Raw genomic sequence first — 55,651 nt, 5'->3', positions numbered from 1 at the left:
CGCGTGGCATCTTCGAAGCGTCCGCTCGCCCTTACAACTGCGGACGACGGCAATTCAACTAGAGCCAACCTTTTTCGAACTCAACATTCAAACGTACCAAAACGCCGCGCGCTCCAATGGGAGGATCCTGCTACAATACGGTATGGCCGTCCGAATAGCGGTTGTCCTCGCGCTTCTTTTCGCCTTCGCCTACGGTTTCGCAAAACTCGCGGAACATTATCGCAGCGTTGGCGACAGGCCCTCTCCGTGTGAAGAATTGCCCTATCCTGATTGTCCTGACCAAAAAGCTCCTCCCCGGGAAGAAACTGAGCCTTGAGCGCGCGCCTGTTCAGGCCAGGCCAGCCGTCGGGATTGAATTAGTTCTTTCCAACCGACGGTTGGTGGACGCATTGCAGCTGATGCGCCTAGGGTTCACTACGATCCGCGCGCACCGGGCATGCCCAACCCCCGAGTCACCCCTGCCTGATGCAAGGCGCCTGATCGAGTCCCGCCGTTCTGGCATGTGCGGCGGGACCTTTTCTTATTGAAGCTGGAATACGGGCTCACGATAAAGGTTGGCGTACGCAGCAAAGCTTACCTAGCCATTACCGCGCGGTTACTCGGTGGGCTTCTGGCTAGACGCCAGCCTCCGTGCCTCGCGCACGAGTGATGCGTGATCGGTTCCCTCGATGAGATCACGCGCCTGCGTATGTTGCGCTGGCTGCAGTGCGGCTATTGTCTGTACAGCCAGTTTGGGGGAAAACTGGCTAAGGCTTTGGATTTTAATGGTCGGAGTGGCCGGATTCGAACCGACGACCCCTTGACCCCCAGTCAAGTGCGCTACCGGGCTGCGCTACACTCCGGACCGGTCGCGATGTATCGTGATAGACCGGGTCCGGTCAACCGAATTCGGTTGCTGTCCTGCCTGAAGCAACCGCGACGGGGATTGCCGGTCGCTGCGCCGCCCGCAGCTGCCACTGGTGGCGGTATTCGAGCGCGATGGCACCCCAGATCAAGCCAAGCAGCAGGTAGACATGGCGCCAGTGGTCGATGTCGATGAAGGTGCCGAGCCCGATATTGCCGATGAAGGCGACGTAGGCGCATAGAAGATAAGGCTGCCACGGCCGGTCGCGCAGCAGAATGCGGAAGCCGGCGGCGATCGTCCAGCACGTCAGCGTCAGGAACGACACGAAGCCGAGCCAGCCGTAATCCATCAGCATCTTCAGCCAGATGTCGTGCGTGTCCTCGCCGAACATCTTGCCGAAGACGAGCGGGCCGATGCCGAACGGATGCTCCAGTGCCATCTGAAAGCCGATCGTATAGCGGGCGAAGCGGCCGAGCCGGGCGGTGTCGTAGCTTTGTTCGAGCTGTGCGCGGTTCGAGAACATCTCGGCGACGCCTGGCAGTTGCAGGATGACGATCATTGCGATGACCAGCAGTCCGACGGCGGCGATGGTCATGACGACGACGCGCAGCTTGAACTTGCCGCTGGCGCTCTGCAGGAACAAGGCACCGGTCAGCAGGATCGCCGAAACGGCGAACATGCCCCAGGCGCCGCGCGAAAAGGAAAAGAAGATGCCGGCGGTGATTATCAGCAACGGCACCGCCAATAGCGGCATGCGTGCGACCGAGCCGGTAAGCAGCAGGTAGAGCAGGTAGATGCCGGGCAGCACCAGGAACGGACCGAACACGTTCGGGTCCTGGAAGGCGCCGGCGGCACGGTCGTATTTGGTGAAGATCTCCGCTCCTGGAAAGGCATGGAAATAGCCGGCTATGCCGACCAGCGAAGTCAGCACTGCCGACACCACATAGGCGACGAAGATCACCCGGTAGAGACTGGGCTGGACGGCCGTCATCGAGGCGAAGAACACTGCGGTCAAGGCAAGGAACAGCGAGACTGCGAGATAGAGCGGCGTGCTGGCAAGGTCCGACATCTGCGTCATCGAGATCATGCCGCCGATATTCATGATCACCAGCAGCACCAGCAGCGGCACCGCCGCGCGCTGGATGCGCAGGCCGAACAAGGGCCACACCACGATCAGTCCGATCATATAGAGGTCGTATGGCGCCGGCTCGGCGATGACGAAACCGGACAGGAAGACGCCGAGGAAAACCGCCCCCGACACAATCAGTGCGATCAGCTTGGCGTTGACCGCCGCCGCCGGCAATTCGTAGGCCGTCGCGATCAATACGCGTTTTCCGTATTGAGCAGGCGGATCGGCGTCAGGAACAGGATTCTGAGGTCGAACAAGAGCGACCAGTTCTCGATGTAATAGAGGTCGTATTCCGTCCGCATGCGAATCTTCTCGTTGGTGTCCATCTCGCCGCGCCAGCCATTGATCTGCGCCCAGCCGGTCACACCGGGTTTGACCTTGTGGCGGGCGAAATAGCCGTCGACCACTTCATTGTAGAGGAGGTTGTGCGACTGCGCGGCAATGGCGTGCGGGCGCGGCCCGACCAGCGACAGCGAACCGAACAGCGAATTGAAGAACTGCGGCAGTTCGTCGATCGAGGTCTTGCGGATGAAGCGGCCGACGCGGGTGACGCGCGGATCGTTCTTGGTCACGGTCTGCTTCGCCGTCGGGTCCGCCTTGTCGGTATACATCGAACGGAACTTGTAGACGTCGATAATCTCGTTGTTGAAGCCGTGCCGCTTCTGATGGAACAGCACCGGCCCCTTGCTGTCGAGTTTGATCGCGATTGCGGTCGCCAGCATCACCGGCGAGAACACGATGATGCCGATGATCGAAAAGACAATGTCGAAGGCGCGCTTGGCGACCGAATCCCAGTCGTTGATCGGCTTGTCGAAGATATCGAGCATCGGCACCGAGCCGATGTAGGAATAGGCGCGCGGCCTGAACTGCAGCGCGTTCGAATGCGCCGATAGCCGGATGTCGACCGGCAGCACCCACAGCTTCTTCAATAACTGCAGCACGCGCGATTCGGCGGTCAGCGGCAGCGATACGATCAGCATGTCGATGCGCGCGATGCGGGCAAATTCGATGAGTTCGGAAATTGTACCGAGCTTGGGATAACCGGCGACAACCGGCGGCGACCGCTTGTCGCCGCGGTCGTCGAAGATGCCGCAGATGCGGATGTCGTTGTAGGGCTGCCTTTCGACCGAGCGGATCAGTACCTCCGCCGCCTTGCCGCCACCGACGATGACGGCGCGGCGCTCCATCCGCCCGTCGCGCGCCCAGCGCCGGATCAGCTTCGACATCACCAGCCGGAGACCCAGGATCAGCACGAAGCCAATAACGAACCACGTGCCGAAGAGCAGGCGCGAATAGTCTTCCGACATTTTCATGGTGAAGGCGGTGAGCGCCATCAAGGCGAAGGTTCCAGCCCAGACCAGCAGGAGGCGGCCGAAATTGGCGATCGGCCGCATCAGCGCGACAATCTGGTAGCAGTCGGTGACGTCGAACAGAACGACCGCGAGGAACGAGGTGGCGGCGATCGTCAGCGAGTATTGCCAGGCAAGATAGTTGAAAAAGCCGACATAATAGAAATAGACGGCAAGACCTGACACCAGCAGCAGCGCGAATTCCACCATGCGCAGGACGCCGCTCACCATGATCGGCGACATCGTATCGCGCCGGTATTGCGAGGCGACCTGGCGGGCAACATCGTTCATGCCGCCGGCCGTATTGTTCTCGGCAGGGGCGTCGAATTTGCGCACCGCGTCTAGCGAAAAACGGCGCGCGGGGTCGATTTCGTTCATGGGGCGTCCGCAGGTTTCCCTCAGGTGAATAGCAAAAGAGAGCTAAGAAACCCTTGAAACAACACATGGCTTTGGAGACGCTTTCACCAGGAGCAGCCCGGTGGAAAACCCGTTGCTCTATTTTTTGAGCGCGGCGAAATAAGCCTTTTCGATTTCGGCGGCCATTACATCGGCGCCGAAGCGTGCCTTGAGGTCGGCGAGGCCGGGCATCAGGCCTTTGTAGGTGTCGAGATCGGCCAATGCGGCGCTTATCTTGTCGCCAAGTTCGCGCGGGTCGGGCCGGATCAGGGCAGGCGAGCCGGTGTCGAAGATTTCCGGTATGCCGCCGACCGCCGTCGCGATGATCGGCTTGCCGGCGGCGAGCGCTTCCAGAACTATATAGGGCATGGCTTCCGCGCGCGAGGGAACGACGACCAGTTCGGCCAGCGTGAAGGCGAGCCTGGCCGGCATCGGCGCCAGGAAACCGACGTCGAGGCCGAGCTGATTTACCTGGGCGCGATAGCGCGGCAGGTCGTCGCCGTCGCCGACCATCAGCGCTTTCAATGGGCGGCCGAGCCGTGTCGCGGCTAGCCCCAGCGCATCGATGAAGATGTCCGGGCCTTTGAGGTCTCGCATCATGCCGATATAGAGGAGGTCAACCGCATTGTGCTCGGTCCGCACCGGCTCGAACTCGGCGGCCCGCAGGCCGTTGTGGACGAGAGCGTTCGGAATGGGCGGTTCGCCGACCTTCCTGCGATAAGTCCGCCGCTCATAATCGGAAACAAACAGCAGGCAATCGGTGAAGCGAGCCATGAAGCGCTCGAGCGCGAAGAACAGCTTCCCCATGGCGGTGGTCTCGTCATAGTGAAGCGAGCCGCCATGCGGCGAATAAAGGCGGGCTACGCGAGACCTGGATACCCGCAACAATGAGCCGAACAGACGGGCATAGGCGCCACCTTTGGCGCCATGCCCGTGCAGCACGTCCGGCCGCAATTCTTTTATGATCCTATAGGTGCACCGGGCCGAGGCGAGATCGCCTGGCCCGACATGCCGCTGCATCGGGGTGCGGTGAATGCCGAGCGCCAGGCTGCCTTTCATCTGTTCGAACAGCCGTTCCTCGAAATCGCCGCCCGTCGTCGAATCGCAGACGATGCCGACGGCATGGCCGGCGGCGACCTGAGCCTCGGTCAGGTCGCGCACATGCCGGAAGATGCCTCCGACCGGTGAGCGAAAGCAGTGGACGATCCTGAGTGTGTCCGCCACTTTGTCAGCACATCAAAACAGGCGTTCGCGAACATAGACTGTATCGCCGGGCAATAGCGGGTCGGAGGTCACCACGCGTCCGGTTATCACCTTGCCGTTGATGTCGCGGGTAATGTCGACGCTTTCCTGGTTGGCGCGTGGCGTGAACCCGCCGGCGATGGCGACGGCTTTCTGCACGGTCAGGCCTGGAACGTAGGAATACTGCCCCGCCGCACCCACTTCACCCATGACGAAGATCGGCCGGTAGCGATCGATTTCGACCGAAACATCGGGATCCCGCAAATAACCCTGGCGCAGTTTCTCGGCGATCTCGCTTTCAAGCTGTTGGGCGGTGTGGCCGCGCGCCGGCACGTTGCCGACGAGCGGCAGCGAGAGATAGCCGGACTGGTCGACGCTGTAGGTATTGGTCAGTCCTTCCTGCTCGAACACGGTTACGCGGACGCGGTCGCCGGCGCCGAGGCGATAGGGCTGGTCGAGAACTTCATGGAATGCGGCCGGCGTCGGCCGGTAGCTGGAGCAGCCCGAAAGCATCGATACGGCAAGCAGCGCGCGGAAAAGGGGAGCAGTGCTTTTCATGAGCGGACACGTACCTTTGAATAGCCGGCGACTCTGCGGCAAACCTTAACGATCGAGCTCGGTTATCATCCTGTTAGGGTTAATGGCCGGTAAAGGCGCGCGGCCGATGCGGGCCGGATCGACAAATGCAGATGGTTTTCAGCCTCTTGTTTGCGGCTTGTTAGTAGAGCCTAACAGGTTCTTACCGCGATATTAACGGCTGAGTTACCATAGTTGTTTACGGTGCATGCTGACTCAGTACCGGAGCAGGGATGCATGTCCGTTCAATCCGCGGCCGCAGATGTCGACGTCGATCTCAGGCAGCTTTTCGCCAGCCTGGCGCGAAACTGGTTGCGCATCCTTGTCGTCGCACTGGTTGTAACCGGCCTGGCCTTTGCGCTCGCCTGGCTTGCAACGCCCGAATACAAGGCGGCAGCCAAGCTGGAGATCGGGCCTCGAGAATCGGAGTTCACGCGGCCAGCCGGGGCCAACGGCAACGAGCGGTCGATTCCCGACGAAGAGGCTGTGGCCACCGAGGTCCAGATCATCTCGTCCCCCGACATCCTCAAGCAGGTGGCGGCGAAGCTCAACCTGGCGAAATTGCCCGAATTCGACGAGGCGCTGAAGATGTCGGCGCTGAGCCGCGCCCTTGTCCTTGTTGGCTTGAAAAGCGATCCGTTCGAGATTCCGCTGGAAGAGCGCGTGCTGGACGCAATGCATGAGAAGCTCAACGTCTATGGCGTTGAAAAAACCCGCGCGATCGCAATCGAGTTCTCGTCAGAGGATCCAAAGCTTGCCGCCGCGATCCCGAACGCCATTGCAAACGCCTATATCGCCTCCAAGGGCAATGCCAAGCTCGAATCGAATTCCGCCGCCACCGACTTTCTGGCGCCGGAAATCGCGGATCTGCAGAACCGGGTGAAGGAGGCGGAAGCCAAGGTTGCCGCATTCCGTGCGCAGTCCGATCTTTTGATGGGCGGCAACAATTCGGTGCTTGCCACCCAGCAGCTGTCCGAATTGTCGAGCGAACTGTCACGCGTGCGCGCCAATCGCGCTTCGGCGGAAGCGACCGCTGACAGCGTGCGCAGGGCGTTGCGCAATGGCGGCTCGCTGGATGCCGTTCCGGAGGTGTTGTCTTCCGAACTGATCCAGCGCCTGCGCGAGCGGCAAGTCGAACTCAAGAACAACATCGCCGACCTTTCCACCACCTTGCTCGACAACCATCCGCGCATCCGCGCGCTGAAGTCGCAGCTCGCGGATCTCGACCGCCAGATCCGCAACGAAGCGGAAAAGATCATGAAAGGTCTGATGGCGCAGGCCGAGACGGCGAAGGCGCGAGAGGCTCAACTCGTGGCAGACGTCAACACGCTGAAGGCGGCGTCCGCCCGCGCCGGCGAAGAGCAGGTGGAACTCGATGCGCTGCAGCGTGATGCCGCGACCAAGCGTCAGCAGCTCGATCTCTATTCATCCAGCTATCTCCAGGCGGCCGCACGCAAGGATCGCAACTATCTGCCCGTCGACGCTCGCGTATTTTCGGAGGCCCAGGTGCCGGCCGAACCTTATTTCCCCAAGATTGGTCCGATTGTCAGTGCGGCCTTTGTCGGCTCGTTGCTCATCATGGCGATCGTCACGCTGCTGCAGGAACTGTTTTCCGGCCGCGCCATGCGTCCGGCCGCCGGTGCCCATTTCGAGCGCATCGAGCAGGTTGCGATGCCGGCTGTCCAGGCCGAACGCGTGATGGCCGAGCCCGACCCGTCGGTTGGCCGGTCCGAACCGGCAGTCGTCGAGATCGATGAGGCCGACGACGACAATATCATTGAAAGCAAAGTGGAGCCGGAACCCGTCGCGGTGGCGGAAGCGGCTGCCGAGAAAATCGAACCGGAGTACTCTGAAATGGCCGCTGGAGACATTGAACCGGCACGTTCTATCCTCGGCGAGGTCGACATCGACAAGGCCGCGGAAAAACTGATCGCCACCGGTGCCGCCCGCGCCATATTCGTGTCGCCAGAAGGCGACGAGGCGGCCGCCTCGGCGGTGTTGGTGGCGCGCGCAGTCTCCGACGCCGGGCTACGCGTGCTGCTGCTTGATCTCACCGCTTCGGGTGCCGCCTCGCGGCCGATGCTGGACAGCGGGCTGTTTCCGGGCATCACCGATCTGCTCGCCTCGCAAGCGCAGTTCAGCGATGTGATCCACCCCGATCTCTATTCGGACTGCCACGTTATTCCCGTCGGCACAGCCGATCCGGTCCGCGCCATGCGCGCCGCCGACCGGCTGCCGATCATCATGCAGTCGCTGACCACCGCCTATGATTTGGTCGTGGTCGAATGCGGACCGGCCGACGCGCAAGGCATCAGCCGCCTGGTGGGCGAGGGGACCGAGGTCTTGCTCTCCATGCTTGAGCCGGACGACGAGGTGACGCAGGCCGCGGTCGCGCTCATCGAGAGTGGCTATCCCGACCTGACGCTGGTCACGCCCATCGGCCATGTGGCGCCGGGCCCAATGCCGGGACGGCGCTCGGCCGCCTGAGGCAGTTTTCTCTCAAATCGAAATCAGCTGTCGTCTTCGCCTGCGGCCGGTGCTGTCCGCCCCACGGCTTTGCGGCGCAGCAGCTTGGTCAGCTTCCAGACCATTGGGCTGTGCTTGATGAATGCCTTCAGGCTTGCGCCGTGCCTGAGCGCAAGCGCCAGCGCACGACCTTTCAGCGTCAGCGGAACCAGCACCTCGAAATGCTGCGTTTCGACATCGCACCACAATCGCTTGTAGGGTTCGTCGCCGACCGAGAAATCATAGATTTCGAAACCCGCCTCGCAGGCTTCCAGGATGTTCTCGAAGAACAGGAAGTCGCCCGGGCTGGTGTGTGCGAGGTCGTCCTCGGCGATCGCCCCGAATTCGCAGATCAGCCGCTTGCCCGTGCGGCTCGATCCGGTGACTGCACGAAGTTTCCCGGCGACTTCCAGCCCATGCAGGACGAAGGACGGATATTCCTCTTGAAGCGCGTCGGCAAACAGCGAGCGGAAAAAAGCGCGCACCTCCGCCTCACCGAAAACATTGGCGATGCCCATCTTGCGGAAGCGGAATTCCTTCATCTCGAAAAAGGCATCGAGCAGCATGTGCACCTCGTCCGCAGTCCTCGCCTCGATGCGACGATAGCTGCCAACGGCCTCGAACTTGCGCGCCTGCGAGCGATGCTTCTTGCGCCTGCGCTTGCCGCTCACGCGGGTGAGCAGTGCGTCAAATCCTCCCACAAGACCGGCGGCCAGCGACAGATTGGGGCTCGAAAAATGCGGCAAGGCGGAGAGCGGGTTGGCAACGCCGTCGAGATCGGGCAGCAGCCGCTCCAGCGCAACAAGATCGATGTCGCGCCGCGTCTTGGCAATCGCAGCCAGCATCGAGCGGATCGCCGCGCTATCGGCATTCGACAGCCATTGCGGGTCGGCGGCGGCAAAATTGCCGTTTGCATGGCGGCCGCCCATGAACCGGGCGACGCGGAACGCTCCACTGCGAGTGACCTCCAGCGCCAGTGAGAAAACCGGCCTGTCCTCGGCGCGCAGCGTCGCAACGACAACGTCGGCGCCGGTATGTGCGGCCCAGTTCAGGATCCAGCCTGCGCTTTGCGCAGGGGCAAAAAGCGCCGAATGGCAGAATTCTGCGTACGCCGCCAACGCCGCACTATCGGCGACCGAGGTTGACAGGCCGGCTTTGCCGGCCGGCAAGGCACACGGCGACGCCTCGCTGCTTGCCAGCTGATTGCCGTCAAATGACGCGGTGGCGTCAACCATACCTCAATCCTTAGGGCGTATTCGTCGCGATTGGGGGTCCGCGCAGGCGCATTCCATGCTTGATGAGCTTAGGCGCAAAAGGTGAATGAATGATCGACGGGGGCGAGGCAATCCGCAAACTGGCGCTCAATCTCGCCCGCTATTCCGGTCTCGCTCCGCTGGCCAAGCCGTTTATCGGCGGTCTCGGCGCTATCCTGATGCTGCATCGGGTAACCGCGACACCGGAAAAGCCGAACGGCGTCAACCGCCACTTGAACATCGCGCCTGGGTTTCTCGACACCGTGATCGCCGACATGAAGGCGAACGGCTACAGTTTCGTCACGCTTGACGAGGCGATCGAGCGCATCAAGGCTGGCGACAAGGACGGCCAGTTTGCGACGATCACCGCCGACGACGCCTATCGAGACAACATGACCGAGGCGCTGCCGGTGCTGGAGAAACACGGCGCGCCGATCACCATCTACGTCGCGCCGGGACTGATCGACGGCGCTGCCGATTTGTGGTGGGACGTGGTCGAGGACATCGTCAATGCGCGCGATCGCCTGACGCTGACGACGCCGGATGGCCCGGTGACAATCGACTGCTCGAGTCCGGGAAAAAAGGTCCAGGCCAATGCGCGCCTGCACGCTCATCTGACGCTGAAGGTGCGCGAGCAGGACCAGCGTGCGGTGTTGCGGGATCTGGCGCGCTCGAACGGCATCGAGTTGGGTGCTCCGCGCCCGAGCACGCTGATGAACTGGGACGAGATCCGCACCATGGCCGAGCACCCGCTGGTGACGATCGGCGCACATAGCGTCAATCACTGCAATCTGAAGCGGCTTTCCGAGAGCGATGCGCGACATGAGATCGGCGACGTCAAGCGCATATTGCAGGCCAAACTCGGCGAGGAGCCGCGCCATTTCGCCTATCCCTACGGTTATGCCAGTGCCGTCGGCCGCCGCGAAGTAGGCCTAGTCCGCGATGCCGGCTATGCCTCGGCGGTGACGACCCGCCACGGCATACTCCGCGCCGAGCATGCCGGCTTCCTGCACGCCCTGCCGCGCATTTCGGTCAATGGCCGCTATCAGAGCGTCGCCCACGTCCGAACAATGTTGTCGGGTGTGACGACGCCGCTGGCCAATGCCGGCAAGACGGTGGTGACGATCTAACTGTTGCCTCGCCCCTTCGGCCGCGGCTCCAGGATCAGCCATTTGATGATGCCCATCGCCGGCAGCACCCACAAAAGCCCGCTGAGCAGGAAGAAGATGAAGTGCGCCAGCGGCCCGGACTGCGACAATTGGGCGACCGCCACGATCGAGGCGACCAGCGCATAGACTATGACCAGCACTACCAGCAGGAAGCTTCCGATCAACTTTTTCAGGCGAATGGGCATGGCGCGATCTCGTTGATCGCTATCGCTTAGGCCGAACAGCCAATACGCGCAACCCGCCAGAAACGGCGCGACGGCGTGCCGCGCTGTCCGGTCTTGCAAGCCGGGTTGCGATGGTTCACCAATCCGCGACTTCAACTGCCGGGACAAATCCATGGCTGCTGCCATATCCGATGCCGCGCCTTTCGCCGCCCGCGATCGCGACCTTCGCAACCGCGCGCTGGTACGCGGTTGGCTCTATGTCGTGCTCCTGGTGCTGTTTGCGCTGGTACTGGTCGGCGGCGCTACAAGGCTCACCAATTCCGGCCTGTCGATCACCGAATGGCAGCCGATACACGGCGTCATCCCGCCGCTCAATGATGCCGAGTGGCAGGAGGAGTTCCTGCGCTACCAGCAGACCCCGCAATATGCCGAACTCAACAACGGCATGAGCATCGAGGCGTTCAAATCGATCTTCTGGTGGGAATGGGTGCACCGCATCCTGGCGCGTAGTGTCGGCGTGGTCTTCGCCCTGCCGCTGCTGTTCTTCTGGGCGACGCGCCGCATCGAGCGGGGCCTCGGCACGAAGTTGTCGGGCATCCTCCTTCTCGGCGCTCTGCAGGGCGCGATAGGCTGGTGGATGGTGGCGTCCGGGTTGGTTGACCGGGTTTCGGTCAGCCAATATCGGCTGGCGACGCATCTGACGCTGGCGGCGCTGATCTTCACGGCGACCATGGTGGTCGCGCGTGGGCTGGCGCCGCACTCGGAACCTGCCGCCGACCGCTCGACGCAACGTCTGGCCGGCTTCCTGGTGCTGCTGGCGCTGGTCCAGATCTATCTCGGCGGGCTGGTCGCAGGGCTAGACGCCGGCTTGAGCTACAACACCTGGCCGCTGATGGACGGCAAGCTGGTCCCCGGCGACCTGCTGCTGCTGGAGCCGGCATGGCGCAATTTCTTCGAAAACCCGAAGACGGTGCAATTCGTCCACCGGGTCGGCGCCTACACGATCTTCGCGGTCGCGCTCTGGCACATGATTGCGACACGCCGGCGCCTGCCGGGCACGACGCATGCCCGGCGCGCGACGCTGCTGTTCCTGATTGTCGTGGTGCAGGCGTCGATCGGCATCGGCACGCTATTGATGCAGGTGCCTCTGCACATGGCCCTGACGCATCAGGCATTCGCGCTGTTTCTGCTCGGCTTCGCCGCCGCGCATTGGCGCGGTACCAAGGGCGCTTACCCGCTGCCCCACGAGATCGCTCTCAGAGGCTGAGCCGCACCCGCCGGATTGCCGCGGCAATCGCCAGTTCGCGGTTTTCGTCGACCGCATTGCGATCTTCATGGTGCCATGCAGCCGACAGGCAGCCATAGGCGATGGCGTGGTCCAGTATCGCGGGCGGCGACTGGCCGAGCGTTGCGGCAAAGACATGCGCCATATGCGCGATCCGCCGCGGATCGAGGCAAAGATCGTCCCGGTCAAGTGGGTTGTAGAACATGTTGGCGGCGTCGAAGCCGGGGTCGCCGAGAACGCCCTTCGGGTCGATCGCCAGCCAGCCGCGCGGACCGTGCATGATGTTGTCATGATGCAGGTCGCCGTGCAGCGGCCGCACGTCGTGCGGATTGGACAGCAGCCGTTCCGCGATTTCGGCTGCTTCGACATACAGGCTCCTTTCGCCGGCGGCGCGATCGGCCCTCGCTTTTTTGAATAGGCTGGAAAACCGGGTCCGCAACGGCTGGAGGTCCGGCGGGGCAGGGTGCTTCGACGGCGAGAACAACCTTGCTATCACCTCCGCCGCGATCGCGGTGGCGGCATTGTCGCCGTGTTCGGCAAGATGGTGTGACAGCATCCTGTCGCCAGCATGTTCGAGCAGCATGCGGTGGCCATCGCGGCCCAGCAGCCGCACCGCACCTTCGCCGCGTCGCCAGGCGAGGAAATGCTCGCCGCGCAACTCGTCCTCGACATCGTCGAAAGGCTTTAGATCCTTGACGATTGCCGGCGAGCCGTCCTCGCGCGCGACCTTCCAGATGCGGCTGCTGAACGTTTCGGCGGTGAGTTCGGGCGCGCCGACCTTCCAGCGCTTTGGAAATGCCGGCACATCCATTCAGAGGCCGAGCATCAGATCCATGTTCTGCACGGCGGCGCCCGAGGCGCCCTTGCCGAGATTGTCATAGACCGCAAGCAGCAGCGCCTGCGCTCGATCGTCATTGGCGAAGACGTAAAGCTTCATCCGGTTGGTGCCATTATAGATCTCCGGATCGATGTCAGGCATGCGTTCCTGATGCAGATACGGCGCCACCTCGACCACGCCGCCATCGATGGAAGCGAAATGATCGGCGATCGCCGCGTGAAGCTCGGCGCCGGTCGGCACATGGTCGAGGCCGCCGAGTTGCAGCGGCACCACCGTGATCATGCCTTGCGCGAAATTGCCGACCGCCGGCTGCATGATCGGATCGTGCGAAAGCTTGGCATAGGTCCTGAGCTCAGGCACATGCTTGTGCTGCAGCGTCAGCCCGTAAGGCAGGAATTCCGGCGCATCCTCGCCCTTGCCGACATAATCCTCGATCATCGGCCGGCCGCCGCCGGAATAGCCGGAAATGCCGTTGACGGTGACCGGAAAATCGGCCGGCAGCAGCCCCGCCGCAACCAGCGGCCGCAGCGTCGCGATTGGTCCTTGCGGCCAGCAGCCCGGATTGGCGACGCGCTTCGCCGAACCGATCTTCTTCGCCTGGTCCTTGTCCATTTCGGCGAAACCATATTCCCACCCATCGGCGACACGATGCGCCGTCGAGGCGTCGATCACTTTGGTGGTGTCATTGGCGATCAGCGAAACGCTTTCCTTGGCGGCTGCGTCCGGCAGACAGAGGATCGCGACATCGGCAGCGTTGAGGAACTCGGCGCGCGCTGCCGTTTCCTTGCGGCGCTCGGTCGGGATGGAGATGATTTCCAAGTCGCCACGCTCGGCAAGCAGCGCCCTTATCTGCAGACCGGTAGTGCCGTGCTCGCCGTCGATGAAGATTTTCGGTTTCATTGCTTGCCAAAATTCCTGTTATCTCAAAGCTATATGCCGCTTGCCTGATTCAATCCGGCAACGCCGTGATTGCCCTGGTTTATTTCTTCGAGTCGGGCCTTTCGTTCCGCCAACAGCCCAAGATAGTGCATGGCCACCATCGACCCGGCAATTGCCGTTATATCGGCGTGATCATAGGCTGGCGCAACCTCGACGACGTCGGCGCCGACGATATCGAGCTGGTTGATCTGGCGCAGCACCGACAGGATCTTTGCCGAAGACGGGCCTCCCGCGACCGGCGTTCCGGTGCCGGGCGCAAAAGCCGGGTCCAGGCAATCGATGTCGAAAGTGACGTAGGTCTTCTTGCCGCCCGTACGGTCGACGATGGCATAGGCGATGTCGGACGCACGCATTTCCTCCACTTCATGGCCATACAGGATCTTGATGCCGAACGTGTCGGGCGCATGGGTGCGGATGCCGATCTGGATCGACCGGTCGGGGTCGATGATGCCCTCCTTGACTGCACGGCCGACGAAGGAGCCGTGATCGATGCGCTTGCCGTCGTCGGGCCAGGTGTCCTGGTGTGCGTCGAACTGCACCAGAGCCAGCGGGCCATGGATGGCGGCATGCGCCTTGAGCAGCGGCCAGGTGACGAAGTGATCGCCACCGAGTGACAGCAGAAAGGCGCCGGATTTCAGGATCTTCGCCGCTTCGCGTTCGATCGTGGCAGGCGTCTTCTGGTGATTGCCGCTGTCGAGCAGGCAGTCGCCATAATCGACCACGGCAAGCTGTTCGAACAGGTCGCGCGAAAACGGATATTGCGGATCGTTGTCGAGGATGGCCGAGGCGCGGCGGATTGCCTGCGGTCCGAAACGGGCGCCCGGCCGATTGGTGACCGCAGCGTCAAAGGGAATGCCCCACACCACCGCATCGGCGTCCTTCACGTCCTTCGAATATTTGCGCCGCATGAACGACAGGGCGCCGGCATAGGTCGGCTCGAACGACGCACCCGTCCTGGAGCGGGTGGTGAAGGCATGATCGATGGTCCTTGGCGGCATGAAGCGATCTCCTGTGCGTCGACGCGCAACCTTATTGGACATAATTCTCAGAATTGCGACCCCTGCGGAGGATCATGGCCATTCGATCCGGTCACAAATCCTTGCTCGCCAGGCGAACCCGGCATGGCTGGCCAGGAGATTGCCTGGCAAGCAACCGAAAGTAGCCGCCGACGACTGCTTCGGCCGGCGCTGACCTGATTTTCCGGCATTTTGCAAGCCGGCTTCGTTCACCTGCCTGTCACGGGCATCGCTTAACCGGGGTGCGATCCCGGTACGGAGCGATTCTCGTGCGAACGACTTGTCTCATGCGAACGATTTGGCTGAGCCTTCTGCTTTCCGCGGCGCTGGCGCTCTCCCTTGGCCAGGCATCGGCAGGCGAAACGCGCGCCAGGCAGATTCTCGACCGCTTCGAGCACGCCAACCAATGGCGCGACCATGTGCTAGTGGCCGCGCACCGCGCCGGCGGCATGCAATCCGGCAAGACGCTCTATCCCGAAAATTCGATCGCCGCCGTCGAGGCGTCGATCGCAACGGGCGCCGAAATCGTCGAGGTCGATATCAGGCGCTCGAAGGACGGACAGTTCGTCGTCATGCATGACAGTTGGCTCGACCGCACGACGAATTGCAAAGGTGAGGTCGACAAGCACACATTGGCCGAACTCAAGACTTGCCGGTTGGAAGGCACCGGCGCCGTTACGGGCGAGACGGTCTCGACGTTGCGCGAGATGTTGATGACGACCAGGGACAGGATCCTCATCAATCTCGACAACAAGCTCGATACCGAAAGCCTCGTCGGCATGGTCGCGGTTGCGCGCGACCTCGGCATGGCCGAACAGGTGATCGTCAAGGAGAACCTGTGGAATGCGGAGCGGATCGCCACGGTTGCGGCCGCCATGGACGCGATCGAGGGCGGCTTCCAGTTCATGCCGATCATTGCCGACGATGCTGTTCACGACGCCATGTTTGCCGAAAAAGTCAGCCGGGCGTTCCCGGTGCGCGCGATCGAACTGATCAATTGGCGGGCCGGCGCCGAGACACTGACCGAGACCGGCGGCCCGCTGTTCAGCCCGCGCATGCGCGCGCTGGCGGTGAGGGGCGACTGGCACATCTGGGCCGACACCTATGCCATCGTCAACAAGCCGGGCGGCTTCCTCGCCGGCGGTCGCGGCGACGAGCTGGCGGTTGCGGCCAGCCTGCCGCGCGAGACTTATGGCTTCTGGGTCGAGCGCGGCGCCACCATCATCCAGACCGACGAACCGAAGGCCGCCATCGGTTGGCTGGCGGCGAACGGTTTTCGCGTGCCCTATGCCGGTGAGAAGCGCCCGGCCGAGCCGGCCAACACGGCCAGCATCAACTAGACCGGCGCGGCGAGAATTGGATCTCCCTCTTGTGGTGACGATGCCCGGCAGGGCAGAAGGGCGCTGTCCCGCCGACCCCAGGCCGGCAGCGCCAAACTTTCGAAGGAACCCAGAAACAGAAAACCCGCCTCTGTGGGCGGGTCGTTGGAGCCAATTAGCACCATACCCAAATTAGTAGCATAGCTGCCGGCACAAAGCAAGAACAAAATGTGGCGTAGTGGCAGAAAAATGCGACGATCCTTCAGCGTCTCGGCTGTCCCGCCTGCAAGATCGCGCGCCTTCGCTGTCCTGTCGGCAATCTCCCCCGCAAGGGAACCCACTTGGGGGAGATTGGCTCATCACTGCCTTCGGTAATCTACCCGCAGGCCGCCATTGCCACACCATCCAGCTCCTTGATGACATCGTCCGACAGTTCGAGGTCGGCAGCGGCGAGGTTCTCCCGCAAATGCGCGACGGAAGACGTGCCGGGAATCAGAAGAATGTTGGGCGCGCGGCGAAGCAGCCAGGCGAGCGCGAGCTGCATGGGCGTGGCGCCGAGGCGTGCGGCGACCTTGGACAAGGTCGACGACTGCAACGGGTTGAAGCCGCCAAGTGGGAAGAACGGCACATAGGCAGTGCCGTCGCGGGCCAGATCGTCGATCGAGGCATCGTCGCCCCGATGCGCCAGATTGTACTGGTTCTGCACGCAGACGATCCTGCACATCCTGCGGCCTTCGGCGATCTGTGCAGCGGTGACGTTGCTCAGCCCGATGTGGCGCACGAGGCCCTGTCGCTGGAGCTCGGCAAGCGTCGCAAGCGGCGCCTCGATCGACCCTTCGGCGGGGCCATGCGCGTCGAACATGACCCGAAGGTTGACCACCTCCAGCACGTCGAGTCCGAGATTGTGCAGATTGTCGTGCACCGCCTGTGTCAGCTCTTCTGCCGAGAAGGCCGGCAGCCATGAGCCATCCGTGCCGCGTCGGGCACCGATCTTGCTGACAATAACGAGGTCGCCGGGATAGGGTGCGAGCGCTTCGCGGATCAACAGGTTGGTCACGTGCGGGCCATAGAAGTCGCTGGTGTCGATGTGGTTGACGCCTTGTGCAACGGCTTCGCGCAGTACGGCCAATGCCGCGTCGTGGTCCTTTGGTGGGCCGAAGACGCCTGGCCCTGCGAGCTGCATGGCGCCGTAGCCGAGCCGTCTCACCTTGCGGTCGCCGAGGATGAATGTGCCGGACTGGTCGACGCTGGACATGGTCTTTCTCCTTCAGGAACGGTGCACAGATAGACGCTGTCCGATCTCATGATAATTGGGTACAATTCGCACGGGCTGTGCGGAATGACGAACAATGCAGATTGATCTCGGGGACCTGAACGCCTTCGTGGCCGTAGCGCGCGCCAAAGGTTTTCGGGATGCGGCACGCGCCAGCGGCGGCAGTGCGTCCGGCTTGAGCGAGGCGGTGCGGCGCCTGGAGACGCAGCTCGGTGTCAGGCTGCTCAACCGGACGACCCGCAGCGTTGTCCTGACGGAAGCCGGCGAAGGCCTGCTGGCGCGGCTCGGTCCTGCCTTGACCGAGGTGGAGTCGGCCCTCGATGTAGTGAACGGCTTTCGCGACAGGCCGGCAGGTACGTTGCGCCTCAATGTGCCGGTCAGCGCGGCGCGGCTGGTACTGCCCAGCATCGTTCCGCCTTTTCTCGCCGCCTATCCAGGCATCCGGTTGGAGGTGATCTCGGAGGAGAGCTTCGTCGATGTGCTGGCGGCGGGGTGCGACGCCGGCATTCGCTATGAGGAGCGGCTGGAGCAAGACATGATCGCTGTGCCGATCGGACCGCGCGTGCAGCGCTTCGCCACCGCCGCCAGCCCGGCCTACCTGGATCGTCATGGCCGGCCGCAACACCCGCGCGACCTGCTCGGCCACGCCTGCCTGCGCGGCCGCTTTGCCAGCCGTGCGATGCCGCCGTGGGAATTCGAGCGCGACGGCGAGGTGGTGCGGGTCGACCCGACGGGGCCGCTTCTCGTGACCCTGGGCGGGGCGACTGACCTCAAAGTCGATGCAGCCATCGCCGGGACCGGCATCATCAGCCTGTTCGAGGATTGGCTACGCCCTCACTTCGAGAGCGGGGCGCTCGAACCGCTGCTTGAATCCTGGTGGCAGAGCTTCTCCGGGCCGTTCCTTTACTATCCCGGCCGGCGCCTCGTGCCGGCGCCGTTGCGGGCGTTCATTGACTTCATCAAGGCCTGAAGTCTGCCACCATGCGTGCGAGCCGCGCCCGATGGGGTGATTGGTGCCTCTTTTTGTGGAAAAGGCCGCCCGGAGGCGGCCTTTCGAAAACGTGTAATTGCGCAGCGCTTAACGCTTGGAGAACTGGAAGCTCCGGCGGGCCTTTGCCTTGCCGTACTTCTTGCGCTCGACGACGCGGCTGTCGCGGGTCAGGAAGCCACCCTTCTTGAGCACGGCGCGCAGCGCCGGCTCGTAATAGGTCAGCGCCTTGGAGATGCCGTGGCGCACGGCACCCGCCTGGCCGGAAAGGCCGCCGCCGATGACGGTGGCAACGATGTCGTACTGGCCGGCGCGATTGGCGGCGATGATCGGCTGGTTGAGGATCATCTGCAGCACCGGACGCGCGAAATATTCGGCGAACACCTTGTCGTTGACGACGATCTTGCCGGAGCCGGGCTTCACCCAGACGCGGGCGATGGCGTTCTTGCGCTTGCCGGTGGCGTAGGCGCGGCCCGACTTATCGAGTTTCTGGACGTGGACGGGTGCGGCCGGCTGGGTGTTGGTATTGCCGGTGGCAGCTCCGAGTTCTGCGAGCGAGGAAAGCTCAGCCATCTTACGAAACCTTCTTGTTCTTGGCGTTCAGCTTGGCCACGTCGAGGACGACAGGCTGCTGGGCGACATGCGGATGTTCCGTGCCTGCATAGACGCGGAGGTTCTTCATCTGGCGACGGCCGAGCGGGCCACGCGGGATCATGCGTTCGACGGCCTTCTCGACGACACGTTCGGGGAAACGACCCTCGAGCAGCTGGCGCGCGGTGCGCTCCTTGACGCCGCCGGGGTGGCCGGTGTGCCAGTAATAGACCTTGTCGGTGAACTTCTTGCCGGTGAACACCACCTTGTCGGCATTGATGACGATGACGTTGTCGCCGTCGTCGACGTGCGGGGTGAAGGTGGGCTTGTGTTTGCCGCGAAGATGATTGGCGATGACAGTGGCGAGACGGCCGACGACGAGACCCTCGGCGTCGATCAGCACCCACTTCTTCACCACATCCGCAGGCTTCTGCGAAAAGGTTGCCATGGATTGTTGCTTTCGGTTCGGACCTTCAAAAGAAGGCGTTTCTTGTTGCTTGGATTGGCGAAAGGCGCTTGCCCGCCGCCAATAACAAAACGGCGGCCTTTGCGGGCCGCTGTTCCGTGAGGGCTTATAGGAGAGGACGGCGACTGCGTCAAGGCGCGTGAAATGTCGGAGAGCTATCAAAATCCAGCAAAAACAATGCTTTGCATGAAAGGTATTATTTTACCACATCATCAATCCGCTTTGGCGGGATCGAATAGGTGCCCGTTGCGTGCGCTACCGTGTGTCCCTCCGGGCCGGCGACGATGTCGATATCGAACACCATCAGGCTCTTGCCGAGCTTGAGGATGCGGCAATGGCCGTCGATAGGACCACTCTCGGCCTTGCGGACGAAATTGATGTTGAGACTGGTGGTGACCGAAAGTGCATCCGGTCCGGCATGCGAGAGCACGCAGACATAGCCGCCTATGTCGGCCAGCGTGAACAGCGCCGAACCCGACACGGTGCCGCCGGGACGCAAATGGCGCTCGTCGGCATTGAGCCGCACGATGCAGCCGCCTGGAAACACCTCCAACGCCTCATAGAAGGTGAACTGGTCGTTGAGCTGCGGGAAAACGGTCGCCATCAGCGCGTTGATTTCGGCAGCCGTCAGCACGGGCTTGAGATTGCTGTGGGCAGGCATGGCGGTCTCTCGTTTGCGCCTGCCTGTTTGAGCGCAGCATGCCGTTTCTGGCAACAGCCATTCATTATGGCAGAAGCGGACGAGGGAGTTGGACGAAGCGAGACGGCATACTAGATTAGTCCATCATCGATCCGGAATCGCGGAGGAACGACCTATGGCCGAAATCGTCGCCATCAAGCCTGCCGTTGCCGAAGGGCCGGTCACCGCCCGGCTGGACAAGGGCGTGCTCCGCCTGACGCTCGCCAATCCGCCGGCCAATGCTCTTTCGCTTGCAGTGATGGCGGCGCTGATGGCGGAACTCGACCGCGCCAAGGCCGACAAATCCGTCCGCGTCATCGTGCTCGGGGCGGCCGGCAAAGTGTTCTGCGCCGGACACGACCTCAAGGAGTTGAGCGCGCACCGCGCCGATGCCGATCGCGGCAGGGGCTTCTTCGAAAAGACCTTTTCCGCCTGCGCTTCACTGATGCAGGCGATCGTTCGCCATCCTAAGCCGGTGATCGCCGAAGTCGACGGCCTGGCGACGGCGGCTGGATTGCAGTTGGTCGCCAGCTGCGATCTCGCCATCGCCTCGCACGAGGCGACCTTCTGCACGCCGGGTGTTAACATCGGCCTGTTCTGCTCGACGCCGATGGTGGCGCTGTCGCGCAACGTCTCGCGCAAGCACGCCATGGAGATGCTTTTGACCGGCGAGACGATCGATGCGGCAACCGCCAAGGAATTCGGCTTGGTCAACCGCGTCGTGCCGCGCGAATATCTGAATCAGATTGTCACCAAATACGCGCAAACCATTGCGTCCAAATCCTCCCTGGTCGTCAAGATCGGCAAGGAAGCCTTCTACGAACAGGCAGAAATGGGGTTGGCCGAGGCCTATGATTACACCGGACGCGTCATGGTCGAGAACATGCTGGCGCGCGACGCGGAAGAGGGCATCGGCGCCTTCATCGGAAAGCGCAAGCCGGAATGGCCGGAGGAATAGGAGGCGGATATGGAACCGCGCATCTCCATCATCACCATCGCCACCGACGATCTCGACCGTGCGACGCGCTTCTATGAGGCGATGGGCCTGACCCGCCATGCCGGGATCACCGACGGCGTTGCCTTCTTCCAGATGGGCGGCGCTATTCTTGGCTTGTTTCCGCGCCCAAGCGCCGAAGAGGATTCGGGGCGTCAGCTTCTCGAAGGCGCCGTCGGCCGTCTACCTCGCCTACAACACCCGCTCTGACGCCGAGGTCGACGAAGTGCTTGCGGCGGCTGAGAAGGCCGGCGGCAAGATCGTCAAGCCGGCCGGGCGCGCCTTCTGGGGCGGCTGGTACGGCTATTTCGCCGATGCCGACGGGCATGTCTGGGAAGTCGCGCACAATCCGGCTTTTCCGATCGCGGAAGACGGATCGATTTCGCTGCCGGGCTGACGACGTTCTCCCTGGCCCATTGCAAGCCACTTGCTCGGCTGTTGGCACCTCACTCTGAAGCGCTGTATGACGAGGCATGAACCACGACGCCTACGACAACGCCTATATCGCCGGCATCCTCAATTCGGTGAAGACCATCGCCATGGTCGGCGCGTCGGCCAATGACGTGCGGCCGAGCTACTTTGTGCTGAAATATCTGCTCGGCAAGGGGTTTTCGGTGTTCCCGATCAATCCCGGCCAGGCTGGCAAGGCGATTCTAGGCCAGATGACCTATGCCAGACTCGCCGACGTTCCAGGACCTGTCGATATGGTCGACGTGTTTCGCGCTTCCGCTGCCGTGCCCGGCATTGTCGACGAGGTGCTGCGGCTCGATCCGCTGCCGAAGGTCATCTGGATGCAGCTTGGCATACGCCATGACGAGGCGGCCGCGCGCGCCGAAGCCGCCGGCATCAAGGTGGTGATGAACCGTTGCCCCAAGATCGAATATGGCAAGCTGTCCGGCGAGATCGGCTGGACCGGCGTCAATTCCGGCGTGCTGTCGTCGAAGAAGCCGCTGATGCGGCCGGGATTCCAGAGTTTCGGCGTTCGCCAGAAGTAGGTAGTGAATAGTGAATGGTGAATAGAAGGATTTTTCTGGAAGGCGGGCAAGGCGGCATATGAGCCGCTTGCAATCAAGGTGGCGCTGGCCGACTTTGCCATTCACCATTCACCATTCACCATTCACCATTGAGGGAGGTTTTCGATGGCCCGCACGCCCGGTTTCAATACGCTCGCCGTCCATGCCGGCGCCAAGCCGGATCCGGCGACCGGCGCACGCGCGACGCCGATCTACCAGACCACCTCCTTCGTCTTCGACGATGCCGACCATGCCGCCTCGCTGTTCGGGCTGAAGGCGTTCGGCAATATCTACACCCGCATCATGAACCCGACGCAGGCGGTGCTGGAAGAGCGCATCGCGGCACTCGAAGGCGGCACGGCAGGCCTTGCCGTCGCCTCCGGTCATGCCGCGCAGGTGCTGGTCTTCCACAATCTGATGCAGCCCGGCGATAATTTCGTTTCCGCGACAAAGCTTTACGGCGGCTCGATCAACCAGTTCGGCCACGCCTTCAAGAATTTCGGCTGGCAGGTGCGCTGGGCCGACACCAGCGATATCTCGACCTTCGAGAGCCAGATCGACGACAGGACCAAGGCGATCTTCATCGAGAGCCTGGCTAACCCTGGCGGCGTCTTCGTCGATATCGAGAAGATCGGCGACATCGCCCGCAAGCACGGCCTGCCGCTGATCGTCGATAACACGCTGGCCTCGCCCTACCTGCTGCGGCCGATCGAGCATGGCGCCGACATCGTCGTGCATTCGCTGACCAAGTTCATCGGCGGCCACGGCAATTCCATCGGCGGCGCCATTGTCGACGGCGGCACCTTCGACTGGTCGAAGTCGGGCAAATATCCGATGCTGTCGGAGCCGCGCCCCGAATATGGCGGCCTCGTACTGCACGAAACCTTCGGCAATTTCGCTTTCGCCATTGCCGCCCGCGTGCTCGGCCTGCGCGACATCGGCGCGGCGATTTCGCCGTTCAATGCATTCCTGATCCTGACCGGTCTGGAAACCTTGCCGCTCAGGATGCAGCGCCACTGCGACAATGCGGCGGCGGTCGCCGGATGGCTTTCCAACCATCCCAAGGTCGCCTGGGTGTCCTATCCCGGCCTGCCCAGCGACAAGAACAATGCGCTGCAGAAGAAGTACTCGCCGCTTGGCGCCGGCGCGGTGTTCACATTCGGGCTGAAGGGCGGCTATGCGGCGGGCATCAAGTTCGTCGAGGCGCTCGAACTGTTCTCGCATCTGGCCAATGTCGGCGACACCAAGTCGCTGGTCATCCACCCTGCATCGACCACGCATCGCCAGCTTTCCGACGAGCAGAAGATCAACGCCGGGGCGGGGCCGGACACGGTCAGGCTTTCGGTCGGCATCGAGGACGTCAACGACATCGTCGCCGATCTGGAACAGGCCCTCGCCAAGGTTTGATCGCCATGACCACGCCGAAATTTCTGTCCGTCGACATCGACGCCGTCGAAGCCGAGCATGGCGCACCGGCGCTGGATCGCCTGATTTCGGGCGATCCGAAATTCCGCACCTGGAACGTCGAGGAACAGGACGGCGGCCTTTATGCCGGCATCTGGGAAGCAACGCCCGGCAAATGGCGCATCGAATATGACGAGTGGGAGTTCTGCCACATTCTGTCAGGGGTTTCGGTGATCGCCGAAGACGGCGGGAAGGCGCGCACCATCGGGGCCGGAGACAGCTTCGTGCTGAGGCCGGGCTTCAAGGGAAGCTGGGAAGTGCTTGAAACGACCCGCAAGGAGTATGTGATCAAGCTTTGATCTCGCATCGCGCCGGACCGAATGCTCAGAAGTGTACGGCGAGCGTTTCCAGGCCGTGGAAATGATAGGTGTCGCGGAAGCGCGGCTGTTCGGCAAGATGCAGCTGCGGTAGCCGGTCGAACAAGGTTTTCAGCGACACCTGCAGTTCGAGCCGGGCGAGCGGCGCGCCGATGCAGAAATGGATGCCGGCGCCGAACGATACGTTCTTCTGGTCGGCACGGTCCGGCCTGAAGGCGAGGGGCTCGGCAAACGCAGTAGGGTCGCGATTGGCCATGCCGAGCAACAGCCCGATCGTCTCGCCAGGCTGGACGATGATCCCCGGCCCGGCCTCGACCTCCTGATAGGCATAGCGCGTGAACATGTGCAGCGGCGCGTCGAAGCGCAGGCACTCTTCGACCGTCGCGGCTGTTGCTTCCGGTGAGGCGAAGAAGCGGCGCGGGTCGCCGCCTTGCGCAAGGATCGAGCGCACCGCATTGCCGGTCTGGTGGACAGTTGCCTCATGGCCGGCATTGAGCAAAAGGATGGCCGAGGATACCAGCTCGTCCTCCGACAGTTTCTGACCGTCCTCCTGTGCCCCAATCAGCAGCGACAGAAGATCCTCGCCCGGCCTCTTTCGCCGCTCGGCGACGTAGCCGCGCAGAAAATCGGAAAAGTCGCGCGCGGCGCGATTGGCCGTGTCCTCCGTCTCGCGGGTGCGGCCATGCATGTACATGGCGACCATCCGATGCGACCAGTCGAGCAGCTGCGGCCCCATCTCGACCGGCACGCCTAGCATCTCGGCAATGATGGTGATCGGCAAGGGAGCGGCGAAGGCCGTCAGCAGGTCGACTTCCCCTGGTTCGAAACGGTCGATCAGTTCGTTGGCCAACGTCTCGACGCGCGGCCTGAGCCGCTCGACCTGGCGCGAGACGAAGGCGCGGTTGACCAGCGTTCTGAGCCGTGTGTGGACGGGCGGCTCCAACTCCAGCATCGAATTGGCCTCGACACCGTCGAAGGCGCTGAGATGCGTGCGGTCCTGGCCGATGCCCCGGCTGTCCGGAATGCCGGCCGGGTTCTGGCGGCCGAAGCGGCGATCGCGCAGCAGTCGGTTGACGTCGTCGAAGCCGCCAAAACACCAGAAACCAAATTCTTCCCAGAAGAAGGCGTTCGATGCGCCATGCAGGAAGGCGTAGGCTTCATATGGGTCCTGGAAAAAAGCCGGTTCGTGCGGATCGAGCCGCAGGCGGCGGGAGGCTGGATCAAAGGCAAGATAGGGCGGCTTCAATTCGGTCATGCCAGATCATTAGCGCGGCTTGCCAGTCTGGTGCCAGACCGTATGTTGGCCCTCCCGTGAGGTGAGCCGCCGAAGCGGTTGCGGAAGGACGGTTTTCATGAATGTGATCGTGGTCGGTGCAGGCATTGCCGGGCTTTCCACGGCCTGGTCGCTGGTCAAGGCCGGGCACCTCGTCTCGATCGTCGAGCAGGGACCGATCCCCAATCCGCTCGCCGCCTCCGGCGACCATCATCGCATCATCCGCCGCGCCTACCGGGCCGGAACGGGCTACGGCCGGCTGATCACCGAAGCCTATGAAGCCTGGGATGAGATGTGGGCCGATCTCCGTGAAAGCCATCTCGATCCGCGCGGCTTCATCTGCATTTCGCGCCAGCCGGGAGACGAGGCCGAGGAATACCGAGAAGGCATGGAAGCCGGGAACTACCCGTTCGAATTGTTCGAGCCGGATGCCGCGGTCGAACGCTGGCCGTTCCTAGAACCTGGTTCATTCCGCTATGCGTATTTTTCGCCGGACGGCGGCGCGCTGCACTGCCGCAAGATCGCTGCCGGCCTCGCCAGGTGGCTGCGCGCGAACGGCGCCAATGTCTATGAGAACAGCAAGGTGGTCGAGATCGACGCCGAGGCCGGGCATGTCGTGCTGGCGGGCGGCGAAACGATGCAGGCCGACCGGATCGTCGTCGCTGCCGGCGCCTGGGTGCTAAAACTGTTCCCGGAGCTGGATGGCGAGCTGAAAACCTGGCGCACCGCGCTCGCCTATGTCGAACCGCCGGCGGACCTGAAAGCGGTCTGGCAGGCAGCACCGGTCGTCCTCAACATCGGCGGCACTGTCGACGGCTACGCCATCCCGCCGACAGGCGGCGCCGGCATGAAATTCGGCTCGGGCCTGCACAGGGTGCCGACCAGCGATGCAGACTGGAACCGTCAGCCGGTGCCGGGCGAGGGCGAGGCGATCCGCAACCTGTTTTCACCGCCGATTGCCCATATCGAGGAGTATAAGGTCACCGAGGTGGTCACCTGCGCCTACACCTTCACCGCCGACGAGAAATTCCTGGCTCACCAGAAAGGCAGATGCCTGGTCGTCTCGGCCTGCTCCGGCCACGGCTACAAGTTCGGCGCGGCAGTCGGCAGAAGGGTTGCGGCCTACGTCGGCAACGGCGATGTCGACGGCCTGAAGAAATGGCTCAGGGCGGAGGTGGCCTGAGCGCTAATACTGGCAATGCCTCGGAATATGCACGCGGCGCCAGCTGGATGAGCCCTCCCTGACCACCACGCGGCGGGCCACTGTCTGATAGGACGCCGGAATGTCGATGATGCGCCGTTGCTCCGGCCGCACGAGAACCTCTTCGGCGACGCTCTCGTATTCGGCAGGGAGGACAACGCGCCGCCGGCGTTCCGGCTCAACCACGACGATCTCGGCCATGCGTTCATAGCGCGCCTTGTGCCTGACCTTGCACAGCACCTTGCGGCCATTGATGATGCGCCATTCCCAGGAATAGCCGCCGTCATTGACCCTCACGGACCGGTAGATGGTGCGGGTGATGGCGGGCACGGTCTCGTAGCTAACGCGCGCCGGCGCGATCTGCACCACGCGCTCACGCGTCCCGTAGATCGGCGCTTCATACTGCACCTGCTGGCCGGCTGGGCTGACGAGCACATCCTCGTAGACGGTGTCGTAGACGGCCGGCCGGTTAACCTGCTCGTAGCATTCGACCGAGCGTCCGCCGGCAGCCGTTTCGGACGCCATGCCGAGAACGCTGATGCCGGTAAGGGCCAAGGAAGCAACTTTCCTGATCATCGCACTCCCCCTGTTTGAACTGCGTGAAGCGAGTTCAACGTTGAATTGTAGGGTAAGCCGTGGCCGGAAAAAGCGGTTTCACCACTTTTCGTTAAGCGATGCGGTTAAGAAACTGCTAAACAACGGCCAAGCATGAGCGCCCCTTCCCACGGCAGGAGAGGGGCTGCCGGCACGGCGACAGGCGAAACTGGTTTGGAAACCTTGATTCGACTTAACCGGATGGCTAGGAGAGGCGGCCTTGCGCTAGGGTGAGCCGGCATCCTATTTACACAATAACGATCCAGAACCGATTCTGCCCGATTGCAAATCTCCGGCGCCGGAATCCCATCCTCAAAAAGGGATAGTCCATGAAGAACCCCGTCGAAACCTACATGAACCTCGTTCCGATGGTGGTCGAACAGACCAATCGCGGCGAGCGGGCCTACGACATTTTCTCGCGGCTCCTCAAGGAGCGCATCATTTTCATCACCGGCCCGGTCGAGGATGGCATGGCGACGCTGGTCTGCGCGCAGCTGCTGTTCCTCGAGGCGGAGAATCCGAAGAAGGAAATCAACCTCTATATCAACTCGCCCGGCGGCGTCGTCACCTCCGGCATGGCGATCTATGACACCATGCAGTTCATCAAGCCTGCCGTGTCGACGCTCTGCATCGGTCAGGCCGCCTCGATGGGCTCGCTGCTCTTGACGGCGGGCCACAAGGACATGCGCTTTGCCACGCCGAACGCCCGCATCATGGTCCACCAGCCTTCCGGCGGCTTCCAGGGCCAGGCTTCCGACATCGAGCGCCATGCCCAGGACATCATCAAGCTGAAGCGTCGCCTCAACGAGGTTTACGTCAAGCACACCGGCAAGAGCTACGATGAGATTGAAAAAACGCTCGACCGTGACCATTTCATGACTGCCGACGAGGCCAGGGATTTCGGCCTCATCGACAAGGTCATTTCGTCACGTGAGCCGGTCGAAGGTATTGCCTTATAGGCCCGCGGTGGCCCTGCGGTGGCAATGAGTGGCGGGATCACGCGCTTTTGGCGCAGCTTGCGGCATTTCGGCCACAATTGGCTGTTCCCTCGACGGGTGCAATTGCCTACGTTAAGGCTATGTTGATTTTCGACGGCTTAGCTTTGCGTGGGGTTGTTCGAATCATTGCCCCGTTTTCCGATTTGTGTTTCGTACGGAATGCGTTGCGGGAGCCGGGGCACTGGCGGCAGCGGATTCCCGCGATAGATTGAATATGCGCCCTTTCAACCAGACCATCGGCGGGCGGCCATGAAAGGACAGGAAAATGAGCAAGGTCGGCAACAACAGCGGTGATTCCAAGAACACGCTTTATTGCTCGTTTTGCGGCAAAAGCCAGCACGAAGTGCGCAAGCTGATCGCCGGGCCGACGGTGTTCATCTGCGACGAATGCGTCGAACTGTGCATGGACATCATCCGCGAGGAGAACAAGACCTCGATGGTGAAGTCGCGAGAGGGCGTGCCGACCCCACAGGAAATCCTCAAGGTTCTCGACGACTACGTCATCGGCCAGCCTTACGCCAAGCGCGTGCTGTCGGTGGCCGTCCACAACCACTACAAGCGCCTCGCCCATGCCGGCAAGAACAACGACGTCGAACTCGCGAAGTCTAACATCCTGCTGATCGGCCCGACCGGCTGCGGCAAGACGTTGCTGGCGCAGACGCTGGCCCGTATCATCGACGTCCCCTTCACCATGGCCGACGCGACGACGCTGACCGAGGCCGGCTATGTCGGCGAGGACGTCGAGAACATCATCCTGAAGCTGTTGCAGTCGGCCGACTACAATGTCGAGCGCGCCCAGCGCGGCATCGTCTATATCGACGAGATCGACAAGATCTCGCGCAAGTCGGACAATCCCTCGATCACCCGCGACGTCTCGGGCGAGGGCGTGCAGCAGGCACTTTTGAAGATCATGGAAGGCACTGTCGCCTCCGTGCCGCCGCAGGGCGGCAGGAAGCATCCGCAGCAGGAATTCCTGCAGGTCGACACCGCCAACATCCTGTTCATCTGCGGTGGCGCTTTCGCCGGCCTGGACAAGATCATCTCGGATCGCGGCAGGAAGACCTCGATCGGTTTCGGCGCCATCGTCGCTTCGCCCGAGGATCGCCGCACCGGCGATGTTTTCCGCCTGGTCGAGCCTGAGGATCTCTTGAAGTTCGGCCTCATTCCCGAGTTCGTCGGCCGTCTGCCTGTCCTGGCGACGCTGGAGGATCTCGACGAGCCGGCACTGATCCAGATCCTGACCGAGCCGAAGAACGCGCTGGTCAAGCAGTATCAGCGGCTGTTCGAGATGGAGAATGTCGACCTGACCTTCCACGAGAACGCGCTCTCGGCGATCGCCAAGCGCGCCATCGAGCGCAAGACCGGCGCGCGCGGCCTGCGTTCGATCATGGAAGCGATCCTGCTCGACACCATGTTCGAGCTGCCGGCGCTGGAAGGCGTGCGCGAAGTGGTTATTTCGGAAGAGGTGGTGTCAGGCAACGCCCGGCCGCTCTACATCTATTCCGAGCAGAAGGAAAAGAAGGGCAACGTCAGCGCCTGACGTGAGCCGGCAATGGATTTTTTTTCCGAAACGGCGCCGCAGGGCGCCGTTTTGCTGTCGCAGACCGCGTACGGCGCCGCGTAATGGCTGCGGATTGGAGGGACGGACCGTGTTGACCCTTGATCTTTACCCCCCGTGCCTCCAACTAATGGCAGAAGGCCGTGGTGCCGAATTCTGTGCTGTAAAACTCCCGTCACAAACGGTGGTAGGCGGAACGATCCCCGGTCGTTAATATGAGATTCGCGGTTGGCCGATTGGCGGCCGCGACATGAAAGGTTGGACAATGGCCAAATTATCCAAGGCTCCCAGCGACGGCGTCTTCGCAGTCCTCCCACTGCGCGACATCGTGGTGTTCCCGCACATGATCGTTCCGCTCTTCGTCGGGCGTGAAAAGTCGATCAAGGCGCTGGAAGAAGTGATGGGTCAGGAAAAGCAGATCCTGCTTGCGACCCAGATGAATGCCGCCGACGACGATCCGGAGCCCGATGCCATCTTTGACATCGGCACGCTCGCCAATGTGCTGCAATTGCTGAAACTGCCGGACGGCACCGTGAAGGTGCTGGTCGAAGGCGCCTCGCGCGCGAAAATCGTCGCGTTCACCGACCGTCCCGACTTCCATGAAGCCCGTGCTGCGGCGCTGGTCGAACCGGAGGAGGAAGAGGTCGAGGTCGAGGCGCTGGCCCGTTCCGTCGTCACCGACTTCGAGAACTACGTCAAGCTGAACAAGAAGATCTCGCCCGAAGTGGTGGGTGCCGCCAGCCAGATCGACGACTATTCCAAGCTCGCCGACACGGTCGCTTCGCATCTTGCCATCAAGATCCCCGAGAAGCAGGAGATGCTCGCCACGCTGTCCGTCAAGGAACGGCTGGAGAAGGCGATGGGCTTCATGGAAGCCGAAATCTCGGTGCTGCAGGTGGAGAAGCGCATCCGCTCGCGCGTCAAGCGCCAGATGGAGAAGACGCAGCGCGAATACTATCTCAACGAGCAGATGAAGGCGATCCAGAAGGAGCTCGGCGAGGGCGAGGACGGCCGCGACGAGGCCGCCGAGATCGAGGCGCGCATCAAGAAGACCAAGCTTTCCAAGGAGGCCCGCGAAAAAGCGGAAGCCGAACTGAAGAAGCTGCGGACGATGTCGCCGATGTCGGCTGAATCGACCGTCGTGCGCAACTATCTCGACTGGCTGCTGTCGATCCCGTGGGGCAGGAACTCCAAGGTCAAGCAGGATCTGGCCTTTGCCCAGAACGTGCTCGATACGGATCATTTCGGCCTCGACAAGGTCAAGGACCGCATCGTCGAATACCTCGCCGTGCAGAGCCGTCAGAAGAAGCTGAAGGGGCCGATCCTGTGCCTCGTCGGACCTCCCGGCGTCGGCAAGACCTCGCTCGGCAAGTCGATCGCCAAGGCGACCGGCCGCGAGTTCATCCGCATGGCGCTGGGCGGCGTGCGCGACGAGGCCGAGATCCGTGGTCACCGCCGCACCTATATCGGCTCGATGCCCGGCAAGGTCATCCAGTCGATGAAGAAGGCGAAGAAATCCAACCCGCTCTTCCTGCTCGACGAGATCGACAAGATGGGCCAGGATTTCCGCGGTGATCCGTCATCGGCTTTGCTCGAGGTGCTCGATCCCGAGCAGAATTCGACGTTCATGGACCATTACCTCGAGGTCGAATACGACCTGTCGAGCGTGATGTTCGTAACGACGGCGAACACGCTGAACATCCCTGCGCCCTTGATGGACCGCATGGAGATCATCCGTATCGCCGGCTACACCGAGGACGAGAAGATCGAGATCGCCAAGCGTCACCTGATGCCCAAGGTGATCCGCGACCACGCGTTGCAGCCGAAGGAATTCTCCGTCGGCGAGGACGCGATCCGCGGCATCATCCAGACCTACACCCGTGAAGCGGGCGTCAGGAGCCTGGAGCGCGAGCTGATGAAGCTCGGGCGCAAGGCCGTGACCGAGATCCTGAAGACGAAGAAGAAGACGATCAACATCACGGCGGACAATCTTGCCGATTATCTTGGTGTTCCGCGCTTCCGCTTCGGCCAGGTCGAGAGCGACGATCAGGTCGGCGTGGTCACCGGGCTCGCCTGGACGGAAGTCGGCGGCGAGCTGTTGACGGTGGAAGGCGTCATGATGCCCGGCAAGGGCCGCATGACCGTGACCGGCAATCTGCGCGACGTTATGAAGGAATCGATTTCGGCGGCGGCGTCCTACGTCCGCTCGCGGGCCATCGATTTCGGCGTCGAGCCGCCGCTGTTCGACAAGCGCGATATCCACGTCCACGTGCCGGAAGGCGCAACGCCCAAGGACGGACCGTCGGCTGGCGTGGCGATGGCGACGGCGATCGTCTCGGTGCTGACCGGAATCCCGGTCAAGGCCGATGTGGCGATGACCGGCGAGATCACGCTGCGCGGCAGGGTGCTGCCGATCGGCGGCCTCAAGGAGAAGCTGCTTGCCGCACTTCGCGGCGGCATCAAGAAGGTGCTGATCCCGGAAGAGAACGCCAAGGATCTGGCGGAGATTCCGGAGAACGTGAAGAGCGGCATGGAGATCATTCCGGTCTCACGGGTTGGCGAAGTGTTGCGCCATGCGCTGGTGCGCATGCCGGAACCGATCCAGTGGGTTGAACCCGTCAATGCGCCGGCCGTGGTCGATGTCGGGGACGAAGCTGGTAAATCGCTGGCGCATTAGCTCTTGCTAAAGTTGCAATGCACAAAGAGAGAGCCGGGCCTTGAGCCCGGCTTTTTCATGTGAAGAACCCCGGATTTCCGGGCTTTTTTCGACTTTCCCGGCGCTTTTCGACTTGGTTGCCGGAGCGCTTCTTTCTAAAGTCCGTTTCCTGCCGGATGAGTCGAGTGTTCCGGTTTTCTCATGGAAGGGAATTTTTATGAACAAGAACGAACTGGTGTCCGCTGTCGCCGATGCCGCGAGTATTTCGAAGGGTGACGCGCAGTCGGCGGTTGATGCGGTGTTTTCCGTCATCACCGGCGAACTGAAAAAGGGCGGCGATGTCCGGCTTGTCGGCTTCGGAAATTTCACCGTGTCACAACGCGCCGCGTCGACCGGCCGCAATCCGCAGACCGGTGCGGAAGTGAAGATCCCGGCGCGCACCGTGCCGAAGTTCTCGGCCGGCAAGGGCCTCAAGGACGCGGTCAACTAAGCGCCTCCTTAAGTCTTTCAGAGAAAAGAAAAGCCGGTATATCCGGTTTTTCTTTTCTGTGCCCGCAGCGTCGTTGGAAAAGGCGGCGCTATGCCGTCGGCGCGTCAGTGCGCATCAAGCCTTCCTTCTTGAGATCGGCCCACAGCGCCGATGGCGGTTTCGCGTCGAGCAGCGAGCGATTGCTTTCGACTTCGCCCGGCCGCTGGCCGCCGGGGATTACCGAGACGACCGAAGGATGCAGCAGCGGGAACTGCAGCGCCGCCTCGATCAGGCGCACGCCGTGGCGCTTGCAGACGGCCTCGATGCGGGTGACGCGGTCGATGATGTCCTGCGGCGCCTCCGAATAGTTGTAGTAGGCGCCGGGCTTCGGCCCGGTTGCCAGGATGCCGGAATTGTACGGCCCGCCGAGAACGATGCCGATGCCGCGTTGCTGGCATAGCGGCAGGAAAGACTGCAGCGCTTCCTGCTCCAGCAGCGTGTAACGCCCGGCAAGCAGGAACAGATCGAAATCGCCGCGCTCGGCCAGCGTCTGGGCAACCGGCCACTCGTTGATGCCGCCGCCGAACGCCTTGATCACGCCCTGGTCGCGCAATGCTAGCAATCCGTAATAGCCGGAGCTCATGAATTCCTGGATGCGCTGGTCCGAGGCTTCCTTGCTGCCATGGGTGAAGATGTCGACATCATGCACGAAGAGGATGTCGATGCGGTCGACGCCGAGTCGTTCCAGCGAGGCTTCGAAGGAGCGCATGACGCCGTCATAGCTGTAATCGTAGACCTCGCGGCGCGATGGGGTGTCGAAGAATTTGCCGATGCCGGTGCGCTGTTCCGGCGGGCAGGCGCGCATGATGCGCCCGACTTTGCTGGACAGCACGTAGTCGTCGCGCTTCTTCGAACGCAGGAACGGATTGAGTCGCGTTTCGGCTAGGCCCAGCCCATAGAGCGGCGCGGTATCGTAGTAGCGGCAGCCGACCCGCCATGCCGCCTCCAGCGTAGCATTGGCATCCTCGTCGGAGACGGCGCGGTAGAGATTGCCGAGCGGCGCAGTGCCGAAGCCGAGCTCGGTGAAGGTGATGCCGCCATTACCGATGCGGTCGAAATGCCGTGTCTTCATATGCTGTCGTTTCCTCATTTGGATTTGCCGTGACACTATCACGGCTGTAGCGCATCAAAAGCACTGCGTGTCGTTGGACACCGATTTTCGCGGTGATAGCATGAGTGAAAACAAGCTGTTCGGGGCAGAGGTGACTAAGATATTCAAATGGTTCTCCGGCACCTGCAAGCTGGTGCAAATGTTATGACGGACGCCGGCGAAAACCTGTTTGGGATTGCGCTGAACGAGCTTGGCACCGTGCTGGAGCGTATCGACGCAAGCCGCATCGACGCCGCTTGCGCCATCCTGGCTGGCGCGAAAAAGATCGTCACCTATGGCTGCGGCCGCGAGGCGCTGCAGGTCCAGGGTTTTGCCATGCGGCTCTACCATCTCGGTCTGCCGGTGTCGGTCGTCGGCGACATGACCACGCCGCCGCTGGGCGAGGCCGATGTCTTCCTCGCAAGTTCCGGCCCGGGTGAGACGTCGACCGTGCTGACCTTGATGCAGGTCGCGCGCGAGGCCGGTACCACAGTCCTGCTGCTCACCGCGCAAGCCGACAGCACTGCCGCGAAGCTGGCCGATTTCGCACTGCTTATCCCGGCTCAGACCATGGCCGACGACCAGGGTCCCGAAAAGACATCCGTCCTGCCGATGGGCTCGGTTTTCGAAGGCGCGCTGTTCGTCCTCTTCGAAGTGATGGTGCTGAAGCTCAGGGATCTGACCGGCGTCTCGCCGGAAGCGATGCGCGCCCGCCACACCAATATGGAGTAGGTGTCATGCGCTACGAATTGATGCTGCCGCATCAGATACGCAAGGTGATCGCCGAAAACTGGCCGGTCGTGTTGCCGCTCGGTGTGCTTGAATATCACGGCGAGCACATGGCCGTCGGCATGGACACGCTGGCGGTGGTCAAGAGCCTGGAACTGTTCGAAAAAGAAGCCGAAATCGTCATTCTGCCGCCCTTCCATTACGGCGCGGCGAGCTATGCTGTTGCAGCACCGGAGGGCAGTGGTTCGCTGCAGGTCGGCGGCAATGTGCTGGCGCCATTTGCGGAAGAACTGTTCTATAGCCTGCTGCGCGTCGGCTTCCGCAACATCCACGCCATCATTCACCACCAGACCGAAAATTTTGCCGCCGGCATGCCAACCGATCTCGCCTTCAAGGCCGCCGGCCGGCAGGCGATCTTCCGCTTCCTGGAGAAAGAACGTGGCGAAGGCTGGTGGGGCTCTCCGGCGATGGCCGACTATTATGCCGAGCACGCCGAGGGCAGCAATTTCTTCAACTGGGTGCAGGTGCATCCGCTGATGCCGGCTTCAATGCACAGCCGGTACCCGTTCGACCATGCCGGCACCGGCGAGACGTCACTGATGCTGGCGCTGTGCCCGGAAGCGGTCGATGCCGGCCGCTTCGCCGACAACACCGGCTGGTACACGGCAAGTGCGCCCGAAGCCTCGGCGGAATTGGGGCAAAAAGGGGTTGCCATGATCCTCGAGCATTTGCGGGCAACACTTTCGGGTTAGCGCACTTTTCCCTTCTCCCACAACAAGGGGAGAAGGGAGAACCGGCGCAGTTATTTCACCGCGCCCGCTGTCATGCCCATGATCAGGTAACGCTCGAGCGCGATGCCGATGACGGCGAGCGGTGTGATGGCGGCGGTGGCAAGCGCTGCCATCGACCACCAGTTGATGCCTTGTGAGCCGGTCTGGCTGGCCACCATGACAGGAATGGTCTTTGCGTCGGTCGAGGTCAAAAGCGCGGCGAAGAAATACTCGTTCCAGCACAGCACCATCGCCAGGATGAAGGCGGCGACCATGCCCGGCAGCGCGATCGGCATGACGATGCGCAAGAAGGCGCCCCAGATCGACAGGCCGTCGACGAGTGCTGCCTCCTCCAGCTCCACCGGAATGGAGTTGAACTGGTCGCGCATGATCCAGATGACGATCGGCAGCACCATCAGCGTGTAGAGCAGGATCAGCCCGACGCGCGTGTCGAGCAGGCCGACCTCCCGGTAAAGCACGAGGAAGGGCAGGGCCAAAACCACCGGCGGCAGGATCAGCTGTGACAGGAAGAAGAAGGAAATATCCTCGTTCCTGAACCAGGCGAACTTGTAACGATAGCGGGTCAGCCCGTAGGCGGCGAGGCTGCCGATGACGATGGCGAGGCTCGACGCACCGACCGAAGTGATGACCGAATTCATGAAGCGCTTGATAAACTCGTCGCGAACCGTCGACGTCCGAAAGATCGAGTCCGGCGACAGACCGAGCGAACGCCAGCCCTTCCAGTCGGGTTTGAAATCGAGAAACGGGATCAGATGGCCCTGGGTGACGTCGACCGCGGTCTTGAACGAAGTGGTTATCGTCCAATAGATCGGGAACAGGCAGATGAAAGCCCAGAAGATGAGCGCGCCATAGATGAAGACGCGGTTGGCGACGAAGCTCGCCGGCGAGCGGATTTCGGAAGCGGCATAGTCGGTGGTCTGAACGCTCATCTTGCCAGCCCGATCAGTTGACGTTGCGCACGAAGCGGCTGGCGAATTTCAGCAGCCAGGTCACGAACACGATGATGATGATCAAATAGGCCATCGCCAGCATCGTGCCGTAGCCGACGTTCGAGCGGTCGCGATATTCGCGGTAGATGAAACTGGACACCGAATCGGTCGCGCCGCCGGGGCCGCCGGAGGTGACGGTGATGATGATATCGGCGAGCTTCAGCTTGAAGATGATGCGCAGGATGACCGCCGTCACCGACACCGGCAGCATCAGCGGGAAGGTGACCTGCCAGAAGGTCTGCCAGGCAGTGGCGCCATCGACACGCGCTGCCTCGAGCACCTCGCGCGACATCGCCTGCAGGCCGGCGAGCAGCATGATCATCATGAACGGGATGAACGTCCACGCGTCGAGCACCATGATCGAGATGCGGGCGGTGATCGGGTTGGAGAAGAAGGCGGGGTTTTCCCAGCCGAGATGCCGCGCTAGTGTCGCGGCCGGCCCGAAGCGGTATTCCATCAGCGACTTGCCGATCATCCACGACACCGCCACCGGCGACAGCATCAGCGGCATGAGAAACACGACGCGGAAGAATTTTCGCGCCCGGATCTGCGCGTTGAGCAGCAGCGCCAGGCCGAAGGCGATGACATATTCGACGAACACCGCCAGCACGTAGAGCACCATGTTGAACAGCGCGTTGCGATAATAGGCGTCGTTCAGCATCTGCCAGAAATTGTCGAGCCCGTTGAACTGCCGTCCGCTGAAGGAACTGAGGTTCCAGTCGGTCAGCGCGATATAGAAGCCGAACAGCGTCGGGAAGATCACCATGGCAATGGTAAACAGCAGCGCCGGCAGCAGGAACAGCGCGCGCTGGCCGTCCTCGCCGCGCGTCAGTACCTGGCCGATGCCGAGCGCGACACCCCACAGCACGTAGGCGTAGACCACCGGCCGCCAGGTCTCGAAGCCGATAGTGTCGACCTCGCTCTTGTAGAGGATTTGCAGTGCGATCACCGCCAGAAGGCCGAGCGTCGCAGCAGCCATCAGAGCCCAGCCAAGCCGTTTGCGGCTCCGCGGTATCAGGTCGGATGGCACGGCGCCTGCCGGCCATTCACTTGTCGACAAAGTCTGGTCAGCCAGGGTCCGGTCAGCCACGCGTTCTTGCCCGTTCACAGGAGGCTCGATGACCGGCCGAGCCGGTCGAGGCCAAGTCGGTCAAGGTGAGGTCCGGCGGCTGTGCGCCGCCGAACCAGTTTCACTATCTCAGCCTACATGCCGAGCGAGGCCTTGTAGAGCTTGACCTGTTTGTCGCGGCCGATCTGGTCGGTCAGCTTCTCCCAGGCGGCTGCGATGGCGTCGGCGCCTTCCTGCGCCTTCATCTTGCCGGCAAAGGTGTTGGCCAAAATGTCCTCGGCGGCGCTGTAGTACTGGAAGATGCCGGGGATGCGCGGCTCGATCGCCGCGTTCGGATGGTTGTAGCTGTCGGCTTCCGACTTCAGATACGAGGTGATGAACGCCTCGTCGTAGCCCGCCGCCACCCATTCCGGAATGTTGAAATGCGAGTTGCGATAGGGCTGGAAACCCGACGGATAGGCCGCGCACCAGAGCGACAGGTCCTTGCCGCCGAGATGGGCAGCGGCAGACCATGCCGCCTTCTTCTTCTTTTCGTCGCTGTCGACGCGGGCCATGACATAAACGCCCCAGCCGAGATAGGCGCAGTTCGGTGCATGGTTCGGGCCGCTGGCGAGCTTGTCCCACTGGCCGGTCTTGGAGTTGTAGACATCGTCCGAGCCCGGCAGGATCGAGAAGCCGGTGATGTCGCCGACGACCGAGGAATCGTTGGTCTTGACGTTCGAACCGACGTCGCCCCACCAGGTAACCATCGAACCGGTGCCTGCCAAGAATTGCTGGAAGGCGGTGGTGTTCGGGTCGGCGTTGATCTGGTCGGCAGGTTCGGAGGGCAGGGCATCGATGACGTCCTGGATCGCCCGCACCCATGCCGGATTGTTGACGCGCGGCTTCATCGTGTCGGCATCGAACAGCCAGGCCTTGTCGTCGGGATGCTTGGCGTAGGCGCTGGCGCGGCTGCCGAGGAAATAAAAGCCGAAACCGCCCCAGGGCTTGGGCGCATCGAGATAGCCAAAGACATCCTGGCCCTTCACCTGCTTGCCCTTGAGGAATTTCGTCACCGCCTGCACCTGCTGCCAGGTCTTCGGCACGCCCCATTCGCCTTCTCCGCCGCCGTCCTTCCAGGCCTTGGCGAGGTCGGCATCGGCAAACACGTCGGTGCGGTAGTTGAAGTTATGCGCGTCGCCGTCAACGGTCACGCGATATTGCTTGCCGTCCCATGTGCCCACCGGCGGCTGCAGATAGGCCACGACATCCTTCATGTCGATCTGGTCCTTGACCCAGTCCGGCATCTCGGAGGTGAGACCCTTGCCGCAGACGTCGCCTTCGAACGGTGCCCCCATTTCGATGATGTCGAAATCGACGGTGCCGGTCGCGATCGACTGCTGCAGGCGGGCGTTGTAGTCAGCCTGCGCCAGGTCGATCCAGTTGATCTTGGCGCCGGTATAGGTCTCCCACGGCTTCAGGAAGCCGCGAAACAGCACATTGTGCAGGTTCTGGTTGTTGAGGCCCATGAAGGTGAGTTCGACACCGGCGAATTCGCCTTCCTTGACATTGGCCTTGGTGGCGCCAAGGCAAAGCTCGCCGACCTGCTGGAAGTCGGCATCGGTCGGCTGACCCTTGCCGACACCCGGGATCTGCAGGATCTGCGCACGCAGGTCGTCGGCGGCCGCAGCCGTGCGCGTCAGCGCACCAAGTCCGGCGCTTGAGGCCGCCGCGAGGGCGGCCATGCTGGCCGCTCCCTTCAGCACGTCGCGGCGGGTGGCCCCGGCGCGGACAAGTTGGTTATAAAGGCTGACTTTCATTTCGTTCCTCCCAGAAGGTCAATTGTGAATTGGTTCAGATGGTGGAGCGCCGATTATGTTCCCCAACGACAGCGACTCCCGTAAATAGCGGCCCGAATTCTCCCTCCCGCGACGCTTGGCATTCAGTGCCGGACAAGCGTACCGGTGCGCCCGGAACAGGGTCATAAGCCGGACACTGTCACTATTCGCACAACGAAGTGCGGTGTCAACGTGAATGGGTTTTTTATCTATAAGAGACTGACTTGCCCTCGCCGTTTGCGTTGTTTAGCTTCACGGCAACTGAAGGGGGAATGATGGCTCAAGTCGCGATCCGCAATGTGGCCAAGGCGTTCGGAACCGTCAAGGTTCTGCACGATGTCAGCGTCGACATCGCCGACGGGCAGTTCGTGGTGCTGGTCGGGCCTTCCGGCTGCGGCAAGTCCACGCTGCTGAGGATGGTGGCCGGGCTGGAAACGGTCTCCGGCGGCACCATCGCCATCGGCGAGCGCGTCGTCAACCATCTGCCGCCGGCCAAGCGCGACATCGCCATGGTGTTCCAGAACTACGCGCTCTATCCGCACAAGACGGTCGAGCAGAACATGGCCTTTGCTCTCAAGCTGCGCAAAACCGACCCGGCGGTGGTCACTGAGCGGGTCAAGCGCGCCGCCGACATCCTCGACCTCAATCCCTACCTCAAGCGCTATCCGCGCCAGCTCTCTGGCGGCCAGCGCCAGCGCGTCGCCATGGGCCGCGCCATCGTGCGCAACCCGCAGGTGTTCCTCTTCGACGAGCCGCTCTCCAATCTCGACGCCAAGCTGCGTGTCCAGATGCGCACCGAGATCAAGGAACTGCACCAGCGGCTGAAGACCACCACCATCTACGTCACCCACGACCAGATCGAGGCCATGACCATGGCCGACAAGATCGTGGTGATGCGCGACGGTCGCATCGAACAGGTCGGCGCGCCGCTGGAATTATTCGACCGGCCGGCCAACCTGTTCGTCGCCGGCTTCATCGGCTCGCCCTCGATGAACCTGCTCAAGGGCGTCGTGCGCAAGGGCGACAAGCCCGTCGTCGAGATCGCCGGGACGCCGTTCCCGATTGCGGCAACCAGTGCCGTCGAGGATGGCCGTAATGTCGTCTACGGCGTGCGGCCCGAGCATCTCGAAATCCATCCCGATGGTGTTCCGGCGAAGATTTCGGTGGTCGAGCCGACCGGTTCCGAGACTTTGGTGTTCCTGCGCTTCGGCGAGGGCGAGATGGTGGCGCTGTTCCGTGAGCGCCACGACTTCAAGCCGGGCGACACACTGCACCTGAAACCGCGGCTCGACCAGGTGCATCTCTTCGACGCAGAGACCGGCAAGCGTCTCTGATTTCGCCCCAGCAAACTTCGCGAGGAATACCATGCTCAAAGGAATCGATCCGCTGCTCAATGCCGATGTGCTGCAGGCGCTGCGGGCGATGGGCCACGGTGACGATCTGATTATCGCCGACACCAATTTCCCGTCCGATTCGGTGGCGCGCCAGACCGTGCTTGGCCGGCTGCTGCGCATCGATGCGTCGGCGGCCGACGTGGTCAAGGCGGTACTGTCGCTCTATCCGCTGGACACCTTCGTCGACGACGCGGCCGCGCGCATGGAGATCGTCGGCAAGCCGGACGACATTCCCGCCGTGCAGCAGGAAGTGCAAAAAGAGATCGATGCCGCCGAGGGCAAGGCCTGGCCGATGATCTCGGTCGAGCGCTACGCCTTCTACGAACGCGCCAAGAAGGCCTATTGCGTCATCCAGACCGGCGAGCGCCGCTTCTATGGCTGTTTTGCGTTCCGCAAGGGCGTCGTGCCACCGGATGCGGAGTAGCGGCATGCCGGCGAAACCGATCGTCATGAAGCCGGTTGTCATATTGGGCGTCTTCGTCGCCGATACGGCCTACCGCGCCGCCCGCCAGCCGCGCATGGGCGAGACGATCCTGGGCACGTCCTTCACGCTCGGCCCCGGCGGCAAGGGCTCGAACCAGGCGGTGGCAGCCGGCCGGCTCGGCGCCGATATCACCTTCCTTACCCGCCTCGGCGTCGATCCCTTTGCCGATATGGCGAGACAGACCTGGTCGCACGCCGGCGTGAAGAGCGCCGTCATCGACACGCCGGAAAGCTACACCGGTGCCGCCTATATCTTCATCGAGGAGACGAGCGGCAACAACGCGATCATCGTCAGCCCTGGTGCGGCGATGCTGATCTCGCCCGCCGATATCGAGGCAAATGCCGGCCTGATCCGCGCGGCCGGCGTTTTCGTCACCCAGCTCGAACAGCCGATCGAGGCGGCGCTGGGGGCGCTGGAGATCGCGCGCGGGGCAGGGGTGACCACCATCCTCAACCCGGCGCCGGCGGCCAGGCTTCCGGACCGTATCTACACGCTTTGCGACTATGTCACGCCGAACGAGACTGAGGCCGAGGAACTGACCGGCATCAAGGTATCCTCCATCGACGATGCCCGCCGTGCCGCCGACAGCCTGCTCGAGAAGGGCGTGGGCGCTGTAATCGTGACGCTCGGCGAAAAGGGCGCGCTGCTGCACACGGCCGACCGTTCCGAGCATGTCGCAGCGGTCGCCGCCGGCCCGGTCATCGAGACCACGGGTGCGGGCGACGCCTTCAATGGCGGCCTGGCTGCGGCGCTGTCGAGGGGGATGGAACCCCTGCAGGCGGTGCGCTTCGCTTGCGCCGTCGCAGGCATTTCGGTGACGCGCCCGGGCACCGCGCCGTCCATGCCGACGCTGCAGGAGGTCGAGGCGCTGCTCGCCGAGGGGTGAGACCGTATGGATTACATCATGAACGAAGACGGTTTTTGACAAATCAACGTCGACATTTCTCCGACATCAAGGGGACGTGACCCCAAAGGAGAAATGGCGCGAGTGACGGGGCTCGAACCCGCGACCTCCGGCGTGACAGGCCGGCACTCTAACCAACTGAGCTACACCCGCGCATAGACGAGCACGTGTCAGCCGTGTTCGTCGTTGGGGCGGTGGATAAGGGGTAAGCCACCGGGTGTCAAGCGGACCCGGACAGCATAACAGCAAACAGGAGAAGGTTTTTTGACAAGCCGAACTTTGTTGCCGAAACCGGCTCCCGGCCAAGCCACTCGCCGCTCATTTGGCCTTGCGAAGCCGGTCCTAACTGCTTAAAGGTCCGGCCCGGGGCGGGCGATTAGCTCAGTTGGTAGAGCGCTTCGTTTACACCGAAGATGTCGGCGGTTCGAGCCCGTCATCGCCCACCATTTTCCTCGATGTGTTCAGTTTGGGCTACACCGCTCAAGCTGATCGCCCAGGTGAGACGCATCCGACCACTGTGCTACTCGGACTTTGGTCTGATTCGAACTGTCTTTCCGCAGGGACTTAAGTCTGATCTGCTTGCCTCTCATGAGGGAAACGATTGCCGAAAGCTACAACTTGCAGTATCTCAATTGCGTATGGGCATGGGCGGGAGCGAAAATATTCCTGGATGGCTTGTGAGTCATCTTCCGGACGATCCCGTGATCGCAGGAGATCTCGCGGATAAGATATCGAAGGAAGCTGAAAAAAACCGGCTTCCAGGCGAACGGGTTGTGAACACAACCCGTAACGAAGAAGACACCTTCAAGAAAGAACAAGTCGAAGCTTATCCCGACGCCGCGGTTGCAGGAGTCTTTGCCAGCGGTTCATTCCTCGCCCTGTTGGTATTAGCCATTTATCTGCTTTATGTGCTCTCGATTGTGGCCGGGGGAACGGTCGCGGATGTTCCCCTGCCGCCCATATGAACTAGTAGACGCTCCGCCAACACTCGAATTAGCCCCGCACCGTGATGCTGGTGACTTTCGTGTCTGCGGTGGAGCACGCGACGAAGGTTTCGTTCCCGCGGCAAAGGTGTTCACGCGGGGCAACTGGCTGCTACAGAACGGCAGCATTGTACTTCCATAGGCCTCCCGGTTCTTTGCAACTTGGGCGATTGGCTTGTCGCAGATCAGCCTGCAATCGCCGGAGCGTGAGCAATCCGTTTCGCCACATAAACACAACGCTTCGATGAATCAGCGTCCTGCACCACCGCAAATCCAATCGCCTTGTAGAACCTTAGCGCACCATCGTTCTCCGGCATGACTTCGAGGTGGATGCCGGTCGAGCCGCTCGCGGCAAGCCCCTGCTCGAGGAAGGCCATCGCGCGCCTGCCGATGCCTTTCCCGCGCGCTTGCGGCAACACGTCGATATGGCCATGCGACGGATAGGCGGTCAGCGCAGGCGGAACAGCGAAATCGGGATGATGGACCCGATGCCGCGCCCAGTCGCTGCCGCGCCAGCGCGAGCTGTCGGGTCCCGGGTCCGCCACGCGCCGCTGAAGGTCGGGATACCACTCTGATGCCAGGCTGGCATTGAAAGCGCCCGTATCGGCCGCGCCAAGCAGGTAGCCGGCCGCACCTGCGGGACTATCGATAATGAAGGCCAGCTCGGGTTCGAGCACCTGGTAGGGAATAGTGTAGAGGAGGCCGAGCAGTTCCGGGTCGTCCTCGCGGCCGCTGGCGTCCTTGCCGGCATCGCCGGTCTTGAGACAGATCATCGCAAGCGCTGCATGATCGGCGGTGGTCGCCCGGCGCAGGAAGAAACCGCCGCCGAAATCGAGGATCATGGCGGCAGCAGCCGGAAATCCTTGCCCTCGGGCAAAAGCTGCCCGCCGTCGACGATGATGGTCGTGCCCGTGATGTAGCTGGCATCGTCAGAGGCCAGGAACAGGAAGGCATTGGCCACATCGCGAGGGCTGCCGAGACGGCCGAGCGGGATGGCGTCTTCCATGTTCTTGATGAAGGCCGCACCGCGATGCTGCTCTATGCCTTCAGTGAGGATGTTGCCGGGCTCGACGCCGTTGACTGTAATGCCGTAGCCCGAGAATTCGAGCGCAGCCGAACGGATCAGCCCATTGATGCCGGCCTTGGTCGCTGAATAATGGCCGTGGCCGGGGCTGGTGACATGCGGGCCGGTGATCGAGGAGGTGAACAGCATGCGGCCAAAATGCTGTGCCTTCATTGGCACCAGTGCGGCGCGAGCAGCGATGAAGCTGCCGCGCAAGTTCACCGCCATGACCCGGTCCCAATCGTCGGGACTGGTGTTTTCCAGCAATTGCCAGGGATAGATTCCGGCATTCTGCACCATGATGTCGAGCCGGCCGTGACGGTCGAGCGCCAGTGCAACAGCAGCCTCGGCATCAGCCATCTGCGAGATGTCGGTGCGGATGAAGGCGGCACCGAGCTCGTCCGCAGTCGCTTGCCCGGCCTCAGCCTCGGTATCGGCCAGGACAAGCGTCGCGCCCTCTTCGGCAAAGCGTTGTGCGATGCCCTTGCCGATCCCGCGCGCACTTCCAACGATCAGCGCGACCTTATCTTCCAGACGGCCGGTCATGCGAGCCTCTGGCGGATGGTTTGCTTGAATGCGTCGAGCAGCACCGCGGCGAGGACGAGCAGGCCGTGGATCACCTGGGTGAAGTTGGCCGGCAGGCCCATCAAATTGATCGCCGTGTTAATGGCCGAGAGCAGCAGCACGCCGGCATAGACGCCGGGCAAGGTGCCGACGCCGCCTTTCAGGCTGACGCCGCCGATGACGACCGCGGCGAAGGCATTGAACAACAGGCCGACGCCGAGATTAGCTGTCGCGCCGGAGGTGCGGATCGCCAGCACCCAGCCGGCAAGGCCGGCGATGGCGCCGGCAAGGACAAAGGCTATGACAAGGTTGCGGTTGACGCGGATGCCGGCGCGGAAGGTCGCCGTCTCGTTGCCGCCGATCATGACCAGGTGCCGGCCGAAGGGCGTCTTGGCCATGATCAGCGAGAACACCACGAAACACGCAATGGCGATCCAGGCTGTCAGCGGCAGGCCACCCAGGCGCTGGATGCCGAACCAGCGGATCGCCGGCGCAAGGTCCTGCGCCGAGCGGCCGCCGGAGATGACCAGCACCAGGCCGCGCACCCAGATGTAAGACGCCAGGGTGATGATGAAGGCGCTCATCTTGACCCTGATCACCAGGTAGCCATTGAAGGCGCCGATGAGGCCGCCGACCGCAAGCGCGATGAGCAGCGAAACCGGAACCATCAGCCATTGCGGCTGCAACTGGATGCCGAGGCCGATGCCCGACGAGCAGAACAGGATGCCGACCGCCATGGCGCTGAGCGCCGCCACCGATTCGACCGACAGGTCCATATGGCCGGCAATGATGACCAGCGCCAGGCCGATCGACATGACGCCGAGCACGCTCGATGCCTCGATGATGTTGGCGAAGATGCCGAGCTGAAAATAGTTCGGGATGAGGATGGAAAAGACCACCAGCACGAAGACCAGCATGAACCAGACGAGATTGTCGAGGATGAACTCGAGGGTTTGGCGCGTGCGGGGATTCATCTGCGGATCCAGTTGGCGCCGACCCCGAAAAAACCACTCGGTTTTCGGAAAGATCAGGCGCGGTTGAAATTTGCTGCAACGTTCCCGTGCGCGTCCGCTTGAACGCACCGGGCTGCAGGGCTTGGCTCCGGGCCTGTGTGGCCCGGAGCTTCTGGCGAGTTTGCTATTCGACCGGCTTTATGGTTTCGGTCGGCGGCTTCATGTTGCCCCAGAAGGCAGGGTTATCGACATTTTCCTTGGTGATCGCAGCGCCGGGGATCTTGATGTTCGGCCCCCACGCTTCTTTGGTCAGGGTCGATTTCAGGCCAAGCACATCATATTCGCCGGGCTTGATCTCCTGCTTGTTGACCACCTTGTCCATGAACATGGCGACCGCCGCGGCCTGGGCATAGAGCGGCTGCTCGACTTCGACGTTGAGCCAGCCCTTGCGGATCAGGTCGAGGCCGACCGGAGCGCCGTTCGAGCTCATCAGCATGACGTCGCCCGGTTTCTTGCCGGCGGCCTCGAGCGAGGCGACGGCAGCGACCGAAAGATGCGCTGCATGGCTGAAGATCAGGTCGATGTCGGGGTTGGCGAGCAGCTGGTCGTTCACGATGGTCCCGGCTGCATCCGCCGCCCATTGCATGGCCGGCAGCGAGATGATCTTGACGTCCGGGAACGCCTTCATCTTCTCCTCGAAACCCTTCTGGATATCGAGCGTGTAGGGGTCGCCCGGATCGCCGAGCACCTGCAGGATCTTGCCCTTCACCGAGCCGTTTTTCGCGGTCAGGAGCTTTTGCGCCTGGTCGGCGGCGACGTAGCCGATCTCGACGGTTCCGGCCACCGAGGTGAAGTCGGACGGGGTCGAGGTGATCTGGCGGTCGAACTCGACGACCGGGATGCCGGCGGCGCGGGCGGCCTCGATCGACGGTTTCAGCGCATTGAAATCGACGGCGGCAAGAATGATCGCCGACGGCTTCAGCGCGATGACGTCGTTCATCTGCGATTGCTGAGCGTCGGTCTTGTTGTCGGCGTTCAGCGTCTTCATCTCGTAGCCGACCTGCTTCAGGAACAATTCCAGCGCGCTCACCGAGCCGGTCTGGAACTCATCGAGCAATGTCGGCACCATGTAGTAGACGGTGCCCTTGGACTGGGCGAATGCCGGCGTGAGCGTGGCAAAGGCCAGTGCCAGGATACCGAAGACGGAAAGAAGTATTTTCTTCATGTCGTTCGCTCCTCTTGCGCCGGACCCCTCGTTTGTCCCTCAGTTCGTCGGTCCGGCACCGGCGAGCGTCTCTCCGGTGATCATGTTGATCACCGCGTCGGGACTTGTTTTGTTGCGTGCGACGTCGCCCGCCACGACGCCTTGCCGGATCACCACGATCCGATCGGCGACCTGGAAGGCCTGTTGCATGATATGAGTGATTATGACGACGCCGATGCCCTGGCTCGCCACCTGGCGGATCATGTCGAGGCCGCGCCGCGTCTGCTCGACGCCGAGCGCCGCGAACGGCTCGTCGAGAAGCACCAGCTTGCCGCCAAAATGCACGAACCGATTGAGCTCGATGGCCTGCCGCTGGCCTCCGGAAAGATGCTCGACATTGGTGCGAAGCGAGGGAATGCGGGTGCCGGCGCTGGCCAGTGCCTTTTGCACCACCTGCTCCATGGCGCGCTCGTCGAGCACCGGAATGCCGAGAACCTTCCTGCTGATCTCGCGGCCCATGAAGAAATTGGCGACCACGTCGACATTGGTGCAGAGCGACAGGTCCTGGTAGACCGTCTCGATCCCCGCGGCCTTGGCCTCGGCGGGGGATTTGGCGAGGAATTCCTTGCCTTCGAACAGCATGCGGCCGGAGGTCGGCTCGAGGCCGCCGGCAATGATCTTGACCAGCGTCGATTTGCCGGCGCCGTTGTCGCCAAGAAGCGCCACCACTTCGCCCTTGTCGATCGAAAAGCTGATGCCTTTCAGCGCTTCGATGGCGCCGTAATTCTTGGCTACATTGTCGAGCACCAGCAGCGGTTCACTCATGCTGCGATCCCCTTGTTATGCAAGAGATCCCGACCGCGTTCGCGCTCGGCGGTGAAGATCTGGCCGAAGCGCGGCGAAAGCACTCCTGAGACGGCAAGCGCGGCGGCGCCGCGCAACACCGCATGCTGGCCGCCGCGCGCGACGCGGACGCGGGGGGTCGCGCGGTCGCTTCGCGCCGAGACCGAATTGGGCAGGTGCGCGGCCGCGCCGGCAAGCCTTTCGAGCAGGTCGGTGGAGGCAAGCCCGCCGAGGATGATGGTTTCGGGATCGAACAGGTTTTCGATGATGGTGACGGCGTTGCGGAAGATCGGCGCAATCTCGCTCACCCACTCGGCGTCGGCGATGTTGCGGCGCCGCAGCGCCTCGAGCGAGAGATACCGTTCGAGGCAGCCGCGATTGCCGCACGGGCAGGGCTCGCCGCCCGGCACCGCGGGAATGTGGCCGATTTCACCGGCGTTTCCCCAGGCGCCGCGCAATGCCGCCCCGTCATGCACCATGACGCCGCCGAGACCGACGCCGAAATAAAGATAGTAATACTCGGAATATGCCGTTCCGAGGCCGTAGAGGCGCTCGCCGATGGCAGCCGCCGCCATATCGGTTTCGAAAAAGGCCGGCAGTCCGGTCGAGGCGGCCAACCGCTCGCGCAGCGCCACATCCTTCCAGCCGGTCATGGTGGTCGGCCCGACAAAGCTCATGGACTCCACGCCGAACGGTCCGGGCAGCGCCATGCCAATGCCGAGAACGCGGCCGCCGGGCCGCAATGCCGTCAATTCGAGCACCATGGCGCCGATCAGCTCGAAAGCGTGGTCGGGCGTTGCATTTGGGGCTTCGCGGTAGGTGCTCTCGATAACATCGCCGCTTAGGTTGATCAGGGCGGCATTGATGCCCAGCGGGGTGACGTGGATGCCGACGGCATAGCCGCCTTCCGGATTGATGCGCAGCGTTGCCGGTGGCAGGCCGCGCCCCTTGGGCTCTTCGCGCAGCGACAACACGTAACCGTGCTCTTCCAGCTCGCGAACGATGGTAGACACGGTCTGCACGGTGAGCCCGACCCGCCTGGCAATGTCGCCGCGGGCGATCGGTCCGTGAAGGCGGATGGATTCGAGCACGATGCGCCGGTTATACGGCCGCCCGAACTCCTGATTGGTTCCCCGCAGTGCCATGCCTTGTGCCCTCGAGAGAGAGCAGAGGTTCGCACCGAATATTTATTCAGTCAAATGGAATTCAAAAATAATTCGCCTGTGGCCAAGGTCCTTCTAACGCCGGCGAATTCGCGCCCGCTGGCGGATGGGCCAACTCTGGCAATTTTCCAGTATGAAGCGCCACCGGCTGGACGGGAGCCAGGCATGACCTTGGCCGGCAATCCGATCAGCGCCCTGAAGCCCATTCGGAACCCGGCTGTGAGCCGGCCAGGGATCGGAGTTCGTTGCGCCTTTCCGTTGCAGGGAGCATACTTCCTCTCGCCGGTCTGCGGGAGGAGATGCGATGCCGAAGCTGACCCTCGACGGGATTGATCTCGGCTATGAGGTGCGGGGCGACGGGCCGCCGGTTCTGTTCGTCCACGGCAGCGTCACGAACGGCATGATGACATGGTCCGCCCAGCAACCGCTTGCGGAGCGCTGGAAGCTGGTTGTGATCGACCGGCCCGGATACGGATCAAGTTCCCCTGCCGAACGCGAGGATTTCGTCGTCGACGCCGGACTGGTCGCCGGATTCCTCGATCGGACGCATGACCTCTGGGACGAAAGCCGCGTCCATCTGGTCGGGCATTCCTATGGCGGCGTCATCTCTCTTCTTGCAGCAGCGATGCGCCCGCGAGCGATCCGTTCGCTCACGGTGATCGAGCCGCCGGCCTTTGACCTTGCGCGCGGGGATGTTGCCGTGAATGAACTCGTGACGCGCCTGAAGACCCACTGGCAAAGCGGACCCCGCGACGATCCCGCGCTTTTCTTGCGCCAGTTCCTCCATCTGGTCGGCTCGGCGATACAATTGCCAGACCCGCTGCCGCTCCCGCTCGCGCAAGGCGCGGCCATGCTCGTCGTCGAACGCGGGCCATGGGAGGCCGAAATTCCGCTTCGGCAACTTGCCGATGCGCCGTTCCCGAAACTGGTGGTATCCGGCGGGCACAGCGCAGCATTCGACGCCGTCTGCGACGTGCTCGAAAACGTGCTTGGTGCCGATCGTGCCGTGATCGCCGGCGCGGGGCACAGCGTTCAGCAGACCGGTGAGCCGTTCAACCGGCGGCTCGGCGCGTTCATGGCTGCTGCTGAGGGCTGAAAGCGATCTATCTTTGATATTGCGTGGCGGGCGGTTGGCCGCGCGCTAGGCTTCACGCCGAATGAATCGCCGGCTCTACAGATACCGCTCGACCTTCTTGCCGACGGTCAAAAACCGCAGCGGATCGATTGCCTCGCCGTTGTGGCGGACCTCGTAATGCAGATGCGGGCCGGTTGAGCGGCCGCTGTTGCCGGTCTTGCCGATGATGTCTCCGGCATCGAGCTTCTGTCCGACGGCGACGTCGATTTCGCTGAGATGCCCGTAACGCGTTACAAAACCGTTGCCGTGGTCGACCTCGATCATGCGGCCGTAGCCGCCGTTCCAGCCGGCCTTGACGACAACGCCGGCTGCCGTGACCTTGGCTGGCATACCGACCGGCGCCCTGAAATCCATGCCGGAATGCAAGGCGGCCGTGCCGAGGATGGGGTCGGTGCGCACGCCGAATGGGCTGGTAACGCTGCGGCCGGGGGCGGGGTTGGCGAGCGGCAGCCGGCGCGCTTCCTTTTTAAGATGATCCAGCGCGTCAAGAGCCTCGTCCAACTCCTTGACCTTGCTGTCGAAGACCAACGAGCTGTCGAGTGGTATCAGCGGGCCGCCAACGTCGCTCTTTTCGAATTCGCTATCGACGGGCAGGCCGGCGGCCTCGAGCGCCTGCGAGATCGCGTCGGCGCTTTTGTAGGCATTGTCGGCAAGTGTAGCGATGCGGGTGAGCTGCTGGCTCTCGATGGCCTTCAGCGAGTTGTTGATCGAAACGAAGAGCTTGTCTGCCCGGTCGGCCGCGCTTTCGCTCGGCAGCGGATCGGCGCGGGTCGACCACAGCGAGAACGGCCTGGTGTCGTCAACGCCCACAGGAGCGGCAAGGCTGGCGACAGTATACGCCGTCGGCTGGATACTCCCGGTCGCGTCGGCATGTTCGTCCGGCTTTGCCGCCGGCACGGGCGGCGTTGCGACCTCGTTTTCGGCTCGTTCGAGGATCGGGCCGAGGCGGCCGTGACGCAGGCTGAGCTGGCTCTGCCGTTCCAGCAGCTCGCTGACCTTGGTTTCCATCAGTTGCTGATCGAGTAGCTGGCGGCTGGTGATGCGGTCGACCTGGCTGCGCAGTGCCGAGATGCGGTCTTCGTAGGCCTGCTGCATGCGCGCCTGCCGCGCCGTCGTGGCACCGATCAGATCGTCGCGCAGCACCAGATAGGAGGTCGCCAGCAGGTAGCCAATGACGATCGCCGCCAGCGCCGAGCCGCAAAATGCCGCAAGCCACGGGCGTATGGTGAAATGCCTTATCTGGTCGCCCCGGGCGATGATGACCGTGTGGGGCTCTTTGCGTCTGCCGAAGACCGCTGACTGACTGGCTACGTTCACGGGACCAAGCTTTCGTTACGACACCAACGACGAGCCTGATTACACATTATTAGGGTTAACAAAGTTTTGCCGGATCGAACGACAGGCAAAGGTCTTCGCGCAAAACGGGTATCGAATTGCAGCGGCCTGGCGCAGCTCTCAAAGGGCGTGAACCGCCTCCAGCACTTCTTCGGCGTGCCCCTTGACGCGGACGTTGCGCCAGATCCTGGCGATGCGTCCGTCCCGGCCAATTAGGAACGTCGCCCGCTCGACGCCCATATAGGTGCGGCCGTAGAGCTTCTTTTCTACCCACAAATGGTAAGCCTCGATCACTTTGCGCTCTTCGTCGGCGACAAGGTCGACGCTCAGATCGTATTTCGCCTTGAATTTGTCGTGTTTCTTGACGCTGTCCGGCGAGAGCCCGATGACGACAGCGCCGGCCTTTTCGAACTCCGGCTTCAACTGCGAAAAGCCGATCGCCTCGTTGGTGCAGCCTGTGGTGTCGTCCTGTGGGTAGAAATAGAGTACGATGGGTTTTCCCAGCAATGCGGCGAGGCTGAGTGAACCGCCGCCGTCGCGCGGAAGATCGAACTGCGGCGCAACATCGCCCACGTCGAGGTCAGCCATATCGATGCCCTTGTTTGAGGTTACGCGCCAGGCTGCATCGATATAATGTCGAGCGGGGATTCGTCCACGATCGAATTCGTTTCAACGGAAGATTGCGTGGATCAGGAGCTACCGCAGCACGAGAAGATCAGGTTCAGGCGTGACGAGATCACCGACCTGGGAACCTTTCCGTCCGCGTGCCGCGTCCCGCCGCTCGGCCAGGCGTCGATCGGTCGCGGCGTCCGTATGATGGCGCGGCTGTTTGCCGGCCTTGTCGCCCTTGTGTTGCTGGCTGCCGCCGGCGTCTATGCGATCGGCGTGTCCGGCTTCGGCTCGGAGCGGCTTCGCGCGGAAGCCGAAACGGCAATCGAGAAATTGGCCGGCTTCGATGTCGACGTTGCCGTCGGGCCGGCACGGCTGACGCTTGACGGGTCGAGCTTCATTGCGCTGCAGGTCAGCGACGTCAGCCTCAAGACCGCCGACGGAAAACCAATGGCCGATGCAGGCCGGGTCCGCTTCGGCATCCGGCTGATCCCGTTGCTTTCGGGCGAGGTACGGCTGACCAGCGCCCGGATTTCCGACGCGCACATCGTCATGGCGGCAATGCCGTCCGGCGGCGACTGGACGGCCGAGCTGCGCAACCAGGACGGCCTCATCGATCCGGAAAAACTTTCCGCCGCCGTCTTCGCCAACCTCAACCGCGCGCTCGACGCGGTGCGCGAGGATTCGATGCGCCAGATCGATCTGCGCAACGTCGAACTGGCACTGCCCGAGACCGGATCCGTCAAGTCGGTCACCATCGCCGAGGCCTCCGTCTCGCAGTCGGGACCGGGAAGCATGGAGTTTTCATCCGACGCGGATGTCGACGGCAGGGCGCTTACCATCGCCGCTTCCGCCACCCGCGATCCGGCGACGCGACGCATCACCACGCTGGACGCCAGCATCCAGGCAGCGGATGCCGACACTGCGGCAGGTGGCAAATTGGGTGCGATCGCCTTGAAGCTGGCGGGGTCGGAAGGGACCGGCGACAACGGTTCGCGGCTGACCGCTGCCCTGTCACTGACCGGATCGGTGCTCGATCTCGGTTCGCGCGGCCTGCTTCCGGCCGACATCGATCTCGATGCAACACTCGTCGCCGGGTCGAACAAAATCCAGGTCGACAGTTTGCTGGTGAAAACCGGCCGCTCGACCTTCGATTTCGCCGGTTCGATCGGGCCGAAGCCGGCTACCGGCGCAGCGGGCGAGGAGCCATCCTATCGTTACGACCTGACCAGCGACGGTTCGACCCTGGCGCCTTCCGATTCGCCGGAGCCGGCACTCAGCTTCATTGCCCGTATCGCCGGCGTCTACCAGCCGACGAGCCAAAAGCTGGTCGCCGAGCAGATCGGCGTCCGGTCCGGACCGGGCAGCGAAGTGCTGGGCACGGCTTCGGTTTCATTCGTCGCCAACCAGGCGCCGGGCATATCGGTGGCGCTCAATGTCCACGACATGCCGGTCTCGCACGTCAAGCAATTATGGCCATGGTTTTCGGCGCGCAATGCCAGGCTGTGGGTGCTTAAGAACCTGTTCGGCGGCCGCGTCGTCGATGGCAGCCTGCAGTTCCAGGTCGTGCCCGGACGGCTCGGCAACGGCGTGCCGCTTTCCGCCGATGAAGTGTTCGGCCGATTCCAGGTCGAAGGATCGCGCTTCGACACGGCCGGCCGCATTCCGCCGATCCGCGATGCCGTTGGCGTCGTCGGCTTCCACGGCAATGACGTCGACGTCGCGCTGTCGTCGGGCAGCGTCTATATGCCGAGCGGCCGCACGGTGGCGGCGAGCAACGGCACGCTCACCGTCAAGGCCGCGAACCATCCGCCGGTGATCGGCGCGCTCGACATCGATGTCGCCGGCGAGGCGCCGGCAATCGCCGAGTTGGCATCCTTTGACCCGATCAACGCCATGCGCCATGTCGGCCTGCTGCCGGACGACCTATCCGGCACGGTGACCGGCCACGTCAAGGCCGATATTCCGCTGCAGTCCGGTGTCGACTCTTCCAAACTCGATTGGCTGGTGGCGCTCGACTACAAGGACCTGTCGCTGGGCAAGCCGTTCGAGGGCCAGACAGTCAGCCATGCCGACGGCTCGATCACGGTCGCGCCCGACCGGGCGGTGATCTCGGCGAAGGCGCTGCTCAACGGCATTCCGGCCGAGCTCGACCTGATCGAGCCGCTCAGGGATGGCGGCCCGCCGCGCAGTCGTAAAGTGGCGCTGGTGCTCGACGACAAGACGCGCGCCACCGCCATGCCTGGCCTGTCGACGCTGCTTTCCGGAACCATCAAGGTGGCGATCGACAAGAGTGGCACCGGCAACCAGAACGTGTCGGCCGACCTGACCAATGCCAGGCTGGACATTCCCTGGGCCGGCTGGAGCAAGGGGCCTGGCATTCCCGCCAAGGTCGTCTTCGCCATGGCGAAGACCGGCGACACCACGACGCTCTCCAATTTCGAACTCGATGGCAAGACCTTTTCCATCGACGGCAGCGCGGTGCTGGTCAACGGCGCCTTGTCCTCGGCCCGGTTCAGCAAGGTCACGTTGAACAGGGGCGACGACGTCGCCGTCTCGGTGAAGCGGTCGGGCAAGGCCTATGCTGTCGAGGTCAGCGGCAGCGCGCTAGACGCACGCTCGCTGATCAAGCAATTCACGTCCGACGTCGACACCGCCACCAAGACCACTGGCGTCGATGCGATCTCGGTCAGCGCCGACGTCAGTTCCCTGACCGGCTTCCATGACGAGGTGCTGTCGAATCTGAAGCTCGACTACAGCGCCGCCGGCTCCCGGGTGAACGGGCTCAAGGTGAGCGCCACAGCAAGTTCGGGAGCCGCCATCACCATCAGCAACACGACCGGCGGCGGCCTGCGCACGCTCAACATGAAGTCGGCCGACGCCGGCGCCATACTGCGCTTCCTCAACATCTACGAGCATATGGAAGGCGGCTCGATCACGCTGGCGCTCACCGGGGCCGGCGACGGGCCGATGAAAGGCCAGGTCGACGCCAAGAACTTCTTTATCGTTAATGAGCCGAAGCTCGCCTCGATCGTGTCGACGACGCCGGCCGGCGACAGCCGCAGCCTCAACGAGGCGGTCAAAGGCAATCTCGACACGTCGAGGGTGAATTTCGAGCGCGGTTTCAGCGAAATCGACAAGGGCAGCGGCTATCTGAAGCTGCGCAACGGCGTGCTGCGCGGCTCGCGCATCGGCACCACCTTCCAGGGCACGCTCTACGACCAGAACAACAATATGGACATGACCGGCACGTTCATGCCGGCCTACGGCGTAAACCGCATCTTCGGCGAACTGCCGCTGATCGGCGCACTGCTCGGCAACGGCCGCGACCGCGGCCTGATCGGCGTCACCTACAGGCTCAAGGGCAACGCCAACAAGCCGAACCTGGAGGTCAATCCGCTATCGGTGATAGCGCCCGGGATTTTCCGGTCGATCTTCGAGTATCGCTGAGGTCAAAACCCAATTACCTCGAGCGACCGAGTTTTGATCTTAAGCGGCCGCTCGTCCGCCCCGCGAATTCACGCCCATGATCCAAAGGCGACTGACGTCCGCCCGGGCCTAAATGGCCGCTTTACGCCTAATGTCGGCCGTTAAAGTTAGTTGTGCCACCGCCTTACAGCGGACATCACCGGCGACCGCGCTTGAGAGCGTAGTTGCGCCAGGAGCGGTCATTCGATGTTCTGCCGTTGAACGGCTTCATTCGCCAGTTTAGCGGAAATTGGGCGACAGCATGGTTGCCTCAACAGGGAAGTTCGAAACCCTCTTGGTCCGCGAATCCCGCTGATTGCACGCTGCGGTGCGATATTCTGCAAGATAGCCACCCAACCAACGCCGATAGCCGCATTGCTCTCGACAAGAGCACTCCTGCCGCAGACCACCTAGCTGGCAGACACTTGGCTGATCCCGGCATCGAC

General features: G+C 62.6%; 49 protein-coding genes, 3 tRNA genes and 1 pseudogene. 24 read left to right on the top strand and 29 right to left on the bottom strand.

Annotated features, from left to right (window positions below; genetic code table 11):
• Nucleotides 1-765 precede the first annotated feature (765 nt).
• From NKJ73_RS25180 to NKJ73_RS25160, 5 genes are all read right to left on the bottom strand, one after another.
• Nucleotides 766-842, bottom strand: a tRNA-Pro gene (locus tag NKJ73_RS25180).
• A gap of 36 nt (nucleotides 843-878) precedes the next feature.
• Nucleotides 879-2,168 carry an O-antigen ligase family protein gene (locus tag NKJ73_RS25175; protein WP_352571458.1) on the bottom strand — a complete coding sequence of 430 codons (1,290 nt, stop codon included), beginning with the start codon at nucleotides 2,166-2,168 and terminating at the stop codon, nucleotides 879-881.
• On the bottom strand, nucleotides 2,165-3,700 hold the full coding sequence (locus NKJ73_RS25170; protein WP_352571457.1) for an undecaprenyl-phosphate glucose phosphotransferase: 1,536 nt from the start codon (nucleotides 3,698-3,700) through the stop codon (nucleotides 2,165-2,167). Before NKJ73_RS25170 ends, NKJ73_RS25175 begins: the two co-directional genes overlap by 4 nt.
• A 117-nt stretch (nucleotides 3,701-3,817) precedes the next feature.
• A complete protein-coding gene (locus NKJ73_RS25165) occupies nucleotides 3,818-4,942 on the bottom strand; it encodes a glycosyltransferase family 4 protein (protein ID WP_352571456.1) in 1,125 nt (374 codons plus the stop codon).
• A gap of 12 nt (nucleotides 4,943-4,954) precedes the next feature.
• Entirely contained in the window at nucleotides 4,955-5,518 is a 564-nt protein-coding gene (locus tag NKJ73_RS25160; protein ID WP_023674625.1) for a polysaccharide biosynthesis/export family protein, read from the bottom strand.
• A gap of 255 nt (nucleotides 5,519-5,773) precedes the next feature.
• On the opposite strand from NKJ73_RS25160, the gene NKJ73_RS25155 reads away from it, so the two are divergent.
• Entirely contained in the window at nucleotides 5,774-8,023 is a 2,250-nt protein-coding gene (locus NKJ73_RS25155; protein WP_023674626.1) for a GumC family protein, read from the top strand.
• 23 nt (nucleotides 8,024-8,046) lie between these two features.
• Here the strand turns inward: NKJ73_RS25155 and NKJ73_RS25150 are convergent, their stop codons facing one another.
• Nucleotides 8,047-9,276 carry a GNAT family N-acetyltransferase gene (locus NKJ73_RS25150; protein ID WP_352456599.1) on the bottom strand — a complete coding sequence of 410 codons (1,230 nt, stop codon included), beginning with the start codon at nucleotides 9,274-9,276 and terminating at the stop codon, nucleotides 8,047-8,049.
• An 89-nt stretch (nucleotides 9,277-9,365) separates the two neighbouring features.
• On the opposite strand from NKJ73_RS25150, the gene NKJ73_RS25145 reads away from it, so the two are divergent.
• A complete protein-coding gene (locus tag NKJ73_RS25145; protein WP_352571455.1) occupies nucleotides 9,366-10,424 on the top strand; it encodes a polysaccharide deacetylase family protein in 1,059 nt (352 codons plus the stop codon).
• Here NKJ73_RS25145 and NKJ73_RS25140 read toward each other — a convergent pair.
• Nucleotides 10,421-10,648 carry a DUF2842 domain-containing protein gene (locus NKJ73_RS25140; RefSeq protein WP_023674629.1) on the bottom strand — a complete coding sequence of 76 codons (228 nt, stop codon included), beginning with the start codon at nucleotides 10,646-10,648 and terminating at the stop codon, nucleotides 10,421-10,423. The genes NKJ73_RS25145 and NKJ73_RS25140 overlap by 4 nt on opposite strands.
• A gap of 151 nt (nucleotides 10,649-10,799) precedes the next feature.
• Here NKJ73_RS25140 and NKJ73_RS25135 point away from each other — a divergent pair, with 151 nt between their 5' ends.
• Entirely contained in the window at nucleotides 10,800-11,894 is a 1,095-nt protein-coding gene (locus tag NKJ73_RS25135) for a COX15/CtaA family protein (RefSeq protein WP_023674630.1), read from the top strand.
• Here NKJ73_RS25135 and NKJ73_RS25130 read toward each other — a convergent pair.
• From NKJ73_RS25130 to speB, 3 genes are read right to left on the bottom strand one after another with little or no spacing between them, the layout of a single operon-like run.
• On the bottom strand, nucleotides 11,884-12,723 hold the full coding sequence (locus tag NKJ73_RS25130; protein WP_352571454.1) for an aminoglycoside phosphotransferase family protein: 840 nt from the start codon (nucleotides 12,721-12,723) through the stop codon (nucleotides 11,884-11,886). The two genes, NKJ73_RS25135 and NKJ73_RS25130, sit on opposite strands and share 11 nt — an antisense overlap.
• On the bottom strand, nucleotides 12,724-13,650 hold the full coding sequence (argC, locus tag NKJ73_RS25125; protein ID WP_352571453.1) for an N-acetyl-gamma-glutamyl-phosphate reductase: 927 nt from the start codon (nucleotides 13,648-13,650) through the stop codon (nucleotides 12,724-12,726).
• A gap of 29 nt (nucleotides 13,651-13,679) precedes the next feature.
• A complete protein-coding gene (gene speB, locus NKJ73_RS25120) occupies nucleotides 13,680-14,687 on the bottom strand; it encodes an agmatinase (RefSeq protein ID WP_352571452.1) in 1,008 nt (335 codons plus the stop codon).
• Nucleotides 14,688-14,992: 305 nt separating this feature from the next.
• On the opposite strand from speB, the gene NKJ73_RS25115 reads away from it, so the two are divergent.
• The gene (locus NKJ73_RS25115; protein WP_352571451.1) at nucleotides 14,993-16,045 is read left to right on the top strand and encodes a glycerophosphodiester phosphodiesterase family protein; all 1,053 of its coding nucleotides are present in this window, start codon (nucleotides 14,993-14,995) and stop codon (nucleotides 16,043-16,045) included.
• Nucleotides 16,046-16,400: 355 nt separating this feature from the next.
• Here the strand turns inward: NKJ73_RS25115 and NKJ73_RS25110 are convergent, their stop codons facing one another.
• A complete protein-coding gene (locus tag NKJ73_RS25110; RefSeq protein ID WP_352571450.1) occupies nucleotides 16,401-17,279 on the bottom strand; it encodes an aldo/keto reductase family oxidoreductase in 879 nt (292 codons plus the stop codon).
• A gap of 94 nt (nucleotides 17,280-17,373) precedes the next feature.
• Between NKJ73_RS25110 and NKJ73_RS25105 the strand changes: the two genes are divergently transcribed.
• The gene (locus NKJ73_RS25105; protein WP_352571449.1) at nucleotides 17,374-18,267 is read left to right on the top strand and encodes a LysR family transcriptional regulator; all 894 of its coding nucleotides are present in this window, start codon (nucleotides 17,374-17,376) and stop codon (nucleotides 18,265-18,267) included.
• A 108-nt stretch (nucleotides 18,268-18,375) separates the two neighbouring features.
• Here NKJ73_RS25105 and rpsI read toward each other — a convergent pair whose 3' ends face one another.
• From rpsI to NKJ73_RS25090, 3 genes are all read right to left on the bottom strand, one after another.
• Nucleotides 18,376-18,858, bottom strand: a complete 483-nt coding sequence (rpsI, locus tag NKJ73_RS25100) for a 30S ribosomal protein S9 (RefSeq protein ID WP_023674644.1) — start codon at nucleotides 18,856-18,858, stop codon at nucleotides 18,376-18,378.
• A gap of 1 nt (nucleotide 18,859) precedes the next feature.
• Complete coding sequence (gene rplM / locus NKJ73_RS25095) at nucleotides 18,860-19,324, bottom strand: 50S ribosomal protein L13 (protein ID WP_023674645.1); 465 nt, start codon at nucleotides 19,322-19,324, stop codon at nucleotides 18,860-18,862.
• 214 nt (nucleotides 19,325-19,538) lie between these two features.
• A complete protein-coding gene (locus tag NKJ73_RS25090) occupies nucleotides 19,539-20,003 on the bottom strand; it encodes a PaaI family thioesterase (protein ID WP_352571448.1) in 465 nt (154 codons plus the stop codon).
• Nucleotides 20,004-20,157: 154 nt separating this feature from the next.
• Here NKJ73_RS25090 and NKJ73_RS25085 point away from each other — a divergent pair, with 154 nt between their 5' ends.
• The 5 genes and pseudogenes from NKJ73_RS25085 to NKJ73_RS25065 all read left to right on the top strand — a co-directional run bounded on the left by NKJ73_RS25085 (nucleotide 20,158) and on the right by NKJ73_RS25065 (nucleotide 23,791).
• Nucleotides 20,158-20,979, top strand: coding sequence for an enoyl-CoA hydratase (locus NKJ73_RS25085; protein WP_352571447.1), 822 nt, complete (start codon nucleotides 20,158-20,160; stop codon nucleotides 20,977-20,979).
• A gap of 9 nt (nucleotides 20,980-20,988) precedes the next feature.
• Nucleotides 20,989-21,412 (top strand): annotated as a pseudogene (locus NKJ73_RS25080) (VOC family protein).
• Between the two features lie 76 nt (nucleotides 21,413-21,488).
• Nucleotides 21,489-22,010 (top strand): CoA-binding protein, encoded by a 522-nt coding sequence (locus NKJ73_RS25075; protein WP_352571446.1) that lies wholly within the window; start codon nucleotides 21,489-21,491, stop codon nucleotides 22,008-22,010.
• A gap of 144 nt (nucleotides 22,011-22,154) precedes the next feature.
• Nucleotides 22,155-23,435 carry an O-acetylhomoserine aminocarboxypropyltransferase gene (locus tag NKJ73_RS25070; protein ID WP_352449342.1) on the top strand — a complete coding sequence of 427 codons (1,281 nt, stop codon included), beginning with the start codon at nucleotides 22,155-22,157 and terminating at the stop codon, nucleotides 23,433-23,435.
• A gap of 5 nt (nucleotides 23,436-23,440) precedes the next feature.
• Nucleotides 23,441-23,791 carry a cupin domain-containing protein gene (locus NKJ73_RS25065; RefSeq protein WP_352571445.1) on the top strand — a complete coding sequence of 117 codons (351 nt, stop codon included), beginning with the start codon at nucleotides 23,441-23,443 and terminating at the stop codon, nucleotides 23,789-23,791.
• Between the two features lie 25 nt (nucleotides 23,792-23,816).
• Here NKJ73_RS25065 and NKJ73_RS25060 read toward each other — a convergent pair whose 3' ends face one another.
• Nucleotides 23,817-25,064 (bottom strand): cytochrome P450, encoded by a 1,248-nt coding sequence (locus NKJ73_RS25060; protein WP_023674652.1) that lies wholly within the window; start codon nucleotides 25,062-25,064, stop codon nucleotides 23,817-23,819.
• A gap of 97 nt (nucleotides 25,065-25,161) precedes the next feature.
• Between NKJ73_RS25060 and NKJ73_RS25055 the strand changes: the two genes are divergently transcribed.
• On the top strand, nucleotides 25,162-26,265 hold the full coding sequence (locus tag NKJ73_RS25055) for an NAD(P)/FAD-dependent oxidoreductase (protein ID WP_023674653.1): 1,104 nt from the start codon (nucleotides 25,162-25,164) through the stop codon (nucleotides 26,263-26,265).
• 3 nt (nucleotides 26,266-26,268) lie between these two features.
• Here NKJ73_RS25055 and NKJ73_RS25050 read toward each other — a convergent pair whose 3' ends face one another.
• A complete protein-coding gene (locus NKJ73_RS25050) occupies nucleotides 26,269-26,859 on the bottom strand; it encodes a hypothetical protein (RefSeq protein ID WP_352571444.1) in 591 nt (196 codons plus the stop codon).
• A gap of 347 nt (nucleotides 26,860-27,206) precedes the next feature.
• Here NKJ73_RS25050 and NKJ73_RS25045 point away from each other — a divergent pair, with 347 nt between their 5' ends.
• The 4 genes from NKJ73_RS25045 (at nucleotide 27,207) to NKJ73_RS25030 (ending at nucleotide 32,579) form a co-directional block, all read left to right on the top strand.
• Complete coding sequence (locus tag NKJ73_RS25045; RefSeq protein ID WP_023674655.1) at nucleotides 27,207-27,836, top strand: ATP-dependent Clp protease proteolytic subunit; 630 nt, start codon at nucleotides 27,207-27,209, stop codon at nucleotides 27,834-27,836.
• 304 nt (nucleotides 27,837-28,140) lie between these two features.
• Nucleotides 28,141-29,415 carry an ATP-dependent Clp protease ATP-binding subunit ClpX gene (gene clpX / locus NKJ73_RS25040; protein ID WP_006332719.1) on the top strand — a complete coding sequence of 425 codons (1,275 nt, stop codon included), beginning with the start codon at nucleotides 28,141-28,143 and terminating at the stop codon, nucleotides 29,413-29,415.
• A gap of 283 nt (nucleotides 29,416-29,698) precedes the next feature.
• Nucleotides 29,699-32,110, top strand: coding sequence for an endopeptidase La (lon, locus tag NKJ73_RS25035; protein ID WP_023674656.1), 2,412 nt, complete (start codon nucleotides 29,699-29,701; stop codon nucleotides 32,108-32,110).
• Nucleotides 32,111-32,306: 196 nt separating this feature from the next.
• The gene (locus tag NKJ73_RS25030; RefSeq protein ID WP_023674657.1) at nucleotides 32,307-32,579 is read left to right on the top strand and encodes an HU family DNA-binding protein; all 273 of its coding nucleotides are present in this window, start codon (nucleotides 32,307-32,309) and stop codon (nucleotides 32,577-32,579) included.
• 88 nt (nucleotides 32,580-32,667) lie between these two features.
• On the opposite strand, the gene NKJ73_RS25025 is transcribed toward NKJ73_RS25030, so the two are convergent.
• Nucleotides 32,668-33,690 carry an aldo/keto reductase gene (locus tag NKJ73_RS25025; RefSeq protein ID WP_352465572.1) on the bottom strand — a complete coding sequence of 341 codons (1,023 nt, stop codon included), beginning with the start codon at nucleotides 33,688-33,690 and terminating at the stop codon, nucleotides 32,668-32,670.
• A 183-nt stretch (nucleotides 33,691-33,873) separates the two neighbouring features.
• Between NKJ73_RS25025 and NKJ73_RS25020 the strand changes: the two genes are divergently transcribed.
• Both NKJ73_RS25020 and NKJ73_RS25015 read left to right on the top strand, forming a co-directional pair.
• Nucleotides 33,874-34,440 (top strand): SIS domain-containing protein, encoded by a 567-nt coding sequence (locus tag NKJ73_RS25020; protein WP_352465573.1) that lies wholly within the window; start codon nucleotides 33,874-33,876, stop codon nucleotides 34,438-34,440.
• A gap of 5 nt (nucleotides 34,441-34,445) precedes the next feature.
• Nucleotides 34,446-35,189 (top strand): creatininase family protein, encoded by a 744-nt coding sequence (locus NKJ73_RS25015; protein WP_023674660.1) that lies wholly within the window; start codon nucleotides 34,446-34,448, stop codon nucleotides 35,187-35,189.
• A gap of 50 nt (nucleotides 35,190-35,239) precedes the next feature.
• On the opposite strand, the gene NKJ73_RS25010 is transcribed toward NKJ73_RS25015, so the two are convergent.
• From NKJ73_RS25010 to NKJ73_RS25000, 3 genes are all read right to left on the bottom strand, one after another.
• Nucleotides 35,240-36,157 (bottom strand): carbohydrate ABC transporter permease, encoded by a 918-nt coding sequence (locus NKJ73_RS25010; RefSeq protein ID WP_352571443.1) that lies wholly within the window; start codon nucleotides 36,155-36,157, stop codon nucleotides 35,240-35,242.
• A 13-nt stretch (nucleotides 36,158-36,170) separates the two neighbouring features.
• Complete coding sequence (locus NKJ73_RS25005) at nucleotides 36,171-37,292, bottom strand: carbohydrate ABC transporter permease (RefSeq protein WP_031211226.1); 1,122 nt, start codon at nucleotides 37,290-37,292, stop codon at nucleotides 36,171-36,173.
• 128 nt (nucleotides 37,293-37,420) lie between these two features.
• Nucleotides 37,421-39,085 (bottom strand): ABC transporter substrate-binding protein, encoded by a 1,665-nt coding sequence (locus NKJ73_RS25000; RefSeq protein WP_023674663.1) that lies wholly within the window; start codon nucleotides 39,083-39,085, stop codon nucleotides 37,421-37,423.
• Between the two features lie 293 nt (nucleotides 39,086-39,378).
• Between NKJ73_RS25000 and NKJ73_RS24995 the strand changes: the two genes are divergently transcribed.
• Genes NKJ73_RS24995 through rbsK form a run of 3 tightly spaced genes read left to right on the top strand, consistent with a single transcriptional unit; the run spans nucleotide 39,379 to nucleotide 41,867 of the window.
• A complete protein-coding gene (locus NKJ73_RS24995; protein WP_352456634.1) occupies nucleotides 39,379-40,437 on the top strand; it encodes an ABC transporter ATP-binding protein in 1,059 nt (352 codons plus the stop codon).
• Nucleotides 40,438-40,468: 31 nt separating this feature from the next.
• The gene (locus NKJ73_RS24990) at nucleotides 40,469-40,921 is read left to right on the top strand and encodes an RbsD/FucU family protein (protein ID WP_352571442.1); all 453 of its coding nucleotides are present in this window, start codon (nucleotides 40,469-40,471) and stop codon (nucleotides 40,919-40,921) included.
• 4 nt (nucleotides 40,922-40,925) lie between these two features.
• Complete coding sequence (gene rbsK, locus NKJ73_RS24985) at nucleotides 40,926-41,867, top strand: ribokinase (protein WP_031211227.1); 942 nt, start codon at nucleotides 40,926-40,928, stop codon at nucleotides 41,865-41,867.
• A 94-nt stretch (nucleotides 41,868-41,961) separates the two neighbouring features.
• On the opposite strand, the gene NKJ73_RS24980 is transcribed toward rbsK, so the two are convergent.
• Nucleotides 41,962-42,038 (bottom strand) — tRNA-Asp (locus NKJ73_RS24980).
• Between the two features lie 217 nt (nucleotides 42,039-42,255).
• Between NKJ73_RS24980 and NKJ73_RS24975 the strand changes: the two genes are divergently transcribed.
• Together NKJ73_RS24975 and NKJ73_RS24970 are read left to right on the top strand one after the other, a co-directional pair.
• A tRNA-Val gene (locus tag NKJ73_RS24975) sits at nucleotides 42,256-42,331 on the top strand.
• A gap of 186 nt (nucleotides 42,332-42,517) precedes the next feature.
• Nucleotides 42,518-42,850: a hypothetical protein gene (locus NKJ73_RS24970; RefSeq protein WP_352571441.1), complete on the top strand. Its 333-nt coding sequence runs from the start codon at nucleotides 42,518-42,520 to the stop codon at nucleotides 42,848-42,850.
• Between the two features lie 203 nt (nucleotides 42,851-43,053).
• Here the strand turns inward: NKJ73_RS24970 and NKJ73_RS24965 are convergent, their stop codons facing one another.
• The 6 genes from NKJ73_RS24965 to NKJ73_RS24940 form a co-directional block, all read right to left on the bottom strand.
• The gene (locus NKJ73_RS24965) at nucleotides 43,054-43,710 is read right to left on the bottom strand and encodes a GNAT family N-acetyltransferase (protein ID WP_352571440.1); all 657 of its coding nucleotides are present in this window, start codon (nucleotides 43,708-43,710) and stop codon (nucleotides 43,054-43,056) included.
• The gene (locus NKJ73_RS24960; protein WP_023674668.1) at nucleotides 43,707-44,477 is read right to left on the bottom strand and encodes an SDR family oxidoreductase; all 771 of its coding nucleotides are present in this window, start codon (nucleotides 44,475-44,477) and stop codon (nucleotides 43,707-43,709) included. The genes NKJ73_RS24965 and NKJ73_RS24960 overlap by 4 nt, the downstream gene beginning before the upstream one ends.
• A complete protein-coding gene (locus NKJ73_RS24955) occupies nucleotides 44,474-45,469 on the bottom strand; it encodes an ABC transporter permease (RefSeq protein ID WP_352571439.1) in 996 nt (331 codons plus the stop codon). Before NKJ73_RS24955 ends, NKJ73_RS24960 begins: the two co-directional genes overlap by 4 nt.
• 163 nt (nucleotides 45,470-45,632) lie before the next feature.
• Nucleotides 45,633-46,673 carry a sugar ABC transporter substrate-binding protein gene (locus NKJ73_RS24950; RefSeq protein ID WP_352571438.1) on the bottom strand — a complete coding sequence of 347 codons (1,041 nt, stop codon included), beginning with the start codon at nucleotides 46,671-46,673 and terminating at the stop codon, nucleotides 45,633-45,635.
• A gap of 39 nt (nucleotides 46,674-46,712) precedes the next feature.
• Nucleotides 46,713-47,477, bottom strand: a complete 765-nt coding sequence (locus NKJ73_RS24945; RefSeq protein WP_352571437.1) for an ATP-binding cassette domain-containing protein — start codon at nucleotides 47,475-47,477, stop codon at nucleotides 46,713-46,715.
• Nucleotides 47,474-48,640 (bottom strand): ROK family transcriptional regulator, encoded by a 1,167-nt coding sequence (locus NKJ73_RS24940; RefSeq protein WP_352571436.1) that lies wholly within the window; start codon nucleotides 48,638-48,640, stop codon nucleotides 47,474-47,476. Before NKJ73_RS24940 ends, NKJ73_RS24945 begins: the two co-directional genes overlap by 4 nt.
• A gap of 322 nt (nucleotides 48,641-48,962) precedes the next feature.
• Here NKJ73_RS24940 and NKJ73_RS24935 point away from each other — a divergent pair, with 322 nt between their 5' ends.
• Nucleotides 48,963-49,754 carry an alpha/beta fold hydrolase gene (locus NKJ73_RS24935; RefSeq protein ID WP_023674672.1) on the top strand — a complete coding sequence of 264 codons (792 nt, stop codon included), beginning with the start codon at nucleotides 48,963-48,965 and terminating at the stop codon, nucleotides 49,752-49,754.
• A gap of 75 nt (nucleotides 49,755-49,829) precedes the next feature.
• Here the strand turns inward: NKJ73_RS24935 and NKJ73_RS24930 are convergent, their stop codons facing one another.
• Nucleotides 49,830-51,110 (bottom strand): M23 family metallopeptidase, encoded by a 1,281-nt coding sequence (locus tag NKJ73_RS24930; protein WP_352571435.1) that lies wholly within the window; start codon nucleotides 51,108-51,110, stop codon nucleotides 49,830-49,832.
• Between the two features lie 138 nt (nucleotides 51,111-51,248).
• A complete protein-coding gene (locus NKJ73_RS24925; RefSeq protein WP_352571434.1) occupies nucleotides 51,249-51,716 on the bottom strand; it encodes a peroxiredoxin in 468 nt (155 codons plus the stop codon).
• 96 nt (nucleotides 51,717-51,812) lie between these two features.
• Between NKJ73_RS24925 and NKJ73_RS24920 the strand changes: the two genes are divergently transcribed.
• Entirely contained in the window at nucleotides 51,813-55,187 is a 3,375-nt protein-coding gene (locus NKJ73_RS24920) for a hypothetical protein (RefSeq protein WP_352571433.1), read from the top strand.
• Nucleotides 55,188-55,651 lie beyond the last annotated feature (464 nt).

The organism is Mesorhizobium sp. M0074, from assembly GCF_040322975.1.
Classification (GTDB): domain Bacteria; phylum Pseudomonadota; class Alphaproteobacteria; order Rhizobiales; family Rhizobiaceae; genus Mesorhizobium.
Note: the sequence above shows the minus strand (reverse complement) of the source record. Positions and strands in the feature narration are given on the sequence as shown.

Bases quoted from the DNA above. Each gene is read 5' to 3' on its own strand.
- NKJ73_RS25050 (WP_352571444.1), bottom strand. From the start codon at position 26,859: ATGATCAGGAAAGTTGCTTCCTTGGCCCTTACCGGCATCAGCGTTCTC.
- speB (WP_352571452.1), bottom strand. From the start codon at position 14,687: ATGCCGCCAAGGACCATCGATCATGCCTTCACCACCCGCTCCAGGACG.
- NKJ73_RS25150 (WP_352456599.1), bottom strand. From the start codon at position 9,276: ATGGTTGACGCCACCGCGTCATTTGACGGCAATCAGCTGGCAAGCAGC.
- NKJ73_RS25015 (WP_023674660.1), top strand. From the start codon at position 34,446: ATGCGCTACGAATTGATGCTGCCGCATCAGATACGCAAGGTGATCGCC.
- NKJ73_RS25145 (WP_352571455.1), top strand. From the start codon at position 9,366: ATGATCGACGGGGGCGAGGCAATCCGCAAACTGGCGCTCAATCTCGCC.
- NKJ73_RS25020 (WP_352465573.1), top strand. From the start codon at position 33,874: ATGACGGACGCCGGCGAAAACCTGTTTGGGATTGCGCTGAACGAGCTT.
- NKJ73_RS24955 (WP_352571439.1), bottom strand. From the start codon at position 45,469: ATGAATCCCCGCACGCGCCAAACCCTCGAGTTCATCCTCGACAATCTC.
- rplM (WP_023674645.1), bottom strand. From the start codon at position 19,324: ATGGCAACCTTTTCGCAGAAGCCTGCGGATGTGGTGAAGAAGTGGGTG.
- NKJ73_RS25110 (WP_352571450.1), bottom strand. From the start codon at position 17,279: ATGTCCAGCGTCGACCAGTCCGGCACATTCATCCTCGGCGACCGCAAG.
- NKJ73_RS24935 (WP_023674672.1), top strand. From the start codon at position 48,963: ATGCCGAAGCTGACCCTCGACGGGATTGATCTCGGCTATGAGGTGCGG.
- NKJ73_RS25000 (WP_023674663.1), bottom strand. From the start codon at position 39,085: ATGAAAGTCAGCCTTTATAACCAACTTGTCCGCGCCGGGGCCACCCGC.
- NKJ73_RS25075 (WP_352571446.1), top strand. From the start codon at position 21,489: ATGAACCACGACGCCTACGACAACGCCTATATCGCCGGCATCCTCAAT.
- NKJ73_RS25045 (WP_023674655.1), top strand. From the start codon at position 27,207: ATGAAGAACCCCGTCGAAACCTACATGAACCTCGTTCCGATGGTGGTC.
- NKJ73_RS25070 (WP_352449342.1), top strand. From the start codon at position 22,155: ATGGCCCGCACGCCCGGTTTCAATACGCTCGCCGTCCATGCCGGCGCC.
- NKJ73_RS25055 (WP_023674653.1), top strand. From the start codon at position 25,162: ATGAATGTGATCGTGGTCGGTGCAGGCATTGCCGGGCTTTCCACGGCC.
- NKJ73_RS24925 (WP_352571434.1), bottom strand. From the start codon at position 51,716: ATGGCTGACCTCGACGTGGGCGATGTTGCGCCGCAGTTCGATCTTCCG.
- NKJ73_RS25130 (WP_352571454.1), bottom strand. From the start codon at position 12,723: ATGGATGTGCCGGCATTTCCAAAGCGCTGGAAGGTCGGCGCGCCCGAA.
- NKJ73_RS24965 (WP_352571440.1), bottom strand. From the start codon at position 43,710: ATGATCCTCGATTTCGGCGGCGGTTTCTTCCTGCGCCGGGCGACCACC.
- NKJ73_RS24950 (WP_352571438.1), bottom strand. From the start codon at position 46,673: ATGAAGAAAATACTTCTTTCCGTCTTCGGTATCCTGGCACTGGCCTTT.
- rbsK (WP_031211227.1), top strand. From the start codon at position 40,926: ATGCCGGCGAAACCGATCGTCATGAAGCCGGTTGTCATATTGGGCGTC.
- NKJ73_RS24940 (WP_352571436.1), bottom strand. From the start codon at position 48,640: ATGGCACTGCGGGGAACCAATCAGGAGTTCGGGCGGCCGTATAACCGG.
- NKJ73_RS24995 (WP_352456634.1), top strand. From the start codon at position 39,379: ATGGCTCAAGTCGCGATCCGCAATGTGGCCAAGGCGTTCGGAACCGTC.
- NKJ73_RS25115 (WP_352571451.1), top strand. From the start codon at position 14,993: ATGCGAACGATTTGGCTGAGCCTTCTGCTTTCCGCGGCGCTGGCGCTC.
- NKJ73_RS25085 (WP_352571447.1), top strand. From the start codon at position 20,158: ATGGCCGAAATCGTCGCCATCAAGCCTGCCGTTGCCGAAGGGCCGGTC.
- NKJ73_RS24990 (WP_352571442.1), top strand. From the start codon at position 40,469: ATGCTCAAAGGAATCGATCCGCTGCTCAATGCCGATGTGCTGCAGGCG.
- NKJ73_RS25155 (WP_023674626.1), top strand. From the start codon at position 5,774: ATGTCCGTTCAATCCGCGGCCGCAGATGTCGACGTCGATCTCAGGCAG.
- NKJ73_RS25160 (WP_023674625.1), bottom strand. From the start codon at position 5,518: ATGAAAAGCACTGCTCCCCTTTTCCGCGCGCTGCTTGCCGTATCGATG.
- NKJ73_RS25090 (WP_352571448.1), bottom strand. From the start codon at position 20,003: ATGCCTGCCCACAGCAATCTCAAGCCCGTGCTGACGGCTGCCGAAATC.
- NKJ73_RS25105 (WP_352571449.1), top strand. From the start codon at position 17,374: ATGCAGATTGATCTCGGGGACCTGAACGCCTTCGTGGCCGTAGCGCGC.
- NKJ73_RS25140 (WP_023674629.1), bottom strand. From the start codon at position 10,648: ATGCCCATTCGCCTGAAAAAGTTGATCGGAAGCTTCCTGCTGGTAGTG.
- NKJ73_RS25010 (WP_352571443.1), bottom strand. From the start codon at position 36,157: ATGAGCGTTCAGACCACCGACTATGCCGCTTCCGAAATCCGCTCGCCG.
- NKJ73_RS24945 (WP_352571437.1), bottom strand. From the start codon at position 47,477: ATGAGTGAACCGCTGCTGGTGCTCGACAATGTAGCCAAGAATTACGGC.
- NKJ73_RS25060 (WP_023674652.1), bottom strand. From the start codon at position 25,064: ATGACCGAATTGAAGCCGCCCTATCTTGCCTTTGATCCAGCCTCCCGC.
- lon (WP_023674656.1), top strand. From the start codon at position 29,699: ATGGCCAAATTATCCAAGGCTCCCAGCGACGGCGTCTTCGCAGTCCTC.
- rpsI (WP_023674644.1), bottom strand. From the start codon at position 18,858: ATGGCTGAGCTTTCCTCGCTCGCAGAACTCGGAGCTGCCACCGGCAAT.
- argC (WP_352571453.1), bottom strand. From the start codon at position 13,650: ATGAAACCGAAAATCTTCATCGACGGCGAGCACGGCACTACCGGTCTG.
- NKJ73_RS25030 (WP_023674657.1), top strand. From the start codon at position 32,307: ATGAACAAGAACGAACTGGTGTCCGCTGTCGCCGATGCCGCGAGTATT.
- NKJ73_RS25065 (WP_352571445.1), top strand. From the start codon at position 23,441: ATGACCACGCCGAAATTTCTGTCCGTCGACATCGACGCCGTCGAAGCC.
- clpX (WP_006332719.1), top strand. From the start codon at position 28,141: ATGAGCAAGGTCGGCAACAACAGCGGTGATTCCAAGAACACGCTTTAT.
- NKJ73_RS24960 (WP_023674668.1), bottom strand. From the start codon at position 44,477: ATGACCGGCCGTCTGGAAGATAAGGTCGCGCTGATCGTTGGAAGTGCG.
- NKJ73_RS25135 (WP_023674630.1), top strand. From the start codon at position 10,800: ATGGCTGCTGCCATATCCGATGCCGCGCCTTTCGCCGCCCGCGATCGC.
- NKJ73_RS25170 (WP_352571457.1), bottom strand. From the start codon at position 3,700: ATGAACGAAATCGACCCCGCGCGCCGTTTTTCGCTAGACGCGGTGCGC.
- NKJ73_RS25025 (WP_352465572.1), bottom strand. From the start codon at position 33,690: ATGAAGACACGGCATTTCGACCGCATCGGTAATGGCGGCATCACCTTC.